Here is a 52,281-nt window from a genome sequence, read left to right as displayed (position 1 = left end):
GTTTCCGACTCTATCAGACCTTTTTGGTGTCCGATTCCCTGTCGGCGGGATTGTCTTGGGCTTTCGGCTTTCGCCCGTCGGCCTTTCGACATTCACTACGTTAGCCGATTCCCTCCGCAACTCATAATCGAGTTCCTGCGAGTTCGAATTCAGGCATGCGGGCACGCCGAAATCGATCCCGCTGAGGGATGTCGTAGGTAGTGGGTTGGCCGCTTCCGGCTGCTGGCGAATGCCGTACCCGGTTCAAGCGGCTCGGGCCACGTTACGCCCCTGTCAAAGGCGAGTCAACTTCGGCGGTGCCTCGGGACGTGCGCCCGGTAGGGGCTCACCGTCGGGTCGCCGGCCGCCCAGAAGCGCCAGGGGTGGACGTCCCCGTTGCCCCCCTCACCGGCGACCCCGGTGCGGGGACCGTTGCTCACCTGGTCGGACGGGATCGGAGTGCCGGTCAGCAGGCTGAGCGGGCCGCCCTCGGGGGCGCAGGCGTCCGTGCCGTCGAGCGTGCGGTCCACGCCCAGGGCCGTGGCCAGGCGGGCGGGGCCTTTGGCGAGTTCTTTGTCATTGCGGGCCGAGAGTCGGCGTGTACGGGCCAGGTCCGCGCCCTCGATCACCTCTCCGGCGCGGAGCAGGACCGCGCTCGCGCTGCCGTCGGGGCCGCAGACGAGGTTCATGCAGTGCCACATGCCATAGGTGAAGTAGACGTACACATGTCCGGGCGGACCGAACATCACCTCGTTGCGGGGCGTGCGGCCGCGGTAGGCGTGGGAGCCGGGGTCGTTCGGGCCGTCGTAGGCCTCGACCTCCGTGAGGCGGACAGTGATCGGACCGTCGGGCGTCGTACGGACGAGGAGGCGGCCGAGGAGGTCGGGGGCGACCTCCAGGACGGGGCGGTCGAAGAAGGCCCGGGAGACAGGCGTACGGTCGGGGGTCGCGATCATGCCCTCCGAGCGTAGTGGAGAACCACGGGTGCGCCGGGGTGGTCAGCGGGCACTCGGCTTGCCAGGGTGTGGGACGCGGAACCGGCCACGTCCGGATCGCGTTTCTAGGGATCAACGGATCCCGTCAGAAGTAGTCGTAGAGGGAGAGTCATGGCGTTCAAGAAGCTGCTCGCGAGTCTCGGGGCCGGCGGGGCTTCGGTCGAGACGGTGCTGACGGAGGTCAACGTCGTTCCGGGCGGTGTGGTCCAGGGCGAGGTGCGGATCCAGGGCGGTTCCGTCAACCAGAACATCGAGGGGCTGTCCGTCGGGCTGCAGGCCAAGGTCGAGGTCGAGAGCGGCGACCAGGAGTACAAGCAGGACATCGAGTTCACCAAGCTCCAGCTGGGCGGTGCCTTCGAGCTCCAGGCCGGCGCCGTGCACGCGGTGCCGTTCGGGCTGGAGATCCCCTGGGAGACCCCGGTCACGATGATCGACGGGCAGGCGCTGCGGGGGATGCACATCGGTGTCACCACCGAGCTGGCGATCGCCCGAGCGGTGGACTCCGGTGACCTGGACCCCATCAACGTGCACCCGCTGCCGGCACAGAAGGCGATCCTGGACGCGTTCCTCCAGCTGGGCTTCCGCTTCAAGAACGCGGACATGGAACGCGGGCACATCCGCGGCACGCGGCAGAGGCTGCCGTTCTACCAGGAGATCGAGTTCTTCCCGCCGTCGCAGTACCGGGGGCTGAACCAGGTCGAGCTGAGCTTCGTCGCCGACGAGCACGCGATGGACGTCGTGCTGGAGATGGACAAGAAGCCGGGGCTGTTCAGCGAGGGCAGCGACACCTTCCGGTCCTTCCAGGTGGGTCTGAACGACTATCACGGGACCGACTGGGCGGCATACCTCAACCAGTGGCTGTCCGAGGTCGGCAGCAAGCGCAACTGGTTCTAGGCTCGGCGTCACCGAGTCCATCAGCATCGTTCAGGAGGTACCGAGGTGACCGAGCTCAAGCGCCGGCCGCTCCCCCATGACTTCCACCCGCCCGTGCCGTCCTTCACGGTCACGAGCGAGGACGTCGAGGAGGGGGCGACGCTCAAGGCCGCGCAGGTCCACGCGGAGGGGAACACCTCGCCGCAGCTGCGCTGGGAGGGTTTCCCGGCCGAGACCAAGAGCTTCGCCGTGACCTGCTACGACCCGGACGCCCCGACGGGCAGCGGGTTCTGGCACTGGGTCCTGTTCGACATCCCCGCCTCGGTGACGGAGCTGCCGGCGGGAGCGGGCAGCGGGGCGTTCGAGGGGCTGCCGGAGGGTGCCGTGCAGGCGCGCAACGACTACGGCAGCAAGGACTTCGGCGGTGCCGCGCCGCCGCCCGGGGACGGGCCGCACCGGTACGTCTTCACGGTGTACGCGGTGGATCAGGAGAAGCTCGGTCCGGATGCCGACGCCTCGCCCGCCGTCGTCGGTTTCCACCTGCGGTTCCACGCGATCGCGCGCGCTCAGCTGATCGGTGAGTACGAGGTGCCCGCGTAGGGACAATCAGCTCATCGTTCATGGAACGTTTGCCCGCCTCTGGTCTTGGAAGTGATCAGAGGCGGGCATTTTTTATTGCGTTGTCCATCTCGGCGTGCCCGTCCAGAGTTGATCCGAGCCCGCCGGAGGGCGGGCAGAAGCAATGGGGAGGTGGGCTGGATGCGTGACACGCTGGTTCTGAACGCGAGCTTCGAGCCGCTGTCTACGGTGACGTTGAACCGGGCCGTCGTCCTGGTGCTCCAGGACAAGGCCGTCGTCGAGCAGGCCCACCCCGAACTGCGTATGCGGGGCGCGGACGTGGACATACCGGCGCCCCGGGTGATCAGGCTGTGCAGGTACGTACGGGTGCCGTTCCGAAGACAAGCGCCGTGGTCGCGGAGGGGGGTGCTGGTCAGGGACCGGCACCGGTGCGCGTACTGCGGTCGCCGGGCGACGACGGTGGACCATGTGGTGCCTCGCGCGCAGGGTGGTCAGGACACCTGGCTGAACACGGTGGCGTCCTGCTCGGAGGACAACCACCGCAAGGCGGACCGGACTCCCGACCAGGCGGGGATGCCGTTGCTGCGGGAACCGTTCGAGCCGACCCCGCAGGACGCGATGCTCTTGGCTCTGGGCCAGGACGACTTGGCCGCGCTGCCGGAGTGGCTGTCACTCGACGCCGCGTGAGACGGACAGGGGTGGGGCCCGGCTCGTGACGAGCCGGGCCCCATCCCTGTCCCTCTGGCCGGTCAGTCGATCGACGGCTTCTCGCGGCGTTCCGGGATCTTCTTCTCGGTGCCGCCTGAGCCGGAACCGCCGCCCATGGCGCCGAAGTTGCCCATCGCGCCGGAGAGGCCCTTGAGGGCGTCGCCGATCTCGCTGGGGACGATCCAGAGCTTGTTGGCGTCGCCCTCGGCGATCTTGGGGAGCATCTGGAGGTACTGGTAGCTGAGGAGCTTCTGGTCCGGGTCGCCGGCGTGGATGGCCTCGAAGACCGTGCGGACGGCCTGGGCCTCGCCCTCGGCGCGCAGGGCTGCGGCCTTGGCCTCACCCTCGGCGCGCAGGATCTGGGACTGCTTCTCGCCCTCCGCGGTGAGGATCGCGGCCTGGCGCGTACCTTCGGCGGTGAGGATCGCGGCGCGCTTGTCACGGTCGGCGCGCATCTGCTTCTCCATCGAGTCCTGGATGGAGGTCGGGGGCTCGATCGCCTTCAGTTCCACGCGGTTGACGCGGATGCCCCACTTGCCGGTGGCCTCGTCGAGGACGCCGCGCAGGGCCGCGTTGATCTCCTCGCGGGAGGTCAGGGTGCGCTCCAGGTCCATGCCGCCGATGATGTTGCGGAGGGTGGTGACGGTGAGCTGCTCGATCGCCTGGATGTAGCTGGCGACCTCGTAGGTCGCGGCGCGGGCGTCGGTGACCTGGTAGTAGATGACCGTGTCGATGTTGACGACCAGGTTGTCCTGGGTGATCACCGGCTGCGGCGGGAAGGGGACGACCTGTTCACGCAGGTCGATGCGGTTGCGGATGGTGTCGATGAACGGGACCACGATGTTGAGGCCCGCGTTGAGGGTGCGTGTGTAACGGCCGAAGCGCTCGACGATGGCGGCGCTCGCCTGTGGGATGACCTGGATGGTCTTGATCAAGGCGATGAAGACCAACACCACCAGAATGATCAAGACGATGATGACCGGTTCCATCGTGCGTCCCCGTCCCCTTCTCCGCTTCTCCGCCTCGAGCGCTTTCCGAAGATCCTACGTTTGTGAAGATCTTGCTGATCGAGTCTGACAGACCGTCGCGTACCTCGGGAGGCCTTCGCCTCACTTGCGTGGTGCGGGAGTTGTGCAAGGTCAGATGACGATCGCCGTGGCCCCCTCGATGTCCACGACGTCGACTTCCTCACCGACTTCGTACGCGCGGTCCGTGTCGAGGGAGCGGGCCGACCAGATCTCTCCGGCGAGTTTGATCCGGCCGTTCCCGGAAGCGTCGACGCGCTCCAGCACGACGGCCTGCTTGCCCTTCAACGCGTCCACTCCGGTGGCGAGTTGGGGGCGCTGTGCGCTGTGGCGGGCCGCGATCGGGCGGATCACGGCGATGAGGGCGACCGAGACGACGATGAACACGAGGACCTGGGCGACCGCGCCGAGGCCGAGGCCGGCGCCGATCGCGGCGGCGACCGCGCCCACGGCGAGCATGCCGAACTCCGGCATCGCGGTGACCACGAGCGGGATTCCGAGCGCTGCCGCGCCGACGAGCCACCAGACCCACGCGTCGATGTCGTTCACGAGGTCATGGTAGGACCGTATGTCCCGTCGCGGACAGGGCGCACGGGGTCAGGGACGGGGCAGGGCCGCCGTGGGTGCCTCGGGCTGGGTCAGGACAGCGGGAGGCCCTGGGCGGTCCAGCGGTCGCCGACCTGTTCCACGACGAGCGGGAGCCCGAAGCAGAGGGAGAGGTTGCGGGAGGTGAGTTCGAGTTCGACCGGGCCCGCGGCGAGGACCTTGCCCTGGCGGATCATGAGGACGTGGGTGAAGCCGGGGGCGATCTCCTCGACATGGTGGGTGACCATGATCATCGAGGGGGCGATGGGGTCGCGGGCGAGGCGGCCGAGACGGCGTACGAGGTCCTCGCGGCCGCCGAGGTCGAGGCCGGCGGCGGGCTCGTCCAGGAGGAGCAGTTCGGGGTCGGTCATCAGGGCGCGGGCGATGAGGGTGCGCTTGCGCTCGCCCTCGGAGAGGGAGCCGAACGTCCGGTCGAGGTACTCGCTCATGCCGAGGCGGTCGAGGAAGGCGCGGGCGCGCTGCTCGTCGACGGCCTCGTACTCCTCCTGCCAGGCGGCCGTCATGCCGTAGGCGGCGGTGAGGACGGTCTGCAGGACGGTCTGGCGCTTGGGGAGCTTCTCGGCGAGGGCGATGCCGGCCATGCCGATGCGGGGGCGCAGTTCGAAGACGTCGGTGCCGGGGGCGCCGAGGGTCTCGTCCAGTACGGAGACGGTGCCCGAGCTGGGGAAGAGGTAGGTGGAGGCGATGTTGAGGAGGGTGGTCTTGCCCGCTCCGTTGGGGCCGAGGATGACCCAGCGCTCGCCTTCCTTGACGGACCACGAGACCTGGTCGACCAGAGCCCTGCCCTCGCGGACCACCGATACGTCCTGAAGCTCCAGAACATCGCTCATGAGCGCGTTGTCTCCCCTTGCAGTGTGGCCGGTCTCGGTTGTCGCGGGTGCCTGTGGTGGACCGCCGCGCGCGGGTGGGCGCGGCCCCTCGGGAAAATCTACGCCACCGGCCGGGTGGGCCGTTCCATCGGTCCGGTCCTTAGGGTGGGGGGATGCTCTCTGAACCGCGCTCTGGTCGCCTTGCCGCTTGGGGAAATGCCCTGTTGGCCGGACTTGTCTCGCCGGACGACGCCGTCCTCGCCGTCGTCGGGGAGGACGCCGTGCACCGGGTGGAGGGGCTGCCCGGTGAGTCGGCGCCGGTGGGGCTGACGCTGGCGCTGGGCCGGCTGCGGGCGCTGGGGGTGCGCGGGCTGCGGGTGGCGCTGCCCGCGCCGGGGCATCCGCTGGGGCTGAGCGGGCCGCCGGAGTTCAACGCGCGGGCGTTGGAGGCCGAGGAGGCGGTGATCTGTCACGGGGTCGCGCTGGGCCTGGTGCCGGAGGTGTCTGAGGCCGGGCCCGCGGGCGATGTTCATGTCGAGGTGGTGTGGCGCTGTCTGCCGGTGCGGGAGGCCCCGCCGGCGGATGTCCCGTCGCTGGGTGAGGCCGAGCGGGAGCTGGCGGAGGCGTTGCGGGAGGCCACGGCGGTGCTGTCGAGGCTGGACGTGGCGGCGTCGGGGCCGGCGGCGGAGGCGGCGATCGACGCGTACCGGGCGCGGGCGGAGCGGGGGCGGGAGGTGTTGGCGCCGGGGTATCCGCCGCGGGCGGTGCGGGTGCTGGAGCTGGCGCGGCGGGTGGGGTTGCTGGTGTCGCTGGCGGTGGACCGGGGGCACGGGGGTGCGGTGAGTTCCTCCGAGATCGCGGCGCGGGCGGAGGCCTTGCGGCCGGTGGAGCGGACGGGGCGGCGGGCGCAGGTCGCCGCGTACAACGCCTATGTGGAGGAGCGGGAGCGGGGGTGAGCGCCGGGGACGACTGAGCGGTGCCGGTGCTCGCGCCTCCGGGCGCGCGGCCCCCGGACCCCGGGCCCCTGCCGGTCCGAGCACCGGGGACGACCGAGCGGTGCCGGTGCTCGCGCCTCCGGGCGCGCGGCCCCCGGACCCCGGGCCCCTGCCGGTCCGAGCACCGGGGACGACCGAGCGGTGCCGGTGCTCGCGCCTCCGGGCGCGCGGCCCCTGGGCCCCCGCCGGCCGGAGTGACGAGCGGGGCGGCGGGGCTCAGCCGGCCATTCCGTGGCGTACGGCCCACAGTGCGGCCTGCGTGCGGTCGGCGAGGTCGAGTTTCATCAGGATGTTGGAGACGTGGGTCTTGACGGTCTTCTCGGAGAGGACCAGGGCGCGGGCGATCTCGCGGTTGGAGCGGCCGTCCGCTATCAGGCCGAGCACCTCGCGTTCCCGGTCCGTGAGGGAACCGCCTCTGCCCTGGCCGGAGTTGTTCTCCTCCTGGGAGAGCAGGGCCCCGGCGACCTCCGGCTGGAGCAGGATGTGGCCGGCGTGGACCGAGCGGATGGCGCCGGCGAGGGCGTCGGGGTCCACGTCCTTGTAGACGTATCCGGCGGCGCCGGCGCGCAGGGCGGGGACCACCGTGCGCTGTTCGGTGAAGCTGGTGACGATCAGCACGCGCGCGGGGTTGTCGAGTTCGCGCAGGCGGCGCAGGGCCTCGACGCCGTCCATGCCGGGCATCTTGACGTCCATGAGGACGACGTCGGGCCGGAGTTCCTCGGCGCGCTGGACTCCCTCGGCGCCGTCGGCTGCCTCGCCGATGACCTCGATGTCGTCCTGGACTTCGAGGAAGGTGCGCAGTCCGCGGCGGACGACCTGGTGGTCGTCGACGAGCAGCACCTTGATTGCGTCAGCCACCGGGGGCCTCCATCTCGATCGTGGTGCCCTTGCCGGGCGCCGATTGCACCGTCAGGCCGCCGCCGATCCCGCTCGCCCGGTCCCGCATGGAGACGAGGCCGAGGTGGCGGCCGGCCCTGCGGATCGCCGAGGGGTCGAAGCCGGTGCCGTCGTCCGTGACGCGCAGGACCGTGTCGGGGCCGCGTTTGCGCAGGGTCACGTCGACGTGCCGGGCGCCGGAGTGGCGCAGGGCGTTGTGCAGGGCTTCCTGGGCGACCCGCAGCAGGGCCTCCTCCTGGGCGGCGGGCAGGGCGCGCACACCGTGGCTGGTGAAGGTGACGCGCGCGGTGTGGGCGCGGTCGAGGACCTGGATCTGGGTGCGCAGGGTGGCGACGAGGCCGTCCTCGTCGAGGGCGGCGGGGCGCAGTTCGACGACGGCGGCGCGCAGTTCGTCGGCGGCTTCGGCGGCGAGGGTGGCGACCTGCTGGAGCTCGCCCTTGGCGCGGGAGGGGTCCCGGTCGACGAGGGCGGCGGCGGCCTGGGCGGTCAGGCGCAGGGAGAACAGTTTCTGGGCGACCGCGTCGTGCAGTTCGTGGGCCAGCCGGGAGCGTTCCTCCGCGATGGTGAGTTCGCGGCTGCGTTCGTAGAGGCGGGCGTTGGTGAGGGCGATGGCCGCGTGCTGGGCGAGGAGGGCGAGCAGGTCCTCGTCCTCCTCGGTGAAGCCGCAGCCGCCCTCCGGCTTGGGGCAGTTCTTGTTGGCGAGGAACAGGGCGCCGATGACCTCGTCGCCGTCGCGGATGGGCAGGCCCAGGAAGTCGGACATGTCGGGGTGGGCGGAGGGCCAGCCCTCGAAGCGGGGGTCCTCGCGTACGTCGGCGAGGCGCTCGGGGCGGGCCTCCCGGAGCATCGAGGCGAGGATGCCGTGCTGGCGGGGCAGGGGGCCGATGGCCTTCCACTGCTCGTCGGTGACGCCGTCGACGACGAACTGGGCGAAGCCTCCGTGGTCGTCCGGGACGCCCAGTGCGGCGTACTGGGCGTCGAGCAGCTCGCGGGCGGAGGCGACGATCGTCTTGAGGACGTCGCGCACCTCGAGATGCCTGCTCATGGCCAGTAGCGCGGAACTCACCGCGGCGAGGCCGGACCGGGGACCGTGGCTCATGTCCTCACGGTACCGGCGGGGGGTGACAGCCCGGATCCGACCGGTGAGGGCCGGGGGTCGGGCGGGGGTCCTAGGCCGCAGGTCCTCGGTACGGCGGCGTAGGGCGTCCGGAGGGGGTGTGCGGGCGTACGTCGAAGGGCCCCGGCGGACCCGGTCCCGCGCCGGAGGCGGGGGCGCGGGGGCCGTTCCTAGGTTGGGGTGACCGCCGAGCGGAGGCGGGCTGACGAGGGGACGGTTGTCATGCCGGTAGCGATCATCACGGGGGCCTCGAAGGGGCTGGGGCGGGCGCTGGCCGAGGCGCTGGCCGCGCGGGGCTGGGATCTGGTGCTGGACGCCAGGAACGAGGGGGTGCTGAAGGAGACGGCGGCCTGGGTGTCGGGGCACGGGACGCGGGTGCGGGCGCCGGCGGGTGACGTGACGGATGTCGCGCACCGGTCGGCGCTGGTGGCGGAGGCGCGGCGGCTGGGCGGGTGCGATCTGGTGGTGAGCAACGCCAGTGCGCTGGGTGCCGAGCCGCTGGTGCGGCTGGACGGGCTGCCGCTGGAGGGGCTGCGGCGGGCTCTGGAGGTGAACGTGGTGGCGGCGCTGGGGCTGGTCCAGGAGGCGCTGCCGCTGCTGCGGGCGGCGCGGGCGGGCGCGGTGATCACCGTGAGCTCGGACGCGGCGGCCGAGGCGTACGAGACCTGGGGCGGGTACGGGGCGTCGAAGGCGGCCCTGGACCACCTCGCGGCGGTGCTCGGTGAGGAGGAGCCGGGGCTGCGGGTGTGGGCGGTGGATCCGGGGGACATGGGGACGGACCTGTACGCGGCGGCCGTGCCGGAGGACGACGATCCGCGTCCGGAGCCGGCGAGTGTGGTGCCCGCGTTCCTGCGGTTGCTGGACGAGCGTCCGGCGAGCGGGCGGTACGGGGCTCCGGCGCTGCTGGAGGGAGGTCGGTGACGCTGGCGGTGCGGGTGCCGGAGGAGTTGTCGGCGCGGGTGCCGGCCGAGCAGCGCGGGCCGGGGCGGGCGCGGGACGACGTACGGCTGCTGGTGTCGCGGGGGGCGGAGCCGGCGCATCACGCCTTCCGGGAGCTGCCGTGTCTGCTGCGGGCCGGGGACCTGCTGGTGGTGAACACCTCGCCAACACTGGCGGCGGCCGTGAACGGGCGGATCGCGCACGCGCGCGTGGCGGTGCACTTCTCGACGCGCGGGGACGCGGCGCACGGCGGTACGGGCCGGTGGGCGGTCGAGCTGCGGGATCCGGACGGCAGGGGAACGACCCGGGCGCGTGCGGGAGGGCCCGCCGGTACGGAGGTGCGGCTGCCCGGCGGTGTGCGGCTGACGCTGGAGGAGCCGCTGAGTCCGGGGAGCGGGCGGTTGTGGTGGGCGCGGGCGGCCGGTGGGGCGGGGGCGGCCGGCCGTGGTGGGCCCGATGTGCCGGGCCTGTTGCGGGAGCACGGGCGGCCCATCCGTTATTCCTATACGGAGCGGGACCAGCCGTTGTCCGTGTATCAGACGGTGTTCGCGCTGCCGTCGGCCGACGGGGCGGGGAGCGCGGAGATGCCCAGTGCGGCGCGGCCCTTCACGGCGGGGCTGGTGGCGGAGCTGGTGAGCCGGGGGGTGCAGTTCGCGCCGGTGGCGCTGCACACGGGGGTGGCCTCGGCGGAGGTGCACGAGCCGCCGTATCCGGAGTGGTTCTCGGTGCCGGCGGCCTCGGCGCGGCTGATCGAGGCCGTGCGGGCCGGGGGCGGGCGGGTGATCGCCGTGGGGACGACGGCCGTGCGGGCGGTGGAGTCGGCGGCGGGGCCGGACGGGGTCGTACGCGCGCGTGAGGGGTGGACGGACCTCGTGGTGACGCCGGGGCGCGGGGTGCGGGTGGTGGACGGGCTGCTGACCGGGCTGCACGAGCCGGAGGCGTCGCATCTGCTGATGCTGGAGGCGGTGGCGGGGCGGGCCGCGGTCGACCGGGGGTACGAGGAGGCGCTGCGGTGGCGCTATCTGTGGCACGAGTTCGGGGACGTCCATCTCCTCCTGCCGCAGGAGGGTCCCGCGAAAGGTGCTCACACAGAGCATTGCTCCAGCAACCGCCTGTGAGAACGAGGGCGGGGTGATGTGAGGCCCCGCATAGGGCGCACATCACGTACGAAGGGGCATAGGAGACAGAGCGATCCCTTGCGAACGGGGCAGACATGCCGGTCTGTCCCGTTTTGCCCTTCCCCGATCCACTACTGGGGATCGTAGGTCACACCTTTGCCTGGGCATTTTGCGGCCGCTAAGAATTGCTCTCGTCGCTCAGCGCCGCGGGTTTCCGCCGCGGCGTTCGTTCGTGCCAAGAGCACCGTGTCCACCGTCGGACGAGCGACCTCCGCGCTATTTCGAAGAGGTCATTCGCCATGCCCAAGAACACTCACAAGATCGCGATCGCCGGTGCCGCCACCCTCGGTGCGGCCGCAATCGCCTTCTCCGTGGTGCCGGCCGATGCGCACACGACCACGACGGACGCCGTCTCCTCGGCCCGGGTCGCCTACAGCACGCAGCCGGTGCAGGGCGTCAAGGGCACGGTGACCGACCAGCTCGCCGGTGCGAACCTGAAGATCGAGGCCGTCGAGGCGAAGAAGAAGGCCGCCGCGGACGCCGCGGCGCACAAGAAGGCCGCCGCCGAGGCCGTGCGCAAGGCCGTCGCCGCGAAGAAGCGGGCCGCCGCCGAGGCCGCCCGCAAGGCCGCCGCCGCGAAGGCCGCCGCCGCGCACAAGGCGAAGCGGGCCGCGAGCCGCTCCGCGCACCGCGCCGCGGTGAAGCCGGCCTCCGCCAAGAGCTATGCCAACAACCTCGACGGCTGGATCCGCGAGTCGCTCCACATCATGAAGAAGCACGGCATCCCGGGCTCCTACGAGGGCATCAAGCGCAACGTCATGCGGGAGTCCTCCGGCAACCCGAACGCCATCAACGACTGGGACATCAACGCCGTCAACGGCGTCCCGTCCAAGGGCCTGCTCCAGGTCATCCCGCCGACCTTCAGCGCGTACCACGTGGCCGGCACCTCCTGGAACATCTACGACCCGGTCGCCAACATCACCGCCGCCTGCAACTACGCGGCCGACAAGTACGGCTCCATGGACAACGTCAACAGCGCGTACTGACAGCGCCGGCACACGCCGAAGGGCGGCACCCTCTCGCAGGGTGCCGCCCTTCGGCGTCGTACGGGACGGACTACTTGCGCATGACCTCGGGCTCGTGCCGGCGCAGGAAGCGTGCCACGAAGAAGGCGCAGATCACACCGAGCGCGATCAGCGCGATCATGTCCAGGCTCCAGGCGCCGACCGTGTGCTCCCACAGCGGGTCGTTGTCGCCGCCGTCCTTGGGCGGGCTGATCCTGTTGAAGTCCAGCGTGGCGCCGGCCGCGCCGACCGCCCAGCGCGAGGGCATCAGGTACGAGAACTCGTTGACGCCGATCGAGCCGTTCAGGGCGAACAGACAGCCGGTGAAGACCACCTGGATGATCGCGAACATGACCAGCAGCGGCATGGTCTTCTCGGCCGTCTTCACGAGCGAGGAGATGATCAGGCCGAACATCATCGAGGTGAAGCCCAGCGCCATGATCGGCAGGCACAGCTCCACCAGCGGCGCGTTCTTGAGGACCAGGCCCTCCTGCGGGATCTCCCGGCTGGAGAACCCGATGACACCGACCAGCAGCCCCTGGATCACGGTGACCACGCCGAGCACGAACACCTTGGACATCAGGTACGCCGAACGCGACAGGCCGGTGGCGCGCTCACGCTCGTAGATGACCCGTTCCTTGATCAGCTCACGGACCGAGTTCGCCGCGCCCGCGAAGCAGGCCCCGACCGCGAGGATCAGCAGGACCGTGGTGGCCGTGCCGTTGGGGATGATCCGGCCGCTCTTGGGGTTGACCGGGTTGGGCAGCAGGCTGTTGCCCGAGTCGATCAGCAGGCTCACCGAGCCGAGGACGACCGGCAGGATCACCGAGAGGGCGAGGAAGCCCTTGTCCGACACGATCACCGAGGTGTAGCGGCGCACCAGCGTCATGAACTGCGACATCCAGCCCTGCGGCTTCGGCGGCTTCATGGCCTGCATGGGCGGCATCTGTACGGACTGCGGCGCGACGGCGTCGATGTCCGCGGCGTACATCTGGTAGTGCTGCGAGCCCTTCCAGCGGCCCGCCCAGTCGTAGTCGCGGTAGTTCTCGAAGGCGGAGAAGACGTCGGCCCAGGTGTCGTAGCCGAAGAAGTTCAGCGCCTCCTCCGGCGGGCCGAAGTAGGCGACCGCGCCGCCCGGCGCCATCACCAGCAGCTTGTCGCACAGCGCCAGCTCGGCCACCGAGTGGGTGACCACGAGGACCGTACGGCCGTCGTCGGCGAGGCCGCGCAGCAACTGCATGACATCGCGGTCCATGCCCGGGTCGAGGCCCGAGGTGGGCTCGTCCAGGAAGATCAGCGACGGCTTGGTGAGCAGCTCCAGGGCCACCGAGACGCGCTTGCGCTGGCCGCCGGAGAGGGAGGTGACCTTCTTCTCCTTGTGAATGTCCAGCTTCAGCTCGCGCAGCACCTCGTCGATCCGGGCCTCGCGCTCGGCGGCCGTGGTGTCGGCCGGGAAGCGGAGCTTGGCCGCGTACTTGAGGGCCTTCTTGACGGTCAGTTCCTTGTGCAGGATGTCGTCCTGCGGGACGAGACCGATGCGCTGGCGCAGCTCGGCGAACTGCTTGTACAGGTTCCGGTTGTCGTAGAGGACGTCGCCCTGGTTGGCCGGGCGGTAGCCGGTCAGCGCCTTGAGCAGCGTCGACTTGCCGGAACCGGACGGTCCGATCACCGCGATCAGGGACTTCTCCGGGACGCCGAAGGAGACGTCCTTGAGGATCTGCTTGCCGCCGTCGACCGTGACGGTGAGGTGGCGCGCGGAGAAGGAGACCTCACCGGTGTCGACGAACTCCTCTAGCCGGTCGCCGACGATCCGGAACGTCGAGTGGCCGACGCCGACGATGTCCGCCGGGCCCAGGAGCTGGGTGCCGCCCTTGGGGATCGGCTGACCGTTGACGTAGGTGCCGTTGTGCGAGCCGAGGTCGCGGATCTCCATGCTGCCGTCGGGCATGGAGCGGAACTCGGCGTGGTTGCGGGAGACCTGGAGGTCGGAGACGACCAGCTCGTTCTCCAGGGCACGGCCGATGCGCATGACGCGGCCGAGGGAGAACTGGTGGAAGGTGGTCGGGCTGCGGTCTCCGTGGACCGGCGGCGCCCCCGCGCCCCCGCCGGACACGTTCTGCGCGTACGGCTCGTGCGGGCCCTGCTGCTGCGGGACCTGCGGCGCGGACTGCTGCGGCGGCTGCCAGCCGGCCTGCGCGGACTGCGGCGGGGCGGCCCAGCCGGAGTTCGCGGCCTGCGCGGCGTAGGGCTGCTGCTGGGGCTGCGCGGCCGGCGCCTGCGCCCCCGACAGGGTCACGCGCGGGCCGTCGTTGGCGTTGCCCAGGTGCAGCGCCGAGCCGGGGCCGACCTCCAGCCGGCTGATCCGCTGCCCCTGCGCGAACGTGCCGTTCGTGCTGCCGTGGTCCTCGACGACCCAACTGCGGCCGTCGAAGCTGACGGTGGCGTGGCGCCAGGAGACCCTGGCGTCCTCGAACACGATGTCCCCCTGCGGATCACGTCCGAGGGTGTATGACCTGGACGGATCGAGCGTCCAGGTACGTCCGTTCAATTCCAGTACGAGTTCCGGCACTCCATGCCCCATGAGTAGTCCCCCGAGTTACCCCCGTCGCAGGGAGTCTAGGGATGTCGAACATCGTCGGGAACTATTTCAGTACCGGCCCCCTGACCGAAAGTCGGGCCTCGCCAGGAGCTTGCACGAGCACATCGGCCGTTCCCGTTGACGGGGTTGAAATCGCCCCGGAGAGTGGTAAACGCACGCGAGGGGGACGGATACGGCGATCTTCGCCGAACCGCGCCGCGGATCGGGGGGTCTGCATGAGTGCCGGCACTGGGGTGGAGAGCAACGGGCGCGCGCGGCACGGCGGCGGTGTGCCGTGGCCGGACGTGGCGCTGGCCGCGATCGCCTCCGTGAGCTGGGCGTTGATCGGGATGGCGGGGACGGCGGCGCTCGGTCTGCATCTGCTCGGCGCGGACGCGGCGGGCTCGTTGGGTCCGATGACGGCGGCCGTGGTGGCTCTCGGGGCGGGCGGATCCATCACGCCGTCGGGCGATGTGTCGGCCTTCGGCCTCACGGGAGCCGAAGCAAACACCGCCGTCGAGATCACGCCACTGGGGGTGGGCCTGGTCGGCGCGCTGCTGCTGTCATGGCTGTTCCTGCGGTCCCTGCGCGCGGCCGGGGCCGTCGTCGGGCCGGGCGAACTCCTCGCCCGGGCCGGCGCGGTGGTCGCGCTGTTCGTGGCGATGCTGGGCGGGCTGGCCTGGGCGGGGCACGACGTGATCACGCTCGACGGCGGCGCGCTGGGGCTGGACGACCTGCCCGGCGGGGGCGGCACCGGGGGCGGCGGCCTGCAGATCCCCGGGCTCGGTGACCTCGGGGGGCTGCTGCCGGACCGGCTCGGGGATCTGATCGACGCGAAGGCGGCGGTCGGCTTCACCGTCGACCCGGCACCCACCCTGCTGGGCGGGCTCCTGTGGTCGGCGGGGATCCTGCTGATCGCCCTGCTGGCCTCGCGCCGCACCCCGCTGCCGCGCGGGTGGGAGGCGGTGCACCGGGTGGCGCGGCCCGCGGTGTCCGCCGTGGTCGGCGTGCTGCTGGTGGCCGTGGCGGCCGGGTTCGCGGCGGCGGCGTACGCGGCGGTCGGCGACGCCCATCCGCGACGGATCGCGGGAGCGGCGCTGCTCGGCGCGCCGAACGGGGTGTGGCTGGGCGTCTCGATCGGCCTGTTCGTCCCCTGGGAGGGCCGCGCCACGGGAGCCCTCACGCACGTCCTGCCGGCCCCGCTCGACCGGCTCCTCACGGTCGGCACCGACCAGCCGGTCACCGTCGGCCGCCTGGCCGGCCTGGACGGCCGGGTGTGGCTGCTCGCGGTGGCCATGGCCGTGATGATGCTGTTCGCGGGGGTGCTGGTGGCGGTGCGGACGCCGTTCGGCGGGGCGGCGAGGGCCGGGGCGCGCGGGGCGGGGGTGGCGGGTTTCGTAGGGAGGTGCGCCGTACGGCTGGGGGCCGTGACGGCGGTGGCGTTGCCGTCCCTCGGGCTCCTGACGGGGGTGTCCGCGGACGCTTCGCTGTCCGTGCTGGGGTTCGACGCCTTCGGGGCCGGGATCGAGCTGCACGGGCACCTCGGCGCGGCGTTGCTCCTCGGGGCCGCGTGGGGGGCCGGAGCGGGGGCCGCGGGGGCACTGCTGGCGTGCGCCACGGGCGCGGCGGGACGGCGTGCCGCGCCGTTGGCACTCGGTGACGTGCGGGCGGGGGGTGCCGTGTACGACGGGGAGGGCGCGTACGGGAGCGGCGCGTACGGACGTGGGGGCGGGGCCGTGCGGCCGGCCGGGGCGGAGACGGGGCCGTATGCCCCGAGCGCGTCATACCGGGCGCCGAATCCCGCGACCAATCCCTATCTCCGGGTACCGGACGGACCACCGGAGCCGGAGGACGCGCGGCCCGGCGACGGGCCGGGTCGGGCTCGTCCCGACGGCGGACCGGGTGGGGGCGAGCCGGTGCGGCCCGGCGACGGGCCGGGTCGGGCTCGTCCCGACGGCGGACCGGGTGGGGGCGAGCCGGTGCCGCCCGGTGGCGAGGGGCGGGCGGGGCCTCCGACTGCGGGGCCATCGAGTGCGGGGTGGCGCTCAGGAGACGCGCATGGTGCGCCGACCGTGGCGGGACGGTTCGGTTCGCTCGGACCGAACGGACCGAACGGACCGACCAGCCCGGCCTCGCCGCGGACCGGGGCTTCTACCGGTGACGACGGACCGCCCCCACCTCCGCCTCCTCCCCCACTGCCGCCGCCCAACCGGCCCAGGTGAGCGGGAGCGGCCGCCCACCGGACCGATCGGCGGACTTCATGAAACCGACATCACCGGTTCGCCCACTGTTCCGTGTCCGCTAGTCGGACCTCTGCGGCGAAAGGCACTGGGTGCCGGATACGGTGGGATACATCATGAGAGCTTCGCAGACTTCGCCGACCTCGTCCTCTGATGCCCCCACGCTCCTTGTCAAGATCTTCGGCAAGGACAGGCCCGGCATCACGGCCGGTCTCTTCGACACCCTCGCGGCCTACTCCGTCGACGTGGTCGACATCGAGCAGGTGGTCACCCGTGGCCGGATGGTGCTGTGCGCGCTCGTGACCGCGCCGCCGCTGTCGCAGGAGGGTGACCTCCGCCGCACGGTCCACAACTGGGCCGAGTCGGTCAAGATGCAGGCAGAGATCATCTCGGGTCTCGGTGACAACCGTCCGCGCGGACTCGGTCGCTCCCTGGTGACCGTCCTCGGCCATCCACTGACCGCGGAGGCCACCGCCAAGGTCGCCGCCAAGATCGCCAAGGCCGGCGGCAACATCGACCGTATCTTCCGCCTCGCCAAGTACCCCGTCACAGCCGTCGAGTTCGCGATCTCCGGGGTGGAGACCGGGCCGCTGCGCACCGCGCTGGTCACGGACGCGCGGGCGCTCGGGGTGGACGTCGCCGTGGTGGACGCGGGTCTGCACCGGCGGGCCCAGCGGCTCGTCGTCATGGACGTCGACTCGACCCTGATCCAGGACGAGGTGATCGAGCTCTTCGCGGCGCACGCCGGCTGTGAGGACAAGGTCGCCGAGGTGACGGCGGCGGCGATGCGCGGGGAGCTGGACTTCGAGCAGTCGCTGCATGCGCGGGTGGCGCTGCTGGAGGGGCTGGACGCCTCGGTGGTGGACAAGGTGCGCGCCGAGGTCCGGCTGACGCCGGGGGCGCGCACACTGATCCGCACCCTGAAGCGGCTCGGCTACCAGGTGGGGGTCGTCTCCGGCGGCTTCACCCAGGTCACCGACGATCTGAAGGAGCGGCTGGGGCTGGACTTCGCCCAGGCCAACACGCTGGAGATCGTCGACGGCCGGCTGACGGGCCGGGTCACCGGCGAGATCGTGGACCGGGCGGGCAAGGCGCGGCTGCTGCGCCGGTTCGCCGCGGAGGCGGGCGTACCGCTCTCGCAGACCGTGGCGATCGGCGACGGCGCCAATGACCTGGACATGCTGAACGCGGCCGGCCTCGGGGTGGCCTTCAACGCCAAGCCGGTGGTGCGCGAGGCCGCGCACACGGCGGTGAACGTGCCCTTCCTCGACACGGTCCTGTATCTGCTGGGCATCACCCGTGAAGAGGTCGAGGCGGCGGAGACCCACACCGAGTAGGGCGGCGTCGAGCGGCACCTCGTACGTCGAGGAGGCCTCGGAGGGACAGGCAGGGCCCGGTGCCGAAAGGTGCCGGGCCCTCGCGTGTCCGCCCGTGCCGGGCGGGTCACTCCTCGGGCGCCCAGTAGTCGGTGAGCGTGGCCACGGCCGGCTCCAGGGACTTCCAGGAGCCGTCGAAGGTGAGGACGGCGAAGGAGGAGGCCGGGAAGCCGCGGCGGGTCATCCGCTCGTGGGCCTCGCTCCCGGCCGCGTCGGTCAGGATGTCGGTGAGGGCGTGGACGCCGGGGTTGTGGCCGATCAGGATGACGCTGTGCACGTCGTCCGGGGTCTCGTTGAGCAGGGCGATCAGCTCGCCCGGGGAGGCCTCGTAGATCCGCTCCTCGTAGACCGTTTTCGGCCGGTGCGGGAGTTCGTGGACGGCGAGCTTCCATGTCTCCCTGGTGCGGACCGCGGTGGAGCACAGCGCCAGGTCGAGGGGGATGCCGCTGTCGGCCAGTCTGCGTCCGGCGACGGCGGCGTCCTTCCGGCCCCGCTCGGCGAGCGGGCGCTCGTGGTCGTTCACCTGTGGCCAGTCGGCTTTCGCATGCCGGAAGAGGACGATCCTGCGGGGTTCTGCGACGCTCATGAGTCCCAGCTTCGCATGAAACAGGCCATGGGGCGCAGGGAGTTGACATGGGGCTTTGCCGCTCTTCCCGGGGGTGCGGAGTGCGGTCGGGGCGTGCTCGTCACGGCTGGCGCGCGAGGAGGAGCCGCACGCGCTCGACGAGGTGGGTGATCGCCGGGTCGCCGCCGGCGGCATGGGCGTCCGACGGGTTCAGTATCAGGACGAGCAGGGCGATGAAGGCGAGGGTCGGCAGGGCGAGGGCCCACCAGGGCAGCCGGGCGTCGATCCGGGCCCGGGCGGCGGTCGGGCGGGGCCGGGTGAGCACTGGGGCCGACATGGATGCCTCCGGTCGTCTTCGAGCGGTCCGTGGTCCGCGTCGTACGGCCACATCTCGAAGCTACGGAATCGGCGGCCCGCAACCCATCCGGTGATCCACCCACTTGACCCTGACCCTCACCCCCTAGGGGACGGGGGGGTTAACCCCACCCTCAGGGTGCGGCGATCGTGGCGATGACGGCGATGATCACGAAGATGGCGAGGAACGAGCCGAAGACCATCAGCATCTTCTTCTGGCCGTTCTGGGGGTTCGGGTCGAGCACCATGCGCCCAGTGTCGCACCCGTGGTCCGCCGCACGGCCGCCGGGGTCAGCGGGCGGCCGCCTCGTCCTCCACGGTGCCGGGGCGGCCGGCCAGGACGCCCACGGCCATCTGCGGGAGCATGAGCGCGGCCATGAGCGCCAGGGGCAGCCCCCAGCCTCCGCTGTGCTGGTAGAGCACGCCGACCAGGAGGGGGCCGGGGATCGAGATCAGATAGCCCGTGCTCTGCGCGAACGCGGACAGCTGGGCCACGCCCGCGCCGGTCCTGGCGCGCATGCCGACCATGGTGAGGGCCAGTGGGAAGGCGCAGTTCGCGACACCGAGCAGCACGGCCCAGGCCCACGCCCCCGCGGCGGGCGCCAGGTAGAGACCCGTGTAGCCGGCGAGGCCGCAGAGGCCGAGCACGACGACGATCGGGCCCTGCCGCGGCAGCCGGGACGCGACGCGCGGGATGACGTAGGCCAGGGGGACGCCCATCGCCATGGTGACGGCGAGCAGCACGCCGGCCTCGCCTGCGGACACGCCCGCGTCCCGGAAGATCTGGGCCATCCAGCCCATGGTGATGTAGGCGGCGGTGGCCTGGAGCCCGAAGAAGACGGCGAGCGCCCAGGCGGTACGGCTGCGGGTGATGCGCAGGACGTCCGGTCGCTCCACGCGCGCGTGCGGGCCGGCAGGTGCGCCGGGCGCGGGCTCTGCGGCCCTGGGGGCGGGCTCGGCGGCCCCGAGCGCGGGCTCGGCGGCCCCGAGCGCGGGCTCGGCGGCCCCAGGGGCGGGTGCACCGGGTGCCGGCCAAGCGGGGGCGGGTGCACCCGGCGCCGACCGGGCGGGAGCGGACGCACCGGACACCGGCCCGGCCGCAGCAGACGCACCGGACACCGGCCGGGCGGAGGCGGGTGTGCCGGGCGTCTGCCGGGCGGGTGCGGGTGTGTCGGGCGTCTCCCGGGCGGAGGCGGGTGCACCCGGCGCCGACCGGGCGGGAGCGGACGCACCGGACACCGGCCCGGCCGCAGCAGACGCACCGGACGCCGACCGGGCGGAGGCGGGTGTGCCGGGCGTCTGCCGGTGGTCCCGGGCGAAGAGGAGCCACGGCAGTACGGCGGCGGCCGCCAGGCCCGCCCACAGGGCGAGGCCGGGGCGCCAGCCGCCGCCCAGGGCCTCCGTCAGCGGTACGGTGACCGCGGCGGCCGCCGAGGTGCCGAGGGCGAGGGCCATCGAGTAGAGGCCGGTCATGGAGCCGACCCGGTCGGGGAAGTGCCGCTTGACGATGACCGGCATCAGGACGTTGCTGACGGCGATGCCCATCAGGGCGAGGGCGCTGGCGGCCAGGAATCCGGCCGTACCGCCCGCGTACGGCCGGATCAGCAGGCCCGCGGTGATCGCCGCCATGCCCGCGCAGACCACCGCGCCCGGGCCGAAGCGGCGGGCGAGGCGCGGGGCCGTGACGCCGAACACGGCGAAGCACAGCGGGGGCACGGAGGTGAGGAGCCCGGCCATGGTGCCGCTCATGCCGAGCCCGGCGCGGACCTCCGCCAGGAGCGCGCCGAGGCTGGTGATCGCGGGCCGGAGGTTGAGCGCGGCCAGCACGATGCCGGCGATGAGCAGCCGGGTGCGCCACGCGTGCGTGCCCGTGCGCGTGGCGGAGGCGGCCACCGGCGTTCGGGTGGGCGGGGGTGTCGCCGTACTGGTCGTTCTGGTCGTGCTGGTCGTGCTGGTCGTGCTGGTGTCCTCGGTGGCCATGCCGCCCATCATAGAATCATAGGATGAATGCCTGTCCAGTCCTGTGACGCCCTGTGAGAAGGTGTGCCATGCCCCTGAGCCATCCCCGTCGCTCGGCCCTCTCCGAGCAGGTCATCGCCGAGCTGCGCCACCAGATCACCTCGGGTGAGTGGCCGGTCGGCTCCCGGATCCCCACCGAGCCGGAGCTGGTCGAGCAGCTGGGCGTCGCCCGCAACACGGTCCGTGAGGCCGTGCGCGCCCTCGCGCACAACGGGCTGCTGGCCATCCGGCAGGGCTCGGGGACGTATGTCGTGGCGACCAGCGAGCTGGCGGGCGTGATGCACCGGCGGTTCGCGGACGCCGACCCCCGGCACATCGCCGAGCTGCGCTCCAACCTGGAGTCGGGGGCGGCGCGGCTCGCGGCCGAGCGGCGCACGGAGAAGGACCTCAAGCAGCTGGACGCGCTGCTGCGGCGGCGCGAGGAGGCCTGGGAGTCGGGGGACGCGGAGGCCTTCGTGGCCGCCGACGGGACCTTCCACCTGGCAGTGGTGGCCGCCTCGCACAACGACGTCATGACCGCGCTCCACGCCGACCTGGGCGAGGTGCTGCGGGACTGGCTGCGCGAGGACGTCGGCGACCGGCTGACGCCGGAGACGTACATGGACCACACCCGGCTGGTGGACGCGATCCGCGCGGGCGACGCGGAGACGGCCGCGGCGCAGGCGGCCGGCTATCCGCTGGTCTGCCGTCCGGGCCGGGTCACGGGGTCCGGCGCGGGCTGAGCGGCGGACGGCCCGGCGGCCGTCTGCCCGGTGCGGGCCTGCTCGGCTCGGGCCGCCTCAGACCTTCTCGTGGGTGACCCAGGCCCGGTCGACCTCCTTCCAGCAGCGCCCGGTGAGCCGTACGGTCAGGGCGGGGCCGGCGTCGACGGGGGTGCCGTCGGTGTCGAGGTCCCACCAGCGCGCGCACTCGATGTGCAGCGTGACGCGGTCGACGTCGACGTAGGGGTTGTGGCAGTGGGCGACGACATGGGAGCCGTCGACGGTGATGCGGCACTCCGCGCCGAAGGGATCGGGACGCTCATGGGGCAGCGCCTGATGGGGCGCGCAGAGCACGAGCGCGACGGCGGAGGTCAGGGGGGCGAGAGCACGGTACAGACGCACAGGCGAACCTCCTCGGCAGGGCTGGGGAGGGCTGCGCGGAGGTGAACGCGCACTTCATCGTGCCTGTTCGCGGGCGTGTCCCGCCCGGCCTGATAGGCCGGACGGGTGACACGGAAGGGGGGTGGCGTCAGGCGCCGATGGCGTGCAGACCGCCGTCGACGTGGATGATCTCGCCGGTGGTCTTAGGGAACCAGTCGCTGAGCAGGGCGACGATGCCCTTGCCGGCCGGCTCCGGGTCCTTCAGGTCCCACTCCAGCGGGGAGCGGGTGTCCCACACCGCGGCCAGGTCGCTGAAGCCCGGGATGGACTTGGCGGCCATCGAGCCGAGCGGGCCCGCGGAGATCAGGTTGCACCGGATGTTCTGCTTGCCCAGGTCGCGCGCGATGTAGCGGCTGGTGGCCTCCAGGGCGGCCTTGGCCGGGCCCATCCAGTCGTACTGCGGCCAGGCGTACTGCGCGTCGAAGGTGAGACCGACGACCGAGCCGCCGTTCTGCATCAGCGGCAGGCAGGCCATGGTCAGCGACTTCAGGGAGTACGCCGAGACGTGCATGGCCGTGGCGACCGACTCGAACGGCGTGTTGAGGAAGTTGCCGCCGAGCGCGTCCTGCGGCGCGAAGCCGATGGAGTGCACGACGCCGTCGAGGCCGCCGAGCTCCTCGCCGACGACGTCGGCCAGCCGGCCCAGGTGCTCGGCGTTCGTCACGTCGAGCTCGATGACCTTGGTGGGCTTCGGCAGCTTCCTGGCGATGCGCTCGGTCAGCGTCGGCCGCGGGAACGCGGTCAGGATGATCTCGGCACCCTGCTCCTGGGCCAGCTTGGCGGCGTGGAACGCGATGGAGGACTCCATCAGCACACCGGAGATCAGGACGCGCTTGCCCTCGAGAATTCCGCTCATGGTGATCAGTGACCCATTCCCAGTCCGCCGTCAACGGGGATGACGGCTCCAGTGATGTACGAGGCGTCGTCCGAAGCGAGGAACCGCACCGTCGCGGCGATCTCCTCCGGCTGCGCGTACCGGCCGAGCGGGACCTGCGAGACGATGCCCGCGCGCTGCTCGTCGGTGAGCACCTTGGTCATGTCGGTGTCGACGAAGCCGGGCGCGACGACGTTGAACGTGATGTTGCGCGACCCCAGCTCACGGGCGAGGGAGCGCGCGAAGCCGACGAGGCCGGCCTTGGACGCGGCGTAGTTCGCCTGGCCGGGAGAGCCGTAGAGCCCCACGACCGACGAGATGAGGACGACCCGGCCCTTCTTGGCGCGCAGCATGCCGCGGTTGGCCCGCTTGACGACGCGGAAGGTGCCGGTGAGGTTGGTGTCGACGACCGAGGTGAAGTCCTCCTCGGACATGCGCATCAGGAGCTGGTCCTTGGTGACGCCGGCGTTGGCGATCAGGACCTCGACGGGGCCGTGCTCGGCCTCGATCTCCTTGTAGGCCTGCTCCACCTGCTCGGCGTCGGTGATGTCGCACTTGACGGCCAGGCAGCCCAATTCGGTGAGGGCCTGCGGCGGTTCGCCCGAGCGGTATGTGATCGCGACCTTGTCGCCGGCGTCGGCGAACGCGCGGGCGATGGCGAGGCCGATGCCCCGGTTTCCTCCGGTGACGAGAACCGAGCGGCTCAACGGATCACCCTTTCGATAGGGGTCTGACACACCTGCCCGGGACCTGGACGGCAGGCGGCTTCCCTCGAAACCTATCGGTCCGGCCGCGCGCGCGGACATTCGGGCACCGACAGTGGGGCACGGGACTCACTGTGGGGTCCCTACAGAAACTTTGCGGCAGGCGCTCCGAAAGGTGTGGTCCGACGGCCGCCCGGCGCGACATGATCGGGGACACACACGCGACGACACCAGGGAGATACGTAGGTGCCTCATACCATCGACGAAAGTTTCACGGCCCTACCTCTGCGCGCCCTCGCCGACGCCGCCCTCGCACGTGCGCGTGCGCTCGGGGCCGAGCACGCGGACTTCCGGTTCGAGCGGGTGCGCAGCGCGTCGTGGCGGCTGCGGGACGCCAAGCCGTCCGGCTCCTCGGACACGACCGACCTGGGGTACGCGGTGCGCGTGGTGCACGGCGGTACGTGGGGCTTCGCGTCCGGCGTGGACCTGACGATGGACGCGGCCGCCCGGGTGGCCTCGCAGGCCGTGGCGATGGCCAAGCTGTCCGCGCAGGTCATCAGGGCCGCCGGGTCCGACGAGCGGGTGGAGCTGGCCGACGAGCCGGTGCACAGCGACCGGACGTGGATCTCGTCCTACGCGATCGATCCGTTCACCGTGCCGGACGAGCAGAAGACCGCGCTGCTGACCGAGTGGAGCCACCGGCTGCTGGCGGCCGACGGCGTCAACCACGTCGACGCCTCGCTGCTCACCGTCCACGAGAACAAGTTCTACGCGGACACGGCGGGGACGGTGACCACCCAGCAGCGGGTGCGGCTGCACCCCTCGCTGACGGCGGTCTCGGTCGACGAGTCCAGCGGTGAGTTCGACTCGATGCGGACGCTCGCGCCGCCGGTGGGCCGGGGCTGGGAGTACCTCACCGGGACCGGCTGGGACTGGGACGACGAGCTGGAGCGGATGCCGGAACTGCTCGCCGAGAAGATGCGGGCGCCCAGCGTGGAGGCCGGGCTGTACGACCTGGTCGTCGACCCGTCCAACCTGTGGCTGACCATCCACGAGTCCATCGGGCACGCCACCGAGCTGGACCGGGCGCTCGGCTACGAGGCCGCCTACGCCGGCACCTCCTTCGCCACCTTCGACCGGCTCGGCAAGCTGCGCTACGGCTCCGACCTGATGAACGTCACCGGTGACCGCACCGCCGAGCACGGCCTGGCGACGATCGGCTACGACGACGAGGGCGTCGAGGGCCAGTCCTGGGACCTGGTGAAGGACGGCACGCTCGTCGGCTACCAGCTGGACCGGCGGATCGCGAAGCTGACCGGCCTGGGCCGCTCCAACGGGTGCGCCTTCGCCGACTCCCCCGGGCACGTGCCGGTGCAGCGGATGGCGAACGTGTCGCTGCGGCCCGATCCGGCGGGGATGTCGACCGAGGACCTGATCGGGAGCGTCGACCGCGGGATCTACGTGGTCGGGGACCGGTCGTGGTCCATCGACATGCAGCGGTACAACTTCCAGTTCACCGGCCAGCGCTTCTTCAAGATCGAGAACGGGCGGATCACCGGGCAGCTGCGGGACGTGGCCTACCAGGCGACGACCACCGACTTCTGGGGGTCCATGGCCGCGGTGGGCGGCCCGCAGACCTATGTGCTCGGCGGCGCGTTCAACTGCGGCAAGGCCCAGCCGGGGCAGGTCGCGGCGGTGTCGCACGGTTGCCCGTCGGCCCTGTTCAAGGGCGTCAACATTCTGAACACCACGCAGGAGGCCGGCCGATGAGCGCCCGTACGAACAAGCCGCACGAGGTCGTCGAGCGCGCCCTCGCGCTGTCGCGGGCCGACGGGTGCGTGGTGATCGCCGACGAGCAGTCGACGGCGAACCTGCGCTGGGCCGGCAACGCGCTGACGACGAACGGCGTCACCCGCTCGCGGACGCTCACCGTGATCGCCACGGTCGACGGCAAGGAGGGCGCCGCCTCCGGGGTCGTCTCGCGGGCCGCGGTGACCGCGGACGAGCTGGAGCCGCTGGTGCGGGCCGCCGAGGCCGCCGCGCGCGGCGCGGGGGCCGCCGAGGACGCGCAGCCGCTGGTCACCGGTGAGGTGGTGGCGCCGGAGTTCACCGAGGCGCCCGCGGAGACCTCGTCCGCGGTGTTCGCCGACTTCGCGCCCGCGCTGGGCGAGGCCTTCGCACGCGCGCGTGCGGGCGGCCGTGAGCTGTACGGCTTCGCCAACCACGAGCTGGTGTCGACGTACCTGGGCACGTCCACGGGCCTGCGGCTGCGGCACGACCAGCCGAACGGCACGCTGGAGCTCAACGCCAAGTCCCCGGACCGTACGCGTTCGGCCTGGGCGGGGCGTTCCACGCGGGACTTCAAGGACGTCGACCCGGCGGCGCTCGACGCCGAGCTCGCCGTACGTCTCGGCTGGGCCGAGCGGCGGATCGCGCTGCCGGCGGGGCGGTACGAGACGCTGCTGCCGCCGACCGCCGTCGCGGACCTGCTGATCTACCAGATGTGGTCGGCGTCGGGCCGGGACGCGGCCGAGGGACGGACGGTGTTCTCCAAGCCCGGCGGCGGCACCCGGCTCGGCGAGCGGCTGTCCGAGCTGCCGCTGACCCTGCGCAGCGACCCGAACGAGCCCGGCCTGGAGTCGGCGCCGTTCGTCCTCGCCCACTCCTCCGGGGGCGACTCGTCCGTGTTCGACAACGGGCTGCCGCTGGCCGCCACCGAGTGGGTCGGCGAGGGGGTGCTGAAGAACCTCATCACCAGCCGGCACAGCGCCGGTCTGACCGGGCTGCCGGTGGCTCCCGCGATCGACAACCTGATCCTCGACGGCGGTGCGGACCGCTCCCTGGAGGAGATGGTCGCGAGCACCACGCGCGGGCTGCTGCTGACCTGCCTGTGGTACATCCGCGAGGTCGACCCGGCGACCCTGCTGCTGACCGGTCTGACCCGGGACGGGGTGTACCTCGTCGAGAACGGCGAGGTCGTCGGCGAGGTGAACAACTTCCGGTTCAACGAGTCGCCGGTCGGTCTGCTGGGCCGCGCGGTGGAGGCCGGGCGCACGGAAAAGACGCTGCCCCGGGAGTGGAGCGACTGGTTCACTAGGGCTGCGATGCCCGCGCTGCGGGTGCCGGACTTCAATATGAGCTCTGTCAGTCAGGGCGTATAACCTCGTACTGACCACGAGCCCACCCCAAGGAGATACGAGAACCGTGACGGACATCGTCGACGAGCTGAAGTGGCGGGGCCTGTTCGCCCTGTCCACCGACGAGGACGCCTTGCGCAAGGCGCTCGCGGACGGCCCCGTCACGTTCTATTGCGGCTTCGACCCGACCGCGCCCTCGTTGCACGTGGGGCACCTGGTGCAGGTGCTCACCGTGCGCCGGCTCCAGCAGGCCGGTCACCGGCCGCTGGCGCTGGTCGGCGGGGCCACGGGTCTGATCGGCGACCCGCGCCCCACGGCGGAGCGCACGCTGAACGACCCGGAGACGGTCGCCGGCTGGGTCGGCAAGCTGCGTGCGCAGATCGAGCCGTTCCTGTCCTTCGAGGGCGAGAACGCGGCCGTGATGGTCAACAACCTCGACTGGACCGCGGGTCTGTCCGCGATCGAGTTCCTGCGGGACATCGGCAAGCACTTCCGCGTCAACAAGATGCTGACGAAGGACTCCGTGGCCCGGCGCCTGGAGTCCGACCAGGGCATCAGCTACACCGAGTTCAGTTACCAGATCCTCCAGGGCATGGACTTCCTCCAGCTCTACCGGCGCCACGGCTGCACGCTCCAGCAGGGCGGCAGCGACCAGTGGGGCAACCTCACGGCCGGTCTGGACCTGATCCACCGGCTGGAGCCGCAGGCCGACGTGCACGCGCTCGCGACGCCACTGATGACCAAGGCGGACGGCACCAAGTTCGGCAAGACCGAGGGCGGCGCGGTCTGGCTCGACCCGGAGATGACGACGCCGTACGCGTTCTACCAGTTCTGGCTGAACGTGGACGACCGGGACATCTCCACCTACCTGCGGATCCTGTCCTTCAAGTCGCGTGCGGAGCTGGAGGAGCTGGAGCGGGAGACCGCGGAGCGGCCGCAGGCGCGGGCCGCCCAGCGGGCGCTGGCGGAGGAGCTGACCACGCTGGTGCACGGCGCCGACCAGACGGCCGCGGTGATCGCCGCGAGCCGGGCGCTGTTCGGGCAGGGCGAGCTGGGCGACCTCGACGAGCGGACGCTGACGGCCGCGCTGTCCGAGGTGCCGCACATCCAGGTCGCCGAGCCGGGCCCGGTCGTGGACCTGTTCGCGCAGGTCGGGCTGGTGGCCAGCAAGTCGGCCGCGCGGCGGACCGTGAAGGAGGGCGGGGCCTACGTGAACAACGTGAAGGTCACGGCCGAGGACGCGGTGCCCGTGAAGGAGGATCTCCTGCACGGGCGGTGGCTGGTGCTGCGGCGGGGGAAGAAGAATCTTGCCGCCGTCGAGGTGACGGGGGCGTAGGAGTAAGCCGCGGGGAGGCGCCCTTTCGGGGGCGCCTCTTTCTCATGACCGCTGCCTCATGGCCGCTGTCTCATGACCGCTGTCTCATGACCGCTGTCTCATGACCGCTGTCTCATGCCCGCTGTTTCCTCTTGCCCAGGGTCGCCATGTACGCCCTGTCCCCCAGGGCCACCACCACGACCGCTGCCACCAGCTGGAAGAGGTGGCGCCACCAGTCGATGCCCGCGGTCTCCTCGACGCCGAAGCCGCGCGCGATCGCGTTGCCGATCACGGCGCCGATGATGCCGAAGATGGTGGTCAGCCAGAGCGGGCTGTGCTGCTTGCCCGGGAGGATCGCCTTGGCGATCAGACCGAGTACGAATCCCACGATGATCGCCCACAACCAGCCCATGGCTGCCTCCTCGTACGGCTCGACGTGAGTGTTGCCCACAGTCTTGTTGTGTACCCCGTACGGCGCATGTCGGGTGCGGCCGTACGCGGTACGGCGCAGGAGGTTCGCCCGGGTACCGGGCGACCCGGTCTCGAAGGCGGCGCAGCCCCGGCGTAACGTGGAGTGCCGGGGAGTGTTCGACGCGGGTGGACGGTGGAATGCGATGCGGAAGCAGGGTGACGGCGGAAAAGCCCAGGTGTTCCGGATCACCGGGGCCCGGCAGGGCCTCCAGGAGGACGTGCGCGGCCGGCAGCGGCGGTACGTGATCTCGATGACGGTCCGTACGGTCGCGGTGATCCTCGCGGCGACCCTGTGGAACGTGGAGCGTCATGTCGCCCTCGTGGCACTGGTGTTGGGGGCGGTCCTGCCGTACATCGCGGTGGTGATCGCCAATGCGGGGCGGGAGAACGCGCCGGGTCTGCCCTCCACGTTCGTCACCGCCCACGTGCGGCCCATGATCGCGCCGCCCGGGACGGACGGCTCCGGGACGGAATCGGTTCCGGAGGAGCGGGCTGAGCCGCGGCCCTGACGGACCCTGCTCGAAGCTCAGGAAAAGCTCAGATCAATCATGCTGTTCCAGTGCCGTGCGACGGGTCGGCCGTGACATACTTCGTACGCGCTCCGCATCCCCCGTCGGAGCGACGGACCGACGCCGGGCAGCTCCCCCCGTGGCTGCTCGGCGTCGCCTTTTGTATGGGTATCTGTGGGACGGAACGACGCACCTGTGACTGACGAGACGCCTATCTGTTCCGCCAAGGGGTGCCGGGTCGCCGCGGTGTGGGTGCTGGCGTGGAACAACCCGAAGATCCATACGCCGGAGCGGCGGAAGACATGGCTGGCGTGTGAGGAGCACCGGGAGCATCTGTCGCAGTTCCTCGGCGTTCGAGGGTTCCTCAAAGACGTCGTGAAGTTCGAGGACTGGGACCCCGAGGGTCACTGACGGGGCGCTGCGCTAGCCCCCGATCGCCGACATCGGGCGGTCCGGCTGGACGAACGCCGGGTCGTCCAGGCCCGCTCCCGCCTTCTTGCCCCACATCGCCAGGCGCCAGCGGCGGGCTATCTCCTCGTCGGGGGCGCCGGAGCGCAGGGCCTCGCGCAGGTCGGTCTCCTCGCGGGCGAAGAGGCAGGTGCGGATCTGGCCGTCGGCGGTGAGGCGGGTGCGGTCGCAGGCCGCGCAGAACGGGCGGGTGACGGAGGCGATGACGCCGACGCTCTGCGGCCCGCAGTCGACCAGCCAGCGTTCGGCGGGGGCGGAGCCCCGCTCGTCCTGGCCCTCGGGGGTGAGGTCGAAGCGGGTGCGGAGGGAGGCGAGGATGTCTCCGGCGGTGACCATGTCCTCGCGCTTCCAGCCGTGCTGGGCGTCCAGGGGCATCTGCTCGATGAAGCGCAGTTCGTAGTCGTGTTCCAGTGCCCAGGCGAGGAGGTCGGGGGCCTCGTCGTCGTTGAGGCCGGGCATGAGGACGGTGTTGACCTTGACCGGGGTGAGACCGGCGTCGCGGGCGGCGCGGAGGCCGTCGAGGACGTCGTGGTGGCGGTCGCGGCGGGTGAGGGTCTTGAAGACGTCCGGGCGGAGCGTGTCGAGGGAGACGTTGACCCGGTCAAGACCTGCTGCCTTGAGCGCGGTCGCGGTGCGGCCCAGGCCGATGCCGTTCGTCGTGAGGGACATCCGGGGGCGCGGGGTCAGCGCCGCGACGCGTTCGACGATGCCGACCAGGCCGGGGCGCAGCAGGGGCTCACCGCCGGTGAAGCGGACCTCCTCGATGCCGAGCGTGGAGACCGCGATGCGGATCAGCCGGACGATCTCGTCGTCCGAGAGGAGGTCGGGCTTGGCCAGCCACTGCAGGCCCTCCTCCGGCATGCAGTACGTACAGCGCAGGTTGCAGCGGTCGGTGAGCGAGACTCTCAGGTCGGTGGCCACTCGACCGTAGGTGTCGATGAGCACGTGGGCCCCCTCCCCGTGGTGGATCGCGGTGTTCCTGTCGTCATCTGCGAGCCTACGCGACGCCACTGACAACGTGAGAGGGAGATCCCACGACGTAAGACGCGGCCGCGTCGTGGGGATCCACGACGCGGCCGCGCTCCCGGAGGGGGTCAGTGGGCCCCGGTGCCCGTCAGGGAGCGGACCTCCAGCTCGGCGTACTTGCCCTGGTCGGGCTCCTCCTTCGACAGGAGGGTGCCGAGGATGCCGAGGAGGAAGCCGACGGGGATGGAGATGATGCCGGGGTTCTCCAGCGGGAACCAGTGGAAGTCGACGTCCGGGAACATCGAGGTGGGCTTGCCGGAGACGACCGGGGAGAACAGCACCAGGCCGACCGCGGTGACCAGGCCGCCGTAGATCGACCAGAGGGCTCCGGAGGTGGTGAACCGCTTCCAGAAGAGGCTGTAGAGGATGGTGGGGAGGTTGGCGGAGGCGGCGACCGCGAAGGCGAGGGCGACCAGGCCGGCGACGTTCAGGTCGCGGGCGAGGGCGCCCAGGAGGATCGAGACGGCGCCGATGCCGACGGTGGCCCAGCGGGCCGCGTTGATCTCCTGCTTCTCGTCGGCCTGGCCCTTCTTGATCACGTTCGCGTAGATGTCGTGCGCGAAGGAGGAGGACGAGGCCAGGGTCAGTCCGGCGACGACCGCGAGGATCGTGGCGAAGGCGACGGCCGAGATGGTGGCGAGCAGGATCGCGCCCCAGTTGGAGTCGGTGCCGCCGAGGTGGAGGGCGAGGAGCGGCGCGGCGGTGTTGCCGGCCTTGTTCGACGCGATGATCTCGTCCGGCTTGATCAGCGCGGCGGCGCCGAAGCCGAGGGCGAGGGTCATCAGGTAGAAGGAGCCGATGAGGCCGATGGCCCAGATGACCGACTTCCGGGCGGCCTTGGCGGTGGGGACGGTGTAGAAGCGGATCAGGATGTGCGGCAGGCCGGCGGTGCCGAGGACCAGGGCGATGCCGAGGGAGATGAAGTCCAGCTTGGTGGTGCCGGTGGCGCCGTACTTCAGGCCGGGCTCCAGGAAGGCGGCGCCCTTGCCGCTGTTGTCGGCGGCCGAGCCGAGCAGGTCGGAGACGTTGAAGTCGAACTTCAGCAGGACCAGGAAGGTCAGCAGCAGCGCTCCGGCGATCAGCAGGACCGCCTTGACCATCTGGACCCAGGTGGTGCCCTTCATGCCGCCGATGGTGACGTAGACGATCATCAGTACGCCGACCAGGGCGACGATGCCGACCTTGCCGCCGTCGCTGGTGATGCCGAGGAGCAGCGAGACCAGGACGCCGGCGCCGGCCATCTGGGCAAGGAGGTAGAAGATCGAGACGACGATCGTGGAGGTGCCGGCGGCGGTGCGGACCGGGCGCTGGCGCATGCGGTAGGCGAGGACGTCGCCCATGGTGTAGCGGCCGGAGTTGCGCAGCGGCTCGGCGACCAGGAGGAGGGCGACGAGCCAGGCGACGAGGAAGCCGATGGAGTAGAGGAAGCCGTCGTAGCCGAAGAGGGCGATGGCGCCGGCGATGCCGAGGAAGGACGCGGCGGACATGTAGTCGCCGGAGACCGCGAGGCCGTTCTGGAATCCGGTGAACTGGCGTCCGCCCGCGTAGAAGTCGGCCGCGTCCTTGGTCTGCCGGCCCGCCCAGACCGTGATGACGAGGGTCGCCGCGACGAAGACCGCGAACAGGGTGATGATCAGCGGCCGGTGCTCGCTCGCCTCGCCGGCCGCGAGCAGGGTGGTGTGCTGTGCGGGGCTCATGCGCCGCCCTCCATCCGGGACTTGATGGCGTCGGCCTTGGGGTCGAACGTGGCGGCGGCGGTGCGCGCGTACCACCAGGCGATGAGGAACGTGGTGAGGAACTGGGCGAGTCCGAGGGCCAGGGCCACGTTGACGTTGCCGAAGAGCTTGGTGCCCATGAAGTCGCCCGCGTAGTTGGAGAGCAGGACGAAGAGGAGGTACCAGGCGATGAAGCCGACGGTCAGCGGGAAGGCGAAACCGCGGTAGGAGCCGCGCAGTTCACCGAACTCCGCGCTCTCCTGCACCGCGACGAACTCCTCGGTGGAGGGGAGTTGGGCTTGGGTTTTCGAGGGGGGCGGTGTCTCGGTGGCCACGGAGTCTCCTCGCTTGCGGACGGTGGGTCGGGCGGGGGCTCGATGGTGCACGGCTCCCTGTCCATGGGCACGGCGGCACACTGAGGCGGGTTCAACCCGATCGGGTTCTTTCGTGCGTCGCCGCCTTGATCGCGGCGGTGGCCGTTGCTGGGCGGCGGTCGGGGAGATAGCTTCGACGCAGCACCACCCGTCATGTACCTGCCCAGGCGCGACCCGCGTCCGGGCCGGTCTCGTTTCCGGATGATGTGGAGACCCCATGGCTCATCTGCCTTCCAGACGCCGCCTCGCTCTCGCGGTGCCCGTCGTGCTGTCGCTGACCGCCACCGTCGGCTTCCTGCCGACGGCCGCCACCGCGACCCCGTCCTCCCCCTCGGTCTCGGCCGCGGTGTCGACCGCCGAGGCCGCCGAGGCCGGGACGCTGACGTATGTCGTCAACACGAAGGGGCACCACCGCACGATCGCGTCGGTGAAGAAGGCGATCGCCGCGGCCGGCGGCACCCTGGTGGCGTCGTACGACAGGATCGGCGTGCTCGTCGTCCACTCGGCGAACCCCGACTTCGGGCCGCGGATCCGCGCGGTGCCCGGGGTGCAGTCGGCGGGTGCGACGCGCACCGCGCCGCTCAGCGCGGCGGGGACCACCGACGAGGGGGCCGTGCAGGTCCTGTCGCAGGCGGAGGCCACGAAGATCGAGAAGGCCTCCGCCGCGGCCGGCCAGAGCGAGCCGCTCGAGGCCGACCAGTGGGACCTGCGGGCCATCGGCGCGGACAAGGCCGCCGAAATCGACCCGGGCAGCAGGAGAGTCACGGTCGCCGTGATCGACACCGGTGTGGACGACACCCACCCGGATCTCGCGCCGAACTTCTCGGCGTCCCAGTCGGCCAACTGCGTCGGCGGTGTCGCGGACACCAGCGAGGGCGCCTGGCGGCCGTACACCGCGAACGACTACCACGGCACGCATGTCGCCGGTGAGATAGCCGCGGCCCGCAACGGCATAGGCGTGGCGGGCGTCGCCCCCGGGGTGAAGGTCGCCGGCATCAAGGTGAGCGACCCGAAGGACGGCCTCTTCTACCCGGAGAACGTCGTCTGCGCGTTCGTGTTCGCCGCCGACCACGGCGTGGAGATCACGAACAACAGCTACTACGTTGATCCGTGGCTGTACAACTGCATGGACGACCCCGACCAGCGAGCCATTGTGGACGCGGTCAACCGGGCTCAGCTGTACGCCCAGAAGAAGGGCACGCTCAACGTGGCCTCGGCGGGCAACAGCAACCACGACCTGGACGCCGACGCGCTGGAGGACTCGTCCAGCCCGGACGACTCCACGCCGGTGAAGCGGACGGTCGACCCGCACGAGTGCTTCGACGTGCCGACCCAGCTGCCGGGTGTGGTCACGGTCAGCGCCACGGGCGTCAAGGGCACCAAGTCGTACTACTCCAGCTACGGTCTGGGCGCGGTCGACGTGGCCGCCCCGGGAGGCGACAAGTACCAGATCCCGCAGACGCCGTCGGCCAACGGCCGCATCCTGTCGACGCTGCCGAACAACACCTACGGCTTCCTCCAGGGCACCTCGATGGCGTCCCCGCACGTGGCCGGCGTGGCCGCGCTGCTGAAGTCGACGCACCGGTCCGCCTCCCCGGCCCAGCTGCAGGCCCTGCTCAAGGCGCAGGCGGACAACCCGGGCTGCCCGACCGAGCCGTACGACGGCAACGGTGACGGCGTGGTGGACGCGACCTGCGTCGGCGGCAAGCAGGTCAACGGGTTCTTCGGGTACGGCGTGGTGAACGCGCTGCGGGCCGTCAAGTAGCGCCTGTACGGCGGCCATGACACGCGGCCCCACATATTGATTGAGTCAATACTGCACACTGTAGTCATGACATCAATCAACGATGTGTGGTCGGAGCTGGGCGGCGATCCCGCCCGGCTCGCCCGCGTGTCGGCCGTCGTCCGCGCGGACGCGCTGCCCGCCCGGCTGCCCGTGCGGGAGCTGGCGCGGGCCTGTGTGGGCGCGTCTGCGCTGGCCGGGGCCGAGCTGGGGGCGCTGCGCGCGGGGCTCGCGCGGGTGCCCGCGGTGCGGGTGGACGACGGGGCGGTGGCGACCGCCTTCACCAGTGAGCGGCACCTGCTGGTCGACGGGCGGGCGCCGGTGCCGTTCGCGCCGCTGTCGCGGTTCTGGCGGACGGCGGACGGCTGGGTGCGCACGCACGCCAACTATCCGCACCACCGCGACCGGCTGCTGAGGGCGCTGGGCGTGCCGGACGACCCGGGCGCCGTGGAGGCCGCGATGGCCGGGCGGTCCGCGCGGGACGTCGAGGACGCGGTCTACTCGGCCGGGGGTCTCGCGGTCGCGCTGCGCACGCCCGAGGAGTGGGCCGCGCACCCGCAGGCGGCCGAGGTCGTCGCGCGCCCGCTCGTCGAGCGCGGCCGGCTGGACGGCGCACGCGCGCGGACGTTCCCCGAGCTTGCCGGGACTCCCCTGCTGCCCGCCGCCGGGCTGCGCGTCCTGGACCTCACCCGGGTGCTGGCCGGGCCGGTCGCCACCCGCACGCTCGCCCTCCTGGGCGCGGACGTCCTCAGGCTCGACCCGCCCCGGCTGCCGGAGCTCCCCGACCAGCACGCCGACACCGGTTTCGGAAAGCGCTCGGCCCTGCTGGACCTGGTCTCGGACCGGCGGAGCTTCGAGGAGCTGCTCGCGGGGGCGGATGTCGTCGTCACGGGCTACCGGCCGGGCGCCCTCGACCGGTTCGGCCTCTCCCCCGAGGCGCTGGCCGAACGGCGGCCCGGGCTGGTGGTGGCCCAGGTGTCGGCGTGGGGCGCGTACGGGCCGTGGCGCGACCGGCGGGGCTTCGACAGCCTCGTCCAGGTGGCCACCGGCATCGCGGCCGTCGAGGGGTCGGACGGGCGGCCGGGTGCGCTGCCGGCGCAGGCCCTCGACCACGGCAGCGGCTATCTGCTGGCGGCGGGCGTGCTGCGGGCGCTGACCGAGCAGGCGCACGACGGCGGGAGCCGGCTCGTGCGGGTGGCGCTGGCGCGGACGGCCGCGCTGCTCCTGGACGGCGCCGGGAGTGACCGTGAGGTCGGGGAGGCCGGGACTCGGGCCGAGGGGTGGCTCGGGGAGACGGACAGTGCGGTGGGGCGGCTGCGGTATGCGAAGTCGCCGGTGATCTTCGAGGGGGGTCCGGTGGAGTGGCGACGGCCGCCGGGTCCCTGGGGCGTTGATCCGGCGGCGTGGGGGTGAGCGCCTCGCGCGCCCGCCGTCGCCGCCCGGTCCGACGCCCTGCACCAGGGGCGCGGTGATCTGCCGTCCCGCGAGGACTCCGCCGCGGTGGCTGGTCGCGTGGTTCCCCGTGCCCCGGCGTGCACCCCCTCTGTTCAGTCGGTGACCAGGACCTTCAATGCCGTGCGGTCGTCCATCGCCCGGTAGCCGTCCGGTACCGACTCGATGCCCACCGTGAGGTCGAAGACGGGGGACGGGTCGATCGTGCCGTCGAGGACGTCGGGCAGGAGCTCGGGGATGTAGGCGCGGACCGGGGCGACACCGCCGCGCAGGGTGAGGTTGCGGTCGAACATGACGCCCAGGTCGAGTCCGGTGCCGCTGCCGTGCGGGACGCCGACGTAGCCGATGGCGCCGCCGTCGCGGGTGATGCCGACCGCCGTGCGCATGGACTGCTCGGTGCCGACGGCCTCGACGACGGCGTGCGCGCCCCGGCCGCCGGTGAGTTCGCGGACGGCCAGGGCGGCCTCGTCCCCGCGCGCCGCGACGACGTCCGTGGCGCCGAAGCGGCGCGCGATGTCCGTGCGGACCTGGTGGCGGCCGAGGGCGATGATCCGCTCGGCGCCGAGCCGCTTGGCGGCGAGGACCGCGCACAGACCGACGGCGCCGTCCCCGACGACGGCGACGGTGGCGCCGGGGCGGGCGCCCGCGCCGAGGGCGGCGTGGTGGCCGGTGCCCAGCACGTCGGAGAGGGTGAGCAGCGCGGAGAGCAGGTGCTCGTCGGAGGCGGCCTCCTTCGGCAGCCGGACGAGGGTGCCGTCGGCGAAGGGCACGCGGACGGCCTCGCCCTGGCCGCCGTCGTAGCCGACGGAGCCCCAGAAGCCGCCGTGCTCGCAGGAGGTGGTGAGCCCTTCGCGGCAGTAGTCGCACACCCCGTCGGACCACATGAAAGGCGCGACGACCAGGTCGCCGGTGCGCAGCGTGCTCACCTCGGAGCCGGTCTCCTCGACCACGCCGAGGAACTCGTGCCCGATACGCTGGCCCGGCTGCCGGGCCGCCTCGCCGCGGTACGCCCACAGGTCGCTGCCGCAGATGCAGGCGCGCAGCACGCGCACGACGGCGTCGGTGGGCAGCTGCACCACGGGGTCGGGCACGTCCTCCACCCGCATGTCGTAGGGGGCGTGGATGGTGGTGGCGCGCATGGCGAGGGTCCTTCTCGTGCGGGTGCGTGGGTGCGCTCAGGGGGTGGTCGAGCGCACTTCACGGTACGCCGCCCGTGTCGTCGCGCGTTCCCGGAGGGCACCGCGGACCAGCAGGAACTGCGCGGCGGCGTACGTCAGCATGATCCACAGCTCGGGGCGCGGGGGCTGCGGCCGGCCGGCGATCCCGGTGGCGATGAGGGTGTCCGAGAGCAGGAAGAGCACACCACCGGCCCCGGCTGAGGGGCCGAGGCGGGTGGCGGCGGTGTGGGCCATGGCGGTGAGAAGGGTGCTGTAGGCGGCGACGGGGGCGCGCAGGTCCGGCGGAAGTCCGGGCCACAGGAGGGCGAGGGTGGCGATGAGGACGGCGGCGTAGGCCGGGGCGAGGAGGCCGGCACGCGCGCGGGGGCGGCCGTACCGCATGAAGAGCACGAGGTAGCAGAGGTGTCCGGCCGCGAAGCTCGCCATGCCGGCGAGGAATGCGGGGTCGGCGTCCGACAGGAGGAGCACATCGCCGCCCCAGCCGAAGAGCAGGGCGGCGAGGAGCAGCCGCGGTGCGCCACCCGTGGCCGCCCAGGCGGCGAGGAGCGGCATGAGGAGCGGCTTGGCGACGGTGTGCCCGGGGGGCCGGCCCGCCGCGAGGGAACCGAGGTCGACGGCGGTCGCGAGGACGAAGGCGGTCAGGAGGGGGCGGGGTCGGAGGGGGCGGGGTCGGAGGGTCACGCCGCGCTGCTCCCCCCGACCGCCGCCGCGGCGTCGGCGGGAGGCTGGGCCGGTTGCCATCCCGGTCCCCCGAACACCCGTCCCGCGCGCTCGCGCCAACTGGACGCCGCCTTGATGTCCTTGACGATCGCCCCGTACTCATGGGTGGCGACCTTGATCGGGTTGAACGTGTTGATGTTCTTCGTCAACCCGTAGACGGGCCGCTCCACCTCCGGGACGAACGAGCCGAAGAGCCGGTCCCAGACGATGAGGATGCCGCCGAAGTTGCGGTCGAGGTAGCCACCCTGGGAGGCGTGGTGGACGCGGTGGTGTGAGGGCGTGTTGAACACGAACTCACACCACCGGGGCAGTTTGTCGATGCGTTCGGTGTGGATCCAGAACTGGTAGACGAGGTTGGCGGAGGAGCAGAACGCGAGCGCGGCGGGGTGGACGCCGAGGGCGACGAGCGGGACGTAGAACGGCCAGACGGTGAGGGACGTCCAGGGCTGGCGCAGCGCGGTGGTGAGGTTGAACTTCTCGCTGGAGTGGTGGACGACGTGACAGGCCCACAGGATGCGGACGACATGGTGGCCGCGGTGGGACCAGTAGTAGAAGAAGTCCTGTGCGAGCAGCATGAGCGGGACGGTCCACCACAGGACGGGCACGCGCAGGGGGGTGAGTGCGTGGATCGCCGTATAGAGGGCGACGACGGGGATCTTCCAGACGAAGTCGAAGACCATGCTCCCGAGCCCCATGCCGACGCTCGTCGCGGTGTCCTTCGCCTCGTATCCGGCGGCCTCCTCGTCGGGATGGAGGCGGACGCTGATCATCTCGACCACGGTGAGCAGCACGAACGCGGGCATCGACCACAGCACGACATCGGGCAGATTCGGCATGGAGGCACCGTAGAACCGCAGGTCGGCCGGGGCTAGACGGTGTTACCCACAAGTATTTCCGGGGGTACGCGCTTGCTTGTTGGCGGTCTCCGCCAAGAGCCGGGCGGGTGCCGCCCCCGCGGGGCTGCCGGGTCGCCGCTCGGCGGCCTCCGCACAGCGGACGGCCGGAGATCACACCCCCGCCGCCCCCAGCAACACCCCCACCCCGTACGTCACCCCCATCGCCAGCGCTCCCCCGCACACGTTGCGCAGGACGGCCCGCCGGGGTGCGGCGGCCCCCAGCCGGGCGCTGCTCCAGCCGGTGCAGAACAGGGCGATCAGGACCGAGACCACCGTCACCGGCAGGCGCCAGCCGACGGGGGGCAGGACGATCGCGAGGAGGGGCAGGAGGGCACCGGCGGTGAAGGCGAGGAAGCTCGCCCAGGCCGCGTGCCAGGGGTTGGTGAGGTCGTCGGGGTCGATGCCCAGCTCCACGCGCGCGTGGGCCCGCAGGGCGTCACGTTCCGTCAGCTGGACGGCGGCCTCGCGGGCCACCTCGCGGGTGAGGCCGCGCTCCTCCAGCAGCCCGGTGAGTTCCTCCAGTTCGGCCTCCGGCTGTTCGCGCAGCTCGCGCCGCTCCTGTGCGAGGGCCGCCTTCTCGGAGTCGCGCTGCGTGGACACCGACACGTACTCCCCGGCCGCCATCGACAGGGACCCGGCCAGCAGGCCGGCCAGACCCGCCGTCAGCAGCGCCGAGCGGTCCTCGGTGGCGCCGGCCACGCCGACGACCAGGCCCGCGGTGGAGACGATGCCGTCGTTGGCGCCGAGCACGGCGGCGCGCAGCCAGTTCAACCGGGAGCCGAGGGTGCCCTCGTGGGTCTCGCGGTGGGGTGGTTCCGCGTCGGGTCGCGTCTGCCGTTCCGTCACGGGAGGGAGGATGACATCCGGTGCGTCACCGGTGTCGGCGGCGCCCCGTATCCTCAATGACCATGCTCGCAGACCAGACGACCGCAGCGTCCTCCCCCACGGAGTGGCCGGCCGCGTATCCCCAGGGGTACGCGGTCGTTGACGTGGAGACCACCGGACTGGCCCGGGACGACCGGATCATCTCCGCCGCCGTGTACCGGCTGGACGCGCGCGGTGAGGTCGAGGACCACTGGTACACGCTGGTCAACCCGGAGCGCGACCCGGGGCCGGTGTGGATACACGGTCTGACGAGCGAGGCACTGGAGGGCGCCCCGCTCTTCCAGGACGTGGCCGAGGAGTTCGCGGAGCGGCTCGCGGGGCGGGTGCTCGTCGCGCACAACGCGGTCTTCGACTGGCAGATGATCGCCCGGGAGTACGCGCGCGCGGAGCGCGAGGCGCCGGTGCGGCAGCGGCTGTGCACCATCGCCCTCTCCAAGGAGCTGCGGCTGCCGCTGCCCAACCACAAACTGGAGTCGCTCGCGGCGCACTTCGGCGTGGTCCAGCGACAGGCGCACCACGCCCTCGACGACGCGCGCGTCCTCGCGGAGGCGTTCCGGCCGAGCCTGCGGGCCGCGGCGGCGGGCGGGGTGCGGCTGCCGCTGCTGGAGTGCCGGCCGCTCACGGAGTGGACCGACGGACCCGCGGCCCGCATCGGCCGCCAGGGCGGCGGCGGTTACGGCGGCGGCTACGGCGGCCGGCCGAGCAGCTGGCGGCCCTCGCGCAAGCGGCCCGTCTGTCCGTACCCCAACCCCGGGCGGTACGAAGACGGCAAAAGGCTCAAGCAGGGCATGCGGGTGGCGTTCTCGGGCGACACGTCCGTGGAGCGCGAGCTGCTGGAGGACCGCGCCACCGAGGCGGGGCTGCATGTGGCGACCAGCGTGTCCCGGCTGACCAGTCTGCTGGTCACCAACGATCCCGACTCGGGCACGTCGAAGGTGGTGAAGGCCCGTCAGTTCGGGACCCCGGTGGTGGACGAGGCGGCGTTCGGGCAGCTGCTGCGCGATGTCGAGGCAGCCGACGGGTGAGCCGTACGTACGGGTGATTGCCGGACGACTCGCCCACCGCCCGCTCGCCCGCGCGCGGGTGAGCGCTCACCCTGTGGCGCATGGCGAGATGCGAAGTTTGCGGCAATGACTACGGAATGACCTTCGAGGTGCACGCGCAGGGCGCCGTGCACGTCTTCGACTGCTTCTCCTGTGCGATTCATCGCATGGCCCCGATCTGCGAGCACTGCCGGGTCCAGATCATCGGCCAGGGCGTCGAGGTCGAGGGCCACTGGTACTGCGGCGCCCACTGCGCGCGGGCCGAGGGGAAGGCGGGGATCATCGACCGCGTCTGACGCGCCCGTCTTCGGCACCCCTGCGACAGCACCCCACGACCCGAGAGGTACGGTCGTGGGGTGTACCGCTTCCTGTTGTCCCGGCAGTGGGTGATCCTCACGCTGGTCGCCCTGCTGCTCATCCCCACGATGATCCGGCTGGGCTTCTGGCAGATGCACCGCCACGACGAGCGCGCCGCGCGCAACCAGCTCGTCACCGACGCGCTGTCCGCCGAGCCGGTGCCGGTGGAGCGGATGACGTCCCCGGGACACACCGTCACCCGTGACCAGCGCTACCGCGCGGTGACCGCGACGGGCACCTTCGACACCGCGCACGAGGTCGTCGTACGGCGCCGGGTCAACGCCGACGAGACGGTCGGCTTCCACGTCCTCACCCCGTTCGTGCTGACGGACGGCAAGGTGCTGCTCGTCAACCGGGGGTGGATCCCGGCGAACGGCGCGAGCCAGAGCACGTTCCCGAAGATCCCCGCGCCGCCCGCCGGCGAGGTCACCGTCACCGGGCGGCTGATGCCCGACGAGACGACGGCGGCGAGCGGCATCAAGGACCTCAAGGGGCTGCCGGACCGGCAGATCATGCTGATCAACAGCGAGGAGCAGGCGCGGCGGCTCGGCGAGCCGGTGCTGGGCGGGTACATCGCCCAGACGGCGCCCGAGCCGAAGGGCGGCACCCCCGAGCCGGTCGGGAAGCCCGGCAGCGAGGACGCTGCGCTGAACTTCGCCTACGCCATCCAGTGGTGGCTGTTCGCGGCGGGCGTCCCGGTCGGCTGGGTGGTCCTGGTCCGCCGGGAGCGCCGGGAGCGTGAGGCGGCTGCCGCCTCGGCGCAGGCGGAGGAAGCGGCACCGGCTCCGGTGTAGCGCCCGCGCCGCTCCCGCCCGTCCTCCGCCGGGAGCGCCGGCTCGCGGTGCCGGGCGGGAAGGTGTAGCAGGGCGTCGACCAGCACGCGCCGGTCGTCGCGCAGCAGCGGGGCGCTCTCGGCGGAGGGCGGCCGTCTCGTCGGCTCTCTGCATACGGCGGGCCGTCGCCGCGAGGTGGTGGGCGGCGTGCGCCGGTACCCGCGCGAACCGGCCGGCGAGGCCGCGTACGACCGCCACTGCGCCCGGCACCACCGCCACCACCCGCGGGCCCCGGTACCGACCCGCCGGGAGTACCAGCCGGTGCGCGCCCCGGAGGGGGTCTCCCCGGGGACCGAGGACGCGGTGAGCGGGGTGTCACTCCCCCGGCCCCACCCCCTGATTGCCCGCCCGGCCCACCGGGAACCCGCAGGGACGTGCACCCCCGTATCGAGGACTACGCCCTCATCGGCGACGAACAGACCGCGGCCCTGGTCGGCCGCGACGGCTCGGTCGACTGGCTCTGTCTGCCCCGCTTCGACTCCGCCGCCTGCTTCGCCCGCCTGCTGGGCAACCGTGAGAACGGCCACTGGCGCATCGCCCCCAAGGGCGTCGACCGGGCCTGCACCCGTCGCGCCTACCGCCCCGACACCCTCGTCCTCGACACCGAGTGGGAGACCGACGGGGGCGCGATCCGGGTCACCGACCTGATGCCGCAACGCGACCGCCATCCCGATCTGGTCCGGATCGTTGCGGGGCTGCGCGGCCGGGTCACCGTCCGCAGCGATGTGCGGCTGCGCTTCGACCACGGCTCGATCGTGCCGTGGATGCGCCGGGCGGACGGCCACCGGGTGGCGGTCGCCGGGCCGGACTCGGTCTGGCTGCGCAGCGAACCGGCCGTGCGCACCTGGGGCGAGAACTTCGCCACCCACTCCGAGTTCACCGTCGGCGCGGGCGAGTCGGTGGCCTTCGTCCTGACCTGGCACCCCTCGCACGAACGGCGTCCCCCGCTGATCGACCCGCGCGAGGCACTGCGCTCCACCGAGGAGGACTGGCGGGCCTGGGCCGCGCGCTGCCGCTACGACGGCCCGCACCGGGACACCGTGGTCCGCTCCCTGATCACCCTGAAGGCGCTCACCTACCGGCCCACCGGGGGCATCGTCGCCGCCCCGACGACCTCCCTGCCCGAACAGCTCGGCGGGGTGCGCAACTGGGACTACCGCTACTGCTGGCTGCGCGACTCCACCCTCACGCTGGGCGCGCTGCTGGAGGCCGGCTACCACGACGAGGCCGAGGCGTGGCGGGACTGGCTGCTGCGGGCCGTCGCCGGGGACCCGGCCGACCTCCAGATCATGTACGGGCTCGCGGGTGAGCGCCGGCTGCCCGAGATCGAGCTGCCGTGGCTGTCCGGCTACGCCCGCTCCAGCCCGGTACGCGCGGGCAACGAGGCCGTGAACCAGCTCCAGCTGGACGTCTACGGCGAGGTCATCGACTCCCTGGCGCTGGCCCGTGCCGCGGGCCTGCCGACCAAACCGCATGTGTGGTCGATCCAGTGCGCGCTGATGAGCTGGCTGAGCGAGCACTGGCGGCAGCCCGACGAGGGGCTGTGGGAGGTGCGCGGGGGGCGCCGCCAGTTCGTGCACTCGAAGGTGATGGTGTGGGTGGCCGCCGACCGCGCGGTCCGTGCCCTGGAGGAGAACCCCGAGCTGAAGGGGGATCTGGAGGGCTGGCGGGCGATGCGCGAGGAGGTGCACCGGGAGGTGTGCGAGAAGGGCTACGACGCGGAACGCAACACCTTCACCCAGTCCTACGGCTCCCGGGACCTCGACGCCGCCCTGCTGCTCATCCCGCGTCTGGGTTTCCTGCCGCCGGAGGACCCGAGGGTGGTCGGCACGGTCGACGCGGTCCGCGCGGAACTGGGGCACGGCGGTCTGGTGCGCCGCTACAGCACCGACGGGACGACCGTGGACGGACTGCCCGGGGACGAGGGCACCTTCCTGGCCTGCTCGTTCTGGCTGGCGCACGCGCTCCAGGAGACGGGCCGCCCCGAGGAGGGGCGGGAGCTGTTCGAACGGCTGGTGGGCCTCACCAACGACGTGGGCCTGCTGGCCGAGGAGTACGACCCCGTCGCCGGCCGGCATCTCGGCAACTTCCCACAGGCCTTCAGCCACCTCGGCCTGGTGAACACCGCCCTCGCCCTGTTCGGGGGCGAGGAGGCAGGATAGGGGCCATGGATCTTGGACTGAAGGACCGGGTGTACGTCGTCACCGGGGCCACGCGCGGACTCGGCAACGCGGCGGCGCGCGAACTCGTCGCGGACGGCGCGAAGGTGGTCGTGACGGGGCGGGACGAGGAGCGCGTCGCGCGGGCGGCGGCCGAGCTGGGGCCGAACGCGGCCGGGGTGGCCGTCGACAACGCCGACCCGCGGGCGGCGGAGCGACTGATCGCCACGGCCCGGGAGACCTTCGGCGCGCTGGACGGGGTGCTGGTGAGCGTGGGCGGGCCGCCGCCGGGGTTCGTCGCGGACAACACCGACGAGCAGTGGCAGGCGGCGTTCGAGTCGGTGTTCCTCGGGGCGGTGCGGATGGCGCGGGCGGCGGCGGCCGAGCTGGAGCCGGGCGGGGTGATCGGGTTCGTGCTGTCCGGGTCGGTGCACGAGCCGATCCCGGGGCTGACGATCTCCAACGGGCTGCGGCCGGGGCTCGCGGGCTTCGCCAAGTCGCTCTCCGACGAGCTGGGGCCGCGCGGCATCCGGGTCGTGGGGCTGCTGCCGTCGCGGATCGACACCGACCGGGTGCGGGAGCTGGACGGGCTGTCGGCCGACCCCGAGGCGACCCGGGCGGCGAACGAGTCCCGGATCGCGCTGCGGCGGTACGGCACGCCGGAGGAGTTCGGCAGGACGGCGGCGTTCCTGCTGTCGCCGGCCGCGTCCTACCTCACCGGGATCATGGTGCCGGTGGACGGCGGGATGCGGCACGGGTTCTGAGGCCGGGACCGGGGCTTCACGTCACCCTCGCCGCCTTGTGCTTCGCCGCCGCCAGGCGTACGTCCGCCGGGAGCCTGTGCAGGGCCGCCGAGTCCCGTGCGTGCGCCAGGGACCGGTCGGCCAGGTCGCGCAGGGCCGTTCCCGGGTCCACATGGGGTTCGAGGCGCAGCCGGACCCGGGTCTCGGGGGCGTCCCTGCGGCCCGTCAGCTGGACCTGGGCGTCGGACACCCCCTCCTGGGCGGCCGCGTCCGCCGCCAGCACCGACTGCAGGGCGCGGCCCCGCAGCAGTGCGCCCGCGCCGTCGCCGGTGTCCACCAGGACCTCGGCGAGCCGGTGGCGGCGCAGCACCGACGTGAGCCACCACAGCGCGAGCAGGACGAGGACGGCGAGGACGGCGATGACCGTCGGCCACCACCAGCTCTCGTCGCTCCACTTCGTGCGTTCGGCGGTGCTGAGCAGGACGTCGTGGGGGCCGTCGTGGATCCACCAGGAGGGCGGCGGGACCCCGAGGCCCACGGCCAGCACCGCGCCGCCGACGGCGAGGAGCACCAGTCCGACGAGACCGAGCAGCACCCGGTTGACGGTCCTGAGCACGCTCCTCACCCCTTCTTCCCGGGCCGCCGCACCTGCAGCGTCAGCCGCGGCGGCCGTACGAGGCCCAGTCCCCGGATCGCCTGGGTCAGCACGGTGTCGAGGTCGGCGTGGACGGCGTCCAGGTCGCGGAAGTGGGAGAGCGCGCGGACGTCGGCCCGGCGCCGGTGGGCGCGGACCCGTACCGACTGGACGCCGGCGACCTCCATGGCCCGGTCGCGCAGCACCAGCGCCACCGCGTCCCGGTGCAGGCCGGCCCGTACGTCGGGGTGGATGCGGCGCATCGGCAGGACGGACCGCAGGCCCGGGGTGACGGCGAGCAGGACCAGCCACAGGCCGAGGGCCGCCGCGACACCGGCGCCGACGAGCACCCAGGTGTCGTCGAGGGGGCGTTCGGCGAGCTGGGTGGCGAGTTCGCGGCGCCAGGCGAGGGCGGGCCGGCCGGCCCGGACCGCGCAGACGTCGTAGAGGAAGGCGCCCGTGACGACGAACAGCGCGGCCGCCACGATCGCGGCCGGGACGCGGCGGGCGGACCAGAAGCGGTGCACCTCGCCGGTGCCGGAGGCCTCGGGCGGGTCGCCCTCCCGCGGGGGTTTCTCCAGGACGGGCAGGGGGGTGGTGCCCTCCGGGCCCCGGGGCTCGCTCATCGCGTCCTCCCGTGTGGCGCGCCGAGGGCCGCTGTCAGGTGCAGCTTCTCCACCTGGACGGCGACCTCCGGAACCTGCATTCCCACCAACGCGCCTACCCGCTCGGTGACATGTCGACGCACCGCGTGGCAGCGGGGGCCGAGGTCGGTGGGGTAGTCGAGTTCCAGGTGGACGTGGAGGTGCGCGGCGTCGTGGTGGATCACCACGGTGGCGTGCGGGCGGGCCGCTCCGGGGGACAGCGGGCGGATCGCCTCCAGTGCGGCCTGGGCGGCGATCTTCGCCACGACCCGGTCCGCGATACGGGTGGCGCCGCGCTCGCCGGGCGGGACGTCGGCGGGCCGTCGGGGGGCCGCGCCCGTCCCCTCGCTCACGGCCGTCACCTGCGCCGGTCGTCACGTGTGCGGAAGAAGTCCCCGACCTCCATGTCCCCTTCGAGGAGCCTGCCGACGACGAACCCGACGGCGCCGAGGGCGGCCACCAGGAGGAAGGCGCCGAATCCGCCGAAGTATCCGGCGAAGGCCAGCGCCATGCCGGCGATCATTCCGATCACGGCCCTGCTCATGCTGTGTTCCTCCGCTCGTCGGCCGGTACGTCCCGGTACGTCACTGGATGCGGGGCTCGGGCTCCTCGTCCTCCTCCTCGGGGAGCTTCACGTCGCTCACCGCGATGTTGACCTCGACGACCTCCAGCCCGGTCATCCGCTCCACCGCCGCGATCACGTTCTCCCGGACGTCCCGGGAGACCTCGGTGATCGACACTCCGTAGTCGACGACGATCTCCAGGTCGAGCGCGGTCTGCACCTCGCCGACCTCGGCCTTGACGCCGCGTGTCACGGACTTGGCCCCGCCGGGCACCCGGTCGCGCACCGCGCCGAAGGTACGGCTCAGACCACTGCCCATCGCATGGACGCCGACGACGTCCCGGGTGGCGAGGCCCGCGATCTTCTCCACGACCCCGTCGGCGATGGTGGTCCGCCCCCGGGTCGAGGGGTCACCGCCGCCGCGCCGGGTCGGCTTGCGGGCGGAGACGGTCTCCGTGCCGCCGCCCGTGCCCTGCGTCCGGGCCTGCTCCGTTGCCTCAGTCATGGCCGTACGTCCTTTTCGGTCGTCGTCCCTTCGACCACGGTAAGCGCGGTTGCCCCGCCGCGCGCCCGGGATGCGGCAGGCTGGAGGAATGGACGGGTCGACGAGTGCGACGAGTGCGGTACGGCAGCGGCTGGGCCTGGGCAGGCTGGTGCCCCTGGGCGGTCCGCGCGACGGGGCGTGGATCACGGAGGAGGCGGCGAACGGCGTCCTGCGGGCGGCGGTCCGGGAGGTACCGGGGGTGCGGCTCGGGGTGCTGCGGCTGGCGCCCGCCGACCCGGACGATGCGGCGGAACCCGTCGTACCGCCTCCGCCGAGCGGGCTGCCGCCGGGGGCCCTTCGGGTGACGGCGGACTTCGCGGCGTCCCCCGCGTGGCCGCTCCCCGCCACGGCGGGCCGGGTGCGTGAGGCGCTGGCGACGGCGGCCGGGCGGCTCGGTCTGACGGTCACGGAGGTCGACCTGCGGGTGACGGACCTGCTCGACGGGGACGAGCCGGCCCCGCGGCCGGCGGCGCCCCCGGCCGCGGCGCCCACCGGGCCGCCGCTCACCGGCGGGGAAGCGCTCGCGGGGGAGGCGGCGCTGTCCGTGCCGGGGGTGACGGGCCTGACCGGGGCGCTGGGCAGAGCGGTGCGCCTGGAGAGCGTCGCCTCCCCGGGCGCCGTGGCGCTGCCGCACCGGCACGCCCGCGTGGAGATCACGGTCGGCGCGGACCACCGGGCCGTGGACGTGGCACGGCAGGTCCGCGCGGCGGTGAGCCAGGCGCTACCGGATCACCCGACGGTCACGGTGCTGGTGACCGGGGTGGGCTGACGGGCGGCGCCCGTCATTCATTCGCCGAGGCCGGCCAGGTCGCGCAGCCGCCGCGTCTGTGCGGCCCGTTCGGCGGCGCGCTGCTCGTCGTAGGTGCGGTCCGCGGCGCCGCGCAGCAACGCCTTCGTCTCGATCACGGCCTCGCGCGGGGCGGCCAGCAGCGCCGTGGCCAGTTCCCGTGCCGCCGCGTCGAGTTCCGGCGCGGGCACGGCGAGGTTCGCGAGCCCGGAGGTCACCGCCTCCTGGGCGCCGACGAACCGTCCGGTCAGGCAGATCTCGGCCGCCCGGCCGTAGCCGACGAGGGAGACGAGGGGGTGGGTGCCCGTCAGGTCCGGCACCAGACCGAGGCTGGTCTCGCGCATGGCGAACTGCACGTCGTCCGCGACGACGCGCAGGTCACAGGCGAGCGCGAGCTGGAAGCCCGCGCCGATGGCGTGACCCTGGACGGCGGCGACGGTCACGATGTCGTTGCGCCGCCACCAGGTGAAGCCCTCCTGGAACCCGGCGATGGCGGCGTCGAGGTCGGCGTCGCCACTGCGCGCGAGGTCGATGAAGGAGGGTTCGCCCTCGATCCCCTCGGGCGTGAACATCTGCCGGTCGAGGCCGGCGGAGAAGGACTTGCCCTCACCGCGCAGCACGACCACCCGGACGGAGCCCGGCAGCAGCCGCCCGGCCTCGGCGAGCGCCCGCCACATCGCGGGGCTCTGCGCATTGCGCTTGGCCGGGTTGGTCAGCGTCACCGTGGCGAGCGCGTCGTCGACGGTGAGCCGTACGCCGTCCTGGTCGAGCAGGGGAACGAGTTCCTGGTCGGGCGTGGCCATGGGGCGCCTCCGATGCGTGCGGTCAGTCAGCGGTCAGCTGGTGAACAGCTAAGTGACTGCACAGTAACCACCCGGCCGATCGGAGAACCGACCGGGTGGCACCATCGAAGCCGGCGGGCCGCCCGGGTCAGGACGAGGCGGCCTTCTTGCCTCGCGTCGCACCGCCACGCCCACGGAGCGTGACGCCCGACTCGCTGAGCATCCGGTGTACGAAGCCATACGAGCGGCCGGTCTCCTCGGCCAGCGCCCGGATGCTCGCACCGGAGTCGTACTTCTTCTTCAGGTCTGCCGCGAGCTTGTCGCGCGCGGCGCCGGTCACCCGGCTGCCCTTCTTCAGAGTCTCGGCCACCCGTGCCTCCTCATGGGAAGTGCGCTCTGGTCCCCTCATGATCACCCCTCCGGGGCCCGATGGCCACCCATTCGGCAAGGTCCGTGCGAGAGCGTTGTGACGACAGGAGCGCGTCCCCACAACTGGAACCTGTGATTCCACCCTGCGATGTTCGTACGGCCGAACGGGTTGTTCCGAGAAGCAGCAGGTCAGAGCAGCACCACGGCCGACCCCCGGTCATCGCGGGGCTCGGCCGTGACATGGATGTAGGACACACCTCGATACGAGGAGATCTCACACAGATGATGGATCACCGCTAGGCCGAATGATCCATACGCCGTGGATCAGGTCCCCGGTCAGGCCAGGGCGACCAGATCCGCGTAGTCGGAACCCCACAGGTCCTCGACACCGTCGGGCAGCAGGATGATCCGCTCGGGCTGGAGCGCCTCCACCGCGCCCTCGTCGTGGGTGACGAGGACGACCGCGCCCTTGTAGGTGCGCAGCGCGCCGAGGATCTCCTCACGGCTGGCGGGGTCGAGGTTGTTGGTGGGCTCGTCGAGCAGCAGGACGTTCGCCGAGGAGACCACCAGGGTCGCGAGGGCGAGCCGGGTCTTCTCGCCGCCGGAGAGGACGCCGGCGGGCTTGTCGACGTCGTCGCCGGAGAACAGGAACGAACCGAGCACCTTGCGCACCTCGACGAGGTCCATGTCGGGGGCGGCGGAGCGCATGTTCTCCAGGACCGTGCGGTCCGGGTCGAGGGTCTCGTGCTCCTGCGCGTAGTAGCCGAGCTTGAGGCCGTGACCGGGGCGGACCTCGCCGGTGTCGGGCTGCTCCACGCCGCCCAGCAGCCGCAGCAGGGTGGTCTTGCCGGCGCCGTTGAGGCCGAGGATGACGACCCGCGAGCCCTTGTCGATGGCGAGGTCGACGTCGGTGAAGATCTCCAGCGAGCCGTACGACTTCGACAGGCCCTCGGCCATCAGCGGGGTCTTGCCGCAGGGCGCGGGCTCGGGGAAGCGGAGCTTGGCCACCTTGTCGGAGACCCGCACCGCCTCCAGACCGGCGAGCAGCCGGTCGGCGCGCTTGGCCATGTTCTGCGCGGCGACGGTCTTGGTGGCCTTGGCGCGCATCTTGTCGGCCTGCGAGTGCAGGGCGGCGGCCTTCTTCTCGGCGTTCTGCCGCTCGCGCTTGCGGCGCTTCTCGTCCGCCTCGCGCTGCTGCTGGTAGAGCTTCCAGCCCATGTTGTAGACGTCGATCTGGGAGCGGTTGGCGTCCAGGTAGAACACCTTGTTGACGACCGTCTCGACCAGGTCGACGTCGTGGGAGATGACGATGAAGCCGCCGCGGTAGGTCTTGAGGTAGTCGCGCAGCCAGACGATCGAGTCGGCGTCGAGGTGGTTCGTCGGCTCGTCGAGCAGGAGCGTGTCCGCGTCGGAGAACAGGATGCGGGCGAGCTCCACACGGCGGCGCTGACCGCCCGAGAGGGTGTGCAGGGGCTGGCCCAGCACCCGGTCGGGCAGGTTGAGGGCGGCGGCGATGGTGGCGGCCTCGGCCTCGGCGGCGTACCCGCCCTTGGTGAGGAACTCCGTCTCCTGGCGCTCGTACTGGCGCATCGCCTTGTCCCGGGTGGCGCCCGTGCCGCCTGCGATGCGCTGTTCGTTCTCCCGCATCTTGCGGATGAGGACGTCGAGGCCGCGCGCGGACAGGATGCGGTCGCGGGCGAGGACGTCGAGGTCGCCGGTGCGCGGGTCCTGCGGGAGGTAGCCGACCTCGCCGGAGCGGGTGACCTGGCCCGCGGCGGGGATGCCCTCACCGGCCAGGACCTTGGTCAGCGTCGTCTTGCCCGCGCCGTTGCGCCCGACCAGGCCGATGCGGTCGCCCTTGGCGACACGGAAGGAGGCGCTCTCGATGAGGATGCGGGCACCGGCGCGCAGCTCGATGCCGGAGGCGGAGATCACGGTCAGACTCCTGTGCGGGGTCGGTGGCGGGTTGGGCGGCTGAGGACGTTCCCGCCGTCTAATGCGCGAGGAGAATGGCCATGAGGCCATTCTAACGGCCCCGTGCAAGCACTTTTTCTGGGTTCAGGTGTTCGATCTTGACTGGGGAGTGATCTGCATGACAGGCGCGAGCGGCCGTCCGAGCGTCTACCCCACGCTGCTGTACGCCGACGCGAAGGCGGCGATACGGCAGCTCACCGAGGCCTTCGGGTTCACCGAGCTGTCGGTGTACGAGGGCGAGGACGGGGCCGTGATGCACGCCGAGCTGGTGCAGGGCAACGGCGCGGTGATGCTCGGCTCGAAGGGCCGCGGCGGGGTCTTCGACACGGCCATGAAGGACGCGGGCCCGACCGGGGTGTACGTCGTCGTGGACGACGTGGACGCGCACCACCGCCGGGCCGTGGAGCAGGGCGCCGAGGTCCTGATGCCCCCGACGGACCAGGACTACGGTTCCCGGGACTACCTGGCCCGCGATCTGGAGGGCAACCTCTGGAGCTTCGGCACCTACGCGCCGGACATCCAGACCTGACGGCCCGGGGCCCCGCGAGGCCCCGGCCGGGCCGGCCCTGCCGCCGGGTGCTCAGCCGCCCGTGTGCACCTGGAAGGCGGCCCGGCGGACGGCCTTGGCCAGCGCCGGGTCGGGGTGCGCGGCGGCGAGCGCCACCAGGACCTGCACGGTGCGGGGGTGTCCCACGGCGCGGACCTCGGCGAGCAGCGCGGGCACGGTCGGCTGGAGCGCGGACTCCAGGTGCCGGACCAGCATCGGGGCCTCGCCGTGGTCGGCGACGGCGGCGGCGGTGTCGACCCACAGCCAGGTGGCCTCCTCGCGGGTGAGCACCTCGTGGGCGTCCTCGGGGTCGACGCCGTCGTGCTCGGCGAGCCAGAGCAGCGCGTACGGTCTGAGGGCCGCCACGTCCACGACCGCCCGTACGTCGGGCTCGGCGGGGGCGCCCACGACGCGCAGCGCCTCGAAGGCCAGGCCGCGCAGCAGGGCGTCCTCGCCGCGGGCGGCGACGAGCAGCTCGGTGACGGCGCTGCCGACGGGGCGGGCGGCGAGCCAGGCGCGGTACTCGGCGCGGGCGGCGTTGGGGCGCAGCTGGGCGCAGCCGCGCAGCATGTCCTCGGCGGACTGCTCGATGTTGCCGGCCGGGCTCTGCGCGGCGACGCAGATCTGCTCCAGCTTGACCCACACCGCCCAGTTGCCCAGCGGGGTGAGGGTGGCCTGGCCGTCGCCGCAGGTGAGGGCGCCCACGGAGGCGAGCGCGTGCAGGGCCCAGTCGAGCAGGGGGGCCAGCTCGGCGTCCCGGGCGGGCTCCGCGGGGTCGGCGTCGGCGGAGGGGCCGGGGGCGGTGGGGGCCGGCGGAC

55 protein-coding genes and 1 pseudogene (1 of these 56 only partly in view) are annotated in these 52,281 nt (G+C 72.3%); 25 read left to right on the top strand and 31 right to left on the bottom strand.

The annotated features are described in order from the left end of the window. Positions 1 to 284: 284 nt before the first annotated feature. Positions 285 to 935, bottom strand: coding sequence for a DNA-3-methyladenine glycosylase (locus AQJ58_RS37695; protein WP_067258814.1), 651 nt, complete (start codon positions 933 to 935; stop codon positions 285 to 287). A 150-nt stretch (positions 936 to 1,085) separates the two neighbouring features. Between AQJ58_RS37695 and AQJ58_RS37690 the strand changes: the two genes are divergently transcribed. The 3 genes from AQJ58_RS37690 (at position 1,086) to AQJ58_RS37680 (ending at position 3,113) form a co-directional block, all read left to right on the top strand. Then, positions 1,086 to 1,868: a sporulation protein gene (locus tag AQJ58_RS37690; RefSeq protein ID WP_067258812.1), complete on the top strand. Its 783-nt coding sequence runs from the start codon at positions 1,086 to 1,088 to the stop codon at positions 1,866 to 1,868. A gap of 45 nt (positions 1,869 to 1,913) precedes the next feature. Beyond that, on the top strand, positions 1,914 to 2,447 hold the full coding sequence (locus AQJ58_RS37685) for a YbhB/YbcL family Raf kinase inhibitor-like protein (RefSeq protein ID WP_067258810.1): 534 nt from the start codon (positions 1,914 to 1,916) through the stop codon (positions 2,445 to 2,447). 159 nt (positions 2,448 to 2,606) lie between these two features. Then, positions 2,607 to 3,113 (top strand): HNH endonuclease, encoded by a 507-nt coding sequence (locus AQJ58_RS37680; RefSeq protein ID WP_067258807.1) that lies wholly within the window; start codon positions 2,607 to 2,609, stop codon positions 3,111 to 3,113. A 62-nt stretch (positions 3,114 to 3,175) separates the two neighbouring features. Here the strand turns inward: AQJ58_RS37680 and AQJ58_RS37675 are convergent, their stop codons facing one another. The 3 genes from AQJ58_RS37675 to AQJ58_RS37665 all read right to left on the bottom strand — a co-directional run bounded on the left by AQJ58_RS37675 (position 3,176) and on the right by AQJ58_RS37665 (position 5,595). Continuing rightward, positions 3,176 to 4,123: an SPFH domain-containing protein gene (locus AQJ58_RS37675; RefSeq protein WP_067258805.1), complete on the bottom strand. Its 948-nt coding sequence runs from the start codon at positions 4,121 to 4,123 to the stop codon at positions 3,176 to 3,178. A 150-nt stretch (positions 4,124 to 4,273) separates the two neighbouring features. Continuing rightward, positions 4,274 to 4,708, bottom strand: coding sequence for an NfeD family protein (locus tag AQJ58_RS37670; protein WP_067258803.1), 435 nt, complete (start codon positions 4,706 to 4,708; stop codon positions 4,274 to 4,276). Between the two features lie 89 nt (positions 4,709 to 4,797). Then, positions 4,798 to 5,595 carry an ABC transporter ATP-binding protein gene (locus tag AQJ58_RS37665; protein WP_067258801.1) on the bottom strand — a complete coding sequence of 266 codons (798 nt, stop codon included), beginning with the start codon at positions 5,593 to 5,595 and terminating at the stop codon, positions 4,798 to 4,800. Positions 5,596 to 5,747: 152 nt separating this feature from the next. Here AQJ58_RS37665 and AQJ58_RS37660 point away from each other — a divergent pair, with 152 nt between their 5' ends. Then, entirely contained in the window at positions 5,748 to 6,530 is a 783-nt protein-coding gene (locus AQJ58_RS37660) for a hypothetical protein (protein WP_067258799.1), read from the top strand. Between the two features lie 255 nt (positions 6,531 to 6,785). Here the strand turns inward: AQJ58_RS37660 and AQJ58_RS37655 are convergent, their stop codons facing one another. Further along, positions 6,786 to 7,427, bottom strand: a complete 642-nt coding sequence (locus AQJ58_RS37655; protein WP_067258797.1) for a response regulator — start codon at positions 7,425 to 7,427, stop codon at positions 6,786 to 6,788. Continuing rightward, entirely contained in the window at positions 7,420 to 8,565 is a 1,146-nt protein-coding gene (locus AQJ58_RS37650; RefSeq protein WP_067258794.1) for a GAF domain-containing sensor histidine kinase, read from the bottom strand. Before AQJ58_RS37650 ends, AQJ58_RS37655 begins: the two co-directional genes overlap by 8 nt. Positions 8,566 to 8,805: 240 nt before the next feature. On the opposite strand from AQJ58_RS37650, the gene AQJ58_RS37645 reads away from it, so the two are divergent. The 3 genes from AQJ58_RS37645 to AQJ58_RS37635 all read left to right on the top strand — a co-directional run bounded on the left by AQJ58_RS37645 (position 8,806) and on the right by AQJ58_RS37635 (position 11,686). Next, positions 8,806 to 9,504 (top strand): SDR family NAD(P)-dependent oxidoreductase, encoded by a 699-nt coding sequence (locus AQJ58_RS37645; protein ID WP_067258792.1) that lies wholly within the window; start codon positions 8,806 to 8,808, stop codon positions 9,502 to 9,504. Then, on the top strand, positions 9,501 to 10,640 hold the full coding sequence (locus AQJ58_RS37640) for an S-adenosylmethionine:tRNA ribosyltransferase-isomerase (RefSeq protein ID WP_067258790.1): 1,140 nt from the start codon (positions 9,501 to 9,503) through the stop codon (positions 10,638 to 10,640). Before AQJ58_RS37645 ends, AQJ58_RS37640 begins: the two co-directional genes overlap by 4 nt. Positions 10,641 to 10,939: 299 nt before the next feature. Next, the gene (locus tag AQJ58_RS37635) at positions 10,940 to 11,686 is read left to right on the top strand and encodes a transglycosylase SLT domain-containing protein (RefSeq protein WP_067258789.1); all 747 of its coding nucleotides are present in this window, start codon (positions 10,940 to 10,942) and stop codon (positions 11,684 to 11,686) included. Positions 11,687 to 11,756: 70 nt separating this feature from the next. On the opposite strand, the gene AQJ58_RS37630 is transcribed toward AQJ58_RS37635, so the two are convergent. After that, positions 11,757 to 14,285 carry an ABC transporter ATP-binding protein/permease gene (locus AQJ58_RS37630; protein ID WP_067258787.1) on the bottom strand — a complete coding sequence of 843 codons (2,529 nt, stop codon included), beginning with the start codon at positions 14,283 to 14,285 and terminating at the stop codon, positions 11,757 to 11,759. Between the two features lie 233 nt (positions 14,286 to 14,518). Between AQJ58_RS37630 and AQJ58_RS37625 the strand changes: the two genes are divergently transcribed. Together AQJ58_RS37625 and serB are read left to right on the top strand one after the other, a co-directional pair. Further along, positions 14,519 to 16,504, top strand: a complete 1,986-nt coding sequence (locus AQJ58_RS37625; protein ID WP_067258785.1) for a streptophobe family protein — start codon at positions 14,519 to 14,521, stop codon at positions 16,502 to 16,504. A gap of 134 nt (positions 16,505 to 16,638) precedes the next feature. Then, complete coding sequence (gene serB, locus AQJ58_RS37620; protein WP_067258783.1) at positions 16,639 to 17,859, top strand: phosphoserine phosphatase SerB; 1,221 nt, start codon at positions 16,639 to 16,641, stop codon at positions 17,857 to 17,859. 106 nt (positions 17,860 to 17,965) lie between these two features. Here serB and AQJ58_RS37615 read toward each other — a convergent pair whose 3' ends face one another. From AQJ58_RS37615 to AQJ58_RS42045, 4 genes are all read right to left on the bottom strand, one after another. After that, positions 17,966 to 18,484, bottom strand: coding sequence for a SixA phosphatase family protein (locus tag AQJ58_RS37615; RefSeq protein ID WP_067258782.1), 519 nt, complete (start codon positions 18,482 to 18,484; stop codon positions 17,966 to 17,968). Positions 18,485 to 18,584: 100 nt separating this feature from the next. Then, on the bottom strand, positions 18,585 to 18,800 hold the full coding sequence (locus AQJ58_RS37610; RefSeq protein WP_067258780.1) for a hypothetical protein: 216 nt from the start codon (positions 18,798 to 18,800) through the stop codon (positions 18,585 to 18,587). 151 nt (positions 18,801 to 18,951) lie between these two features. Continuing rightward, positions 18,952 to 19,065: an SGM_5486 family transporter-associated protein gene (locus AQJ58_RS45565; protein ID WP_099054046.1), complete on the bottom strand. Its 114-nt coding sequence runs from the start codon at positions 19,063 to 19,065 to the stop codon at positions 18,952 to 18,954. A 43-nt stretch (positions 19,066 to 19,108) separates the two neighbouring features. Next, the gene (locus AQJ58_RS42045; protein ID WP_234360431.1) at positions 19,109 to 20,797 is read right to left on the bottom strand and encodes a CynX/NimT family MFS transporter; all 1,689 of its coding nucleotides are present in this window, start codon (positions 20,795 to 20,797) and stop codon (positions 19,109 to 19,111) included. Positions 20,798 to 20,865: 68 nt separating this feature from the next. Here AQJ58_RS42045 and AQJ58_RS37595 point away from each other — a divergent pair, with 68 nt between their 5' ends. Continuing rightward, complete coding sequence (locus AQJ58_RS37595; RefSeq protein WP_067258778.1) at positions 20,866 to 21,558, top strand: FadR/GntR family transcriptional regulator; 693 nt, start codon at positions 20,866 to 20,868, stop codon at positions 21,556 to 21,558. A 57-nt stretch (positions 21,559 to 21,615) separates the two neighbouring features. Here AQJ58_RS37595 and AQJ58_RS37590 read toward each other — a convergent pair whose 3' ends face one another. The 3 genes from AQJ58_RS37590 to fabG form a co-directional block, all read right to left on the bottom strand. Beyond that, positions 21,616 to 21,939: a hypothetical protein gene (locus tag AQJ58_RS37590; RefSeq protein ID WP_067258776.1), complete on the bottom strand. Its 324-nt coding sequence runs from the start codon at positions 21,937 to 21,939 to the stop codon at positions 21,616 to 21,618. Positions 21,940 to 22,066: 127 nt separating this feature from the next. After that, entirely contained in the window at positions 22,067 to 22,834 is a 768-nt protein-coding gene (gene fabI / locus AQJ58_RS37585) for an enoyl-ACP reductase FabI (protein WP_067258774.1), read from the bottom strand. Between the two features lie 5 nt (positions 22,835 to 22,839). After that, positions 22,840 to 23,559 carry a 3-oxoacyl-[acyl-carrier-protein] reductase gene (fabG, locus tag AQJ58_RS37580; protein ID WP_067258772.1) on the bottom strand — a complete coding sequence of 240 codons (720 nt, stop codon included), beginning with the start codon at positions 23,557 to 23,559 and terminating at the stop codon, positions 22,840 to 22,842. 243 nt (positions 23,560 to 23,802) lie between these two features. Between fabG and AQJ58_RS37575 the strand changes: the two genes are divergently transcribed. The 3 genes from AQJ58_RS37575 to tyrS are packed head-to-tail and all read left to right on the top strand — an operon-like array spanning position 23,803 to position 28,029. Beyond that, positions 23,803 to 25,326: a TldD/PmbA family protein gene (locus AQJ58_RS37575; RefSeq protein WP_067258771.1), complete on the top strand. Its 1,524-nt coding sequence runs from the start codon at positions 23,803 to 23,805 to the stop codon at positions 25,324 to 25,326. Continuing rightward, positions 25,323 to 26,717: a metallopeptidase TldD-related protein gene (locus tag AQJ58_RS37570; protein ID WP_067258770.1), complete on the top strand. Its 1,395-nt coding sequence runs from the start codon at positions 25,323 to 25,325 to the stop codon at positions 26,715 to 26,717. The genes AQJ58_RS37575 and AQJ58_RS37570 overlap by 4 nt, the downstream gene beginning before the upstream one ends. Before the next feature lie 43 nt (positions 26,718 to 26,760). Beyond that, complete coding sequence (tyrS, locus tag AQJ58_RS37565; protein ID WP_067258769.1) at positions 26,761 to 28,029, top strand: tyrosine--tRNA ligase; 1,269 nt, start codon at positions 26,761 to 26,763, stop codon at positions 28,027 to 28,029. Positions 28,030 to 28,141: 112 nt separating this feature from the next. Here tyrS and AQJ58_RS37560 read toward each other — a convergent pair whose 3' ends face one another. Beyond that, on the bottom strand, positions 28,142 to 28,420 hold the full coding sequence (locus AQJ58_RS37560; protein WP_055636400.1) for a GlsB/YeaQ/YmgE family stress response membrane protein: 279 nt from the start codon (positions 28,418 to 28,420) through the stop codon (positions 28,142 to 28,144). A 202-nt stretch (positions 28,421 to 28,622) separates the two neighbouring features. Between AQJ58_RS37560 and AQJ58_RS37555 the strand changes: the two genes are divergently transcribed. Then, positions 28,623 to 28,988: a DUF3099 domain-containing protein gene (locus tag AQJ58_RS37555; protein WP_067258768.1), complete on the top strand. Its 366-nt coding sequence runs from the start codon at positions 28,623 to 28,625 to the stop codon at positions 28,986 to 28,988. Between the two features lie 195 nt (positions 28,989 to 29,183). Beyond that, on the top strand, positions 29,184 to 29,399 hold the full coding sequence (locus AQJ58_RS37550) for a hypothetical protein (RefSeq protein ID WP_067258766.1): 216 nt from the start codon (positions 29,184 to 29,186) through the stop codon (positions 29,397 to 29,399). A 12-nt stretch (positions 29,400 to 29,411) separates the two neighbouring features. Here AQJ58_RS37550 and moaA read toward each other — a convergent pair whose 3' ends face one another. The 3 genes from moaA to AQJ58_RS37535 form a co-directional block, all read right to left on the bottom strand. Then, entirely contained in the window at positions 29,412 to 30,401 is a 990-nt protein-coding gene (gene moaA, locus AQJ58_RS37545) for a GTP 3',8-cyclase MoaA (RefSeq protein ID WP_067258764.1), read from the bottom strand. Between the two features lie 149 nt (positions 30,402 to 30,550). Beyond that, positions 30,551 to 32,179: a solute symporter family protein gene (locus AQJ58_RS37540; protein ID WP_067258762.1), complete on the bottom strand. Its 1,629-nt coding sequence runs from the start codon at positions 32,177 to 32,179 to the stop codon at positions 30,551 to 30,553. Beyond that, positions 32,176 to 32,532, bottom strand: coding sequence for a DUF485 domain-containing protein (locus tag AQJ58_RS37535; RefSeq protein WP_067258758.1), 357 nt, complete (start codon positions 32,530 to 32,532; stop codon positions 32,176 to 32,178). Before AQJ58_RS37535 ends, AQJ58_RS37540 begins: the two co-directional genes overlap by 4 nt. Before the next feature lie 256 nt (positions 32,533 to 32,788). Here AQJ58_RS37535 and AQJ58_RS37530 point away from each other — a divergent pair, with 256 nt between their 5' ends. Then, a complete protein-coding gene (locus AQJ58_RS37530) occupies positions 32,789 to 34,336 on the top strand; it encodes a S8 family serine peptidase (RefSeq protein ID WP_067258756.1) in 1,548 nt (515 codons plus the stop codon). A gap of 66 nt (positions 34,337 to 34,402) precedes the next feature. Further along, positions 34,403 to 35,767, top strand: a complete 1,365-nt coding sequence (locus tag AQJ58_RS37525; protein WP_067258755.1) for a CoA transferase — start codon at positions 34,403 to 34,405, stop codon at positions 35,765 to 35,767. Between the two features lie 134 nt (positions 35,768 to 35,901). Here the strand turns inward: AQJ58_RS37525 and AQJ58_RS37520 are convergent, their stop codons facing one another. The 4 genes from AQJ58_RS37520 to AQJ58_RS37505 all read right to left on the bottom strand — a co-directional run bounded on the left by AQJ58_RS37520 (position 35,902) and on the right by AQJ58_RS37505 (position 39,446). After that, entirely contained in the window at positions 35,902 to 36,945 is a 1,044-nt protein-coding gene (locus AQJ58_RS37520) for a zinc-dependent alcohol dehydrogenase family protein (protein WP_067258753.1), read from the bottom strand. A 36-nt stretch (positions 36,946 to 36,981) separates the two neighbouring features. Then, on the bottom strand, positions 36,982 to 37,665 hold the full coding sequence (locus AQJ58_RS37515) for a lysoplasmalogenase (RefSeq protein WP_067258751.1): 684 nt from the start codon (positions 37,663 to 37,665) through the stop codon (positions 36,982 to 36,984). Beyond that, positions 37,662 to 38,540, bottom strand: a complete 879-nt coding sequence (locus AQJ58_RS37510; RefSeq protein WP_067258750.1) for a sterol desaturase family protein — start codon at positions 38,538 to 38,540, stop codon at positions 37,662 to 37,664. Before AQJ58_RS37510 ends, AQJ58_RS37515 begins: the two co-directional genes overlap by 4 nt. Positions 38,541 to 38,711: 171 nt before the next feature. After that, positions 38,712 to 39,446, bottom strand: a complete 735-nt coding sequence (locus tag AQJ58_RS37505) for a VIT1/CCC1 transporter family protein (protein WP_067258826.1) — start codon at positions 39,444 to 39,446, stop codon at positions 38,712 to 38,714. 62 nt (positions 39,447 to 39,508) lie between these two features. Here AQJ58_RS37505 and AQJ58_RS37500 point away from each other — a divergent pair, with 62 nt between their 5' ends. The 6 genes and pseudogenes from AQJ58_RS37500 to AQJ58_RS37480 all read left to right on the top strand — a co-directional run bounded on the left by AQJ58_RS37500 (position 39,509) and on the right by AQJ58_RS37480 (position 44,641). Continuing rightward, positions 39,509 to 40,510 carry a DEDDh family exonuclease gene (locus tag AQJ58_RS37500; protein WP_067258824.1) on the top strand — a complete coding sequence of 334 codons (1,002 nt, stop codon included), beginning with the start codon at positions 39,509 to 39,511 and terminating at the stop codon, positions 40,508 to 40,510. A gap of 80 nt (positions 40,511 to 40,590) precedes the next feature. Then, the gene (locus tag AQJ58_RS37495) at positions 40,591 to 40,824 is read left to right on the top strand and encodes a hypothetical protein (RefSeq protein WP_079061473.1); all 234 of its coding nucleotides are present in this window, start codon (positions 40,591 to 40,593) and stop codon (positions 40,822 to 40,824) included. A 60-nt stretch (positions 40,825 to 40,884) separates the two neighbouring features. Beyond that, positions 40,885 to 41,679 carry an SURF1 family cytochrome oxidase biogenesis protein gene (locus AQJ58_RS37490; RefSeq protein ID WP_067258748.1) on the top strand — a complete coding sequence of 265 codons (795 nt, stop codon included), beginning with the start codon at positions 40,885 to 40,887 and terminating at the stop codon, positions 41,677 to 41,679. A gap of 174 nt (positions 41,680 to 41,853) precedes the next feature. After that, positions 41,854 to 41,922, top strand: a pseudogene (locus AQJ58_RS46085) (hypothetical protein); the annotation flags it as partial. Between the two features lie 170 nt (positions 41,923 to 42,092). Further along, positions 42,093 to 43,880 (top strand): glycoside hydrolase family 15 protein, encoded by a 1,788-nt coding sequence (locus AQJ58_RS37485; RefSeq protein ID WP_067258746.1) that lies wholly within the window; start codon positions 42,093 to 42,095, stop codon positions 43,878 to 43,880. A gap of 5 nt (positions 43,881 to 43,885) precedes the next feature. Beyond that, a complete protein-coding gene (locus AQJ58_RS37480; protein ID WP_067258744.1) occupies positions 43,886 to 44,641 on the top strand; it encodes an SDR family oxidoreductase in 756 nt (251 codons plus the stop codon). Positions 44,642 to 44,657: 16 nt separating this feature from the next. Here the strand turns inward: AQJ58_RS37480 and amaP are convergent, their stop codons facing one another. The 5 genes from amaP to AQJ58_RS37455 are packed head-to-tail and all read right to left on the bottom strand — an operon-like array spanning position 44,658 to position 46,965. Then, positions 44,658 to 45,245: an alkaline shock response membrane anchor protein AmaP gene (gene amaP, locus AQJ58_RS37475; RefSeq protein ID WP_067258742.1), complete on the bottom strand. Its 588-nt coding sequence runs from the start codon at positions 45,243 to 45,245 to the stop codon at positions 44,658 to 44,660. Then, complete coding sequence (locus AQJ58_RS37470; protein ID WP_067258740.1) at positions 45,242 to 45,880, bottom strand: DUF6286 domain-containing protein; 639 nt, start codon at positions 45,878 to 45,880, stop codon at positions 45,242 to 45,244. Before AQJ58_RS37470 ends, amaP begins: the two co-directional genes overlap by 4 nt. Further along, positions 45,877 to 46,260 carry an Asp23/Gls24 family envelope stress response protein gene (locus AQJ58_RS37465; RefSeq protein WP_067258739.1) on the bottom strand — a complete coding sequence of 128 codons (384 nt, stop codon included), beginning with the start codon at positions 46,258 to 46,260 and terminating at the stop codon, positions 45,877 to 45,879. Before AQJ58_RS37465 ends, AQJ58_RS37470 begins: the two co-directional genes overlap by 4 nt. Further along, positions 46,257 to 46,442: a hypothetical protein gene (locus AQJ58_RS37460; protein WP_067258738.1), complete on the bottom strand. Its 186-nt coding sequence runs from the start codon at positions 46,440 to 46,442 to the stop codon at positions 46,257 to 46,259. The genes AQJ58_RS37465 and AQJ58_RS37460 overlap by 4 nt, the downstream gene beginning before the upstream one ends. Positions 46,443 to 46,482: 40 nt before the next feature. Continuing rightward, the gene (locus AQJ58_RS37455) at positions 46,483 to 46,965 is read right to left on the bottom strand and encodes an Asp23/Gls24 family envelope stress response protein (RefSeq protein WP_067258732.1); all 483 of its coding nucleotides are present in this window, start codon (positions 46,963 to 46,965) and stop codon (positions 46,483 to 46,485) included. Positions 46,966 to 47,053: 88 nt separating this feature from the next. On the opposite strand from AQJ58_RS37455, the gene AQJ58_RS37450 reads away from it, so the two are divergent. Beyond that, positions 47,054 to 47,773, top strand: coding sequence for a nucleopolyhedrovirus P10 family protein (locus AQJ58_RS37450; RefSeq protein ID WP_067258731.1), 720 nt, complete (start codon positions 47,054 to 47,056; stop codon positions 47,771 to 47,773). 17 nt (positions 47,774 to 47,790) lie between these two features. Here AQJ58_RS37450 and AQJ58_RS37445 read toward each other — a convergent pair whose 3' ends face one another. The 3 genes from AQJ58_RS37445 to AQJ58_RS37435 form a co-directional block, all read right to left on the bottom strand. Next, a complete protein-coding gene (locus tag AQJ58_RS37445; protein ID WP_067258727.1) occupies positions 47,791 to 48,594 on the bottom strand; it encodes an enoyl-CoA hydratase/isomerase family protein in 804 nt (267 codons plus the stop codon). A 127-nt stretch (positions 48,595 to 48,721) separates the two neighbouring features. Further along, positions 48,722 to 48,943: a helix-turn-helix domain-containing protein gene (locus AQJ58_RS37440; protein ID WP_004002281.1), complete on the bottom strand. Its 222-nt coding sequence runs from the start codon at positions 48,941 to 48,943 to the stop codon at positions 48,722 to 48,724. A gap of 335 nt (positions 48,944 to 49,278) precedes the next feature. Beyond that, positions 49,279 to 50,877, bottom strand: a complete 1,599-nt coding sequence (locus tag AQJ58_RS37435) for an ABC-F family ATP-binding cassette domain-containing protein (protein ID WP_067258725.1) — start codon at positions 50,875 to 50,877, stop codon at positions 49,279 to 49,281. A gap of 157 nt (positions 50,878 to 51,034) precedes the next feature. On the opposite strand from AQJ58_RS37435, the gene AQJ58_RS37430 reads away from it, so the two are divergent. Next, a complete protein-coding gene (locus tag AQJ58_RS37430; RefSeq protein ID WP_067258723.1) occupies positions 51,035 to 51,445 on the top strand; it encodes a VOC family protein in 411 nt (136 codons plus the stop codon). A gap of 51 nt (positions 51,446 to 51,496) precedes the next feature. Here the strand turns inward: AQJ58_RS37430 and AQJ58_RS37425 are convergent, their stop codons facing one another. After that, positions 51,497 to 52,281, bottom strand: the 3' portion of a protein-coding gene (locus tag AQJ58_RS37425) for a hypothetical protein (protein WP_199844779.1). It continues 652 nt past the right edge of the window; 785 of the gene's 1,437 nt are visible here — the last part of the coding sequence; its start codon lies beyond the right edge, outside the window; it ends in the stop codon at positions 51,497 to 51,499.

The sequence above is a fragment of the Streptomyces sp. DSM 15324 genome (genome assembly GCF_001514285.1).
Classification (GTDB): Bacteria; Actinomycetota; Actinomycetes; order Streptomycetales; family Streptomycetaceae; genus Streptomyces.
The sequence above is the reverse complement of the archived record's forward strand: the minus strand, read 5'-3'. Positions and strand labels throughout refer to the sequence as shown.

Coding starts and splice junctions, on each gene's coding strand:
- AQJ58_RS37695 (WP_067258814.1), bottom strand. CDS start 935: ATGATCGCGACCCCCGACCGTACGCCTGTCTCCCGGGCCTTCTTCGAC.
- AQJ58_RS37690 (WP_067258812.1), top strand. CDS start 1,086: ATGGCGTTCAAGAAGCTGCTCGCGAGTCTCGGGGCCGGCGGGGCTTCG.
- AQJ58_RS37680 (WP_067258807.1), top strand. CDS start 2,607: ATGCGTGACACGCTGGTTCTGAACGCGAGCTTCGAGCCGCTGTCTACG.
- AQJ58_RS37675 (WP_067258805.1), bottom strand. CDS start 4,123: ATGGAACCGGTCATCATCGTCTTGATCATTCTGGTGGTGTTGGTCTTC.
- AQJ58_RS37665 (WP_067258801.1), bottom strand. CDS start 5,595: ATGAGCGATGTTCTGGAGCTTCAGGACGTATCGGTGGTCCGCGAGGGC.
- AQJ58_RS37660 (WP_067258799.1), top strand. CDS start 5,748: ATGCTCTCTGAACCGCGCTCTGGTCGCCTTGCCGCTTGGGGAAATGCC.
- AQJ58_RS37650 (WP_067258794.1), bottom strand. CDS start 8,565: ATGAGCCACGGTCCCCGGTCCGGCCTCGCCGCGGTGAGTTCCGCGCTA.
- AQJ58_RS37645 (WP_067258792.1), top strand. CDS start 8,806: ATGCCGGTAGCGATCATCACGGGGGCCTCGAAGGGGCTGGGGCGGGCG.
- AQJ58_RS37635 (WP_067258789.1), top strand. CDS start 10,940: ATGCCCAAGAACACTCACAAGATCGCGATCGCCGGTGCCGCCACCCTC.
- AQJ58_RS37630 (WP_067258787.1), bottom strand. CDS start 14,285: ATGGGGCATGGAGTGCCGGAACTCGTACTGGAATTGAACGGACGTACC.
- AQJ58_RS37625 (WP_067258785.1), top strand. CDS start 14,519: ATGAGTGCCGGCACTGGGGTGGAGAGCAACGGGCGCGCGCGGCACGGC.
- serB (WP_067258783.1), top strand. CDS start 16,639: ATGAGAGCTTCGCAGACTTCGCCGACCTCGTCCTCTGATGCCCCCACG.
- AQJ58_RS37615 (WP_067258782.1), bottom strand. CDS start 18,484: ATGAGCGTCGCAGAACCCCGCAGGATCGTCCTCTTCCGGCATGCGAAA.
- AQJ58_RS37610 (WP_067258780.1), bottom strand. CDS start 18,800: ATGTCGGCCCCAGTGCTCACCCGGCCCCGCCCGACCGCCGCCCGGGCC.
- AQJ58_RS45565 (WP_099054046.1), bottom strand. CDS start 19,065: ATGGTGCTCGACCCGAACCCCCAGAACGGCCAGAAGAAGATGCTGATG.
- AQJ58_RS42045 (WP_234360431.1), bottom strand. CDS start 20,797: ATGGCCACCGAGGACACCAGCACGACCAGCACGACCAGCACGACCAGA.
- AQJ58_RS37595 (WP_067258778.1), top strand. CDS start 20,866: ATGCCCCTGAGCCATCCCCGTCGCTCGGCCCTCTCCGAGCAGGTCATC.
- fabI (WP_067258774.1), bottom strand. CDS start 22,834: ATGAGCGGAATTCTCGAGGGCAAGCGCGTCCTGATCTCCGGTGTGCTG.
- AQJ58_RS37570 (WP_067258770.1), top strand. CDS start 25,323: ATGAGCGCCCGTACGAACAAGCCGCACGAGGTCGTCGAGCGCGCCCTC.
- AQJ58_RS37560 (WP_055636400.1), bottom strand. CDS start 28,420: ATGGGCTGGTTGTGGGCGATCATCGTGGGATTCGTACTCGGTCTGATC.
- AQJ58_RS37555 (WP_067258768.1), top strand. CDS start 28,623: ATGCGGAAGCAGGGTGACGGCGGAAAAGCCCAGGTGTTCCGGATCACC.
- AQJ58_RS37540 (WP_067258762.1), bottom strand. CDS start 32,179: ATGAGCCCCGCACAGCACACCACCCTGCTCGCGGCCGGCGAGGCGAGC.
- AQJ58_RS37530 (WP_067258756.1), top strand. CDS start 32,789: ATGGCTCATCTGCCTTCCAGACGCCGCCTCGCTCTCGCGGTGCCCGTC.
- AQJ58_RS37525 (WP_067258755.1), top strand. CDS start 34,403: ATGACATCAATCAACGATGTGTGGTCGGAGCTGGGCGGCGATCCCGCC.
- AQJ58_RS37520 (WP_067258753.1), bottom strand. CDS start 36,945: ATGCGCGCCACCACCATCCACGCCCCCTACGACATGCGGGTGGAGGAC.
- AQJ58_RS37510 (WP_067258750.1), bottom strand. CDS start 38,540: ATGCCGAATCTGCCCGATGTCGTGCTGTGGTCGATGCCCGCGTTCGTG.
- AQJ58_RS37500 (WP_067258824.1), top strand. CDS start 39,509: ATGCTCGCAGACCAGACGACCGCAGCGTCCTCCCCCACGGAGTGGCCG.
- AQJ58_RS37495 (WP_079061473.1), top strand. CDS start 40,591: ATGGCGAGATGCGAAGTTTGCGGCAATGACTACGGAATGACCTTCGAG.
- AQJ58_RS37480 (WP_067258744.1), top strand. CDS start 43,886: ATGGATCTTGGACTGAAGGACCGGGTGTACGTCGTCACCGGGGCCACG.
- AQJ58_RS37470 (WP_067258740.1), bottom strand. CDS start 45,880: ATGAGCGAGCCCCGGGGCCCGGAGGGCACCACCCCCCTGCCCGTCCTG.
- AQJ58_RS37460 (WP_067258738.1), bottom strand. CDS start 46,442: ATGAGCAGGGCCGTGATCGGAATGATCGCCGGCATGGCGCTGGCCTTC.
- AQJ58_RS37455 (WP_067258732.1), bottom strand. CDS start 46,965: ATGACTGAGGCAACGGAGCAGGCCCGGACGCAGGGCACGGGCGGCGGC.
- AQJ58_RS37450 (WP_067258731.1), top strand. CDS start 47,054: ATGGACGGGTCGACGAGTGCGACGAGTGCGGTACGGCAGCGGCTGGGC.
- AQJ58_RS37445 (WP_067258727.1), bottom strand. CDS start 48,594: ATGGCCACGCCCGACCAGGAACTCGTTCCCCTGCTCGACCAGGACGGC.
- AQJ58_RS37430 (WP_067258723.1), top strand. CDS start 51,035: ATGACAGGCGCGAGCGGCCGTCCGAGCGTCTACCCCACGCTGCTGTAC.